Genomic DNA, 55470 nt, shown 5'->3' on the forward strand with positions numbered 1-55470 from the left:
CAGATTCCTCTACGGCTACCTTGTTACGACTTAAGCCCCCTTGCGGAGCCCAGATTCGACCGTCGCATGACGGCCTCATCCGGACCCCACTCGGGTGCTTTGACGGGCGGTGTGTGCAAGGAGCAGGGACGTATTCACCGCGCGCTTCTGACACGCGATTACTACCGAATCCAGCTTCATGCGGGCGGGTTTCAGCCCGCAATCCGAACTACGACTACGTTTGGAGATTAGCTTCGCCTCTCGGCGTTGCGTCCCACTGTCATAGCCATTGTAGCCCGCGTGTTGCCCGGTCCATTCGGGGCATACTGACCTACCGTTGCCCGTTCCTTCCTCCGCTTTAGCAGCGGCAGTCCTCCTAGTGTACCCAACTACCTCAAGGGTATTGCTGGCAACTAGAAGTGCGGGTCTCGCTCGTTGCCTGACTTAACAGGACGCCTCACGGTACGAGCTGACGGCGGCCATGCACCTCCTCTCAGTAGCGTCGAGTAAAGTCGTCAACCTGACTGTCATTACTACTGTCGGGACCGGTGAGATGTCCGGCGTTGAGTCCAATTAAACCGCAGGCTCCTCCGGTTGTGGTGCTCCCCCGCCAATTCCTTTAAGTTTCATCCTTGCAGACGTACTTCCCAGGCGGCTCGCTTCTCGGCTTCCCTAGGGCGCAGCGCAGGCTCGTAGCCTACGGCACACCTAGCGAGCATCGTTTACAGCTAGGACTACCCGGGTATCTAATCCGGTTCGAGACCCTAGCTTTCGTCCCTCACCGTCGGGTCCGTCTTCCTGAGGTGGTTTCCCCATTGGTGGTCCGTCCAGGATTACAGGATTTCACTCCTACCCCGGACGTACCCCTCAGGTCTTCCGGCCCCAAGCCGGACAGTTTCCGCTGGACGCCGACGCGTTGAGCGCGTCGATTTCCCAACGGACTTGTCCGGCCGGCTACGGACGCTTTAGGCCCAATAATATCGGCCATCACTCGGACTGCCGGTATTACCGCGGCGGCTGGCACCGGTCTTGCCCAGTCCTTGTTCCTGTACCACCTTACGGTACAGAAAAGCGAGGGCTATATGCCCTCGCACTCGGAGTCCCCCTATCGCACTGTCGTGCAGTGTAAAGGTTTCGCGCCTGCTGCGCCCCGTAGGGCCCGGTATCTTGTCTCAGATACCGTCTCCGGGTTCTTGCTCTCACAACCCGTACCGATTATCGGCATGGTGGGCCGTTACCCCACCATCTACCTAATCGGCCGCAGCCACATCCTACAGCGCCGGAACATTTCTAACTCTCTGCACTCCAGCATGAGAGTTATATCCGCTATTGGCCTCAGTTTCCCGAGGTTATTGCGGTCTGTAGGGTAGTTTGGCCACGTGTTACTGAGCTATATGCCACGGGTCTAAGCCCGTGCGACTAGCATGGCTAAATCGGACTCCGATAGCAATGGCCTCCGGCAGGATCAACCGGAATGTATCCCGGCACAATGCCGGGGGGTTAGGCGGGATCACACCCATATAATGGGTGTGGTCGCTATCGAAGGGTGTTCGAGGACACCCGTCGACCGAGTGTCACCGAACTATCAGGGCTAACATCAGATCCCATCTTGACGGCGGACCGCAGGGGTGGAATCCTCATTTCTTCGGACCTGATTGTTGTCTCGAAGCCATCATAAAGGCTTCGAGTTTCGTTGGCGAGTCGGTCCCGCCTGGTCCGTGTCGGCAGGGGTTCGATGTCCCCGACCGAACGTCGTTCGCGTTCATTCCGAGCACCCTGTTACACTTAAGGGCGTCGGATTGGTATCGCGTCGAACCACACGACGCGAGCGACCTTTGCGTTCATTCCGAACGCCCTGTTACACTTAAGGGCGTCGGAACGAGTGCGTTCGTTTGGGGGGCATCGCCCCTGACCGCGTTCGCATTTCATTCCGATGGGTGAGCCACACTTAACGCCGTCGAAGGAGGTCGCCTGCGAGACGTGATTACACGGGTGTGAGTATCCCACACGTGTACAGACGGAGAGTACGGGTCATGGAACAGCAGTGACTATGATAGACGGTTCTCGCTCGCGCGCACGTGAGCGCGCAGTTAGAATGACGACACAGACGGCCACCGAAAATGTCGGGAATGCGACCTAGATCTCGTCTAGGTGTTCGACGCCCTGCTTCGAGACGTTCCCTTTCGTGATATCGCCGGGCATCCAGTCGGGTTTGTCGTCAGGTGCCTCCTCGACCCATGCCCACGCCTCGTAGATGTGGACCTTGTGAGTCCCCTTCTCCCGTAGTCGTATCTCCTCAGGGTCAGCCTGCTCTTCACCGTCGGCCGGCTCAAGTCGACGTGCTGCCTTCAGTGCAGCCTGTCGAGGTGTTCCGCCCGAGAAGACGCTCGATTCGTCACCGTCTTCGCGCAGTGCGAAGTTGCGCTTGTCACTGTCGGGTGCCATGGATTTCACCGCTCCATGCCAATTCAGCACATGGCAGAACATAAATATACCCCCCAATCCGCCCTCCGTCAGGGGGTCCTTTTATATACTGAGGCCATCACGCGCTGTTGCGACCCCCGAGACCGGCCAGTTCAGGCCAGATATTCGGACTAAAATCGTCACGCGCGTCCACAAAACCGCCAGCCAGCGACCGGCGGCACGGTAGACTTAAGTGTATCCTGCGGTGAAGTGCGGAGTAGGATAGCGCGATGGTGCGAAAGAAGAAGCTTAGCCCGAGTGGCGCCAAAGATGAGGACGGCGAGTACCACAACGTACATATCAACATTCATGAAGACGAGCTAGCCGTCGCTGGGATGGAGATCGGCGATGAGGTGTTCGTTCGCGTCCGTGACAACAAGATTATTATCCAGAAAGCAGACCCGGAAGAGGTCGAACACGACTTTTGAGGCACCATCGACGGTGACACAGTGCCACTGGGCGGGGCTGTTTGGGCCGACGCTCGATCTCGGTCGGTCACCACCGTTCTTTGAACCAACCGGACCACCCACACAATGAGACCCTACGATATCGCGAAACCATTCCTGTTTTCGCTGCCAGCAGAAACCGCCAATAAGAGTGTCCACCGACTGCTAGAGACAGTCGACGGCACACGTGTCGCCGACGTGATGGCCGACCGCTACACCGTCGCTGACGAGCGACTCGCCGTGGAGGCGTTTGGCCACACTTTCGACAATCCAGTCGGCGTCGCCGCTGGATTCGACAAGAACGCGACCATCCCCGAAACCCTGGCATCGCTCGGCTTCGGCTTCGCCGAGGTCGGCGGTGTCACGGCCGAGCCACAGGCGGGAAACGCCCGCCCGCGGATGTTCCGGCTCAAAGCAGACGAGGCCATCATCAACCGGATGGGACTGAACAACGACGGGGCCATCGTCATCGGCGAGCGGTTGAAAAACGTCGACGCCCCGTTCCCGGTCGGCGTCAACATCGCCAAGACGGAACACGTCGGAACGGATGAGGCCCCAGACGACTACCGGACCACGTACGAACACGTCGCCGAGGGCGGGGACTTCTTCGTCGTCAACGTCTCCTGTCCCAACTCGGAGGGCTTCGAGGAGCTCCAGAACCGCGACGCGATGGAGGCGATCCTCGGCGAGCTCCAGGACGCGGGGGCGGCCCCGCTGCTCGTGAAGCTCTCGCCGGACCTCCCCGAGCCGGCAGTCGAGGACGCGCTTGACCTGGTGACCGAACTCGGCCTCGACAGCGTCGTCGCGACGAACACGACGACTGAACGGCCCGCAAGCCTACGCTCGCCGAACGCGGTCGAGACGGGCGGCCTCTCCGGGAAGCCGATCGAGAACCAGGCGACCGAGATGGTCCGGTTCGTCGCCGAGCGCGTCGACGTGCCCGTCGTCGGCGTCGGCGGCGTCTCGACGGCGGAGGGTGCATACCGGAAGATTCGGGCCGGGGCTTCACTCGTCCAGCTGTACACCGGCCTGGTGTACCGTGGCCCGTCCATCGCCTGCGAAATCAACGAGGGACTGCTGGACCTGCTCGCGGAGGACGGCTTCGACTCGGTCGAGGACGCCGTCGGCGCGGACCTGTAACCAGCGAATCTTGAAGTACGGTTGCAGCGAACCGCCGGCATGGGCGACAGTCCCCGCACCCTCCACATCGCCGCCTGGGACGACCGCTTTCTCGCCTGTCTCCTCGACGTCCTGCTCGTCGGTATCGTCCTCTCCGCATTGGGCGAGGCCGCTGGCGTGTTCTCACTCCTGACCCGGGGCTCTCAGTTACCACCCCAGCCATCGGCCTGAACGGCCTCGGCTTGTTCATCTACTGGACGGTCCTCAAAGGTCGACAGGGCCAGTCGGTCGGGAAGATGGTGATGAACATCGCCGTCACGAACGAACGCGGCGACGCCATCGACTGCGGGACGACAGCCATCGAGAGTTTCGGGAAAGCGTTCCTGCTCCCCTATACTCCTAGACATCCTCGTGGGCTGGCCTACGAGGAAGACGGAGTCCGGTTGTTCAACAAGCTCTCCTCAGCCATCGTTATCGAGACCGACGAGGAGGTGGCCGGGAAATCGACCGCTCGCTTCGCTCGTAGTCGAACTTACTCCAGCGCGTCGAGCTGGAACTCGAAGGCGGCGACCGGCAGTTCCAGATCGTGCTGCAACCACCTTTTTCTGCGTCGGGTAGCCTCGCTCACGCCGTTCGCTTCGGATACCGCTCCTTGAAAAACGTGGGCGAAAAAACAGCTCGCTCCGCTCGCAGTCGAACTTACTCCAGCGCGCCGAGCCGGAACTCGAAGGCGGCGACCGGCAGTTCCAGATCGTGCTCGACGAGCACCTTTGGATGGATTTCACCGATAACGCCGACCGGCTCGCCGTCGAGAACCACTTCGGCAACGCGGCCGCCGATGAACGATGGATGCGTGGTCGGCGGCGTTTCGAGGTCTTTGTCGAAGGCATCGGCGAGCGCCTGCAGTCGGGCTTTCGCGTCCTCGTAGGAGGCGTCGGTGCGCGCGAGCGCGGCCGCGACGGTCCGGTGTTCGGCGACGCCGGTGTTCTCGGAGTCGTCGAGGCCGGCAGCCAGCCCGATTTCGGCGAGGTCCTGCGGGTAGCTCCGGTGGGTGTTGTTCTCCAACACCATCATGATAGAGGGAAGCGCCCACGTCCGAAGGATGGTGTAGTCCTCGCTGTATGGCTCCTGAATGGTGACCGGGTCAGCCAGACCGACAGTGTCTGCGTCGTTTCCGTCTTCGGCCTCCGGCGTTGAGAGGTTCATCCGCTCGAAGTTCTCGACCTCGTTTGTCATGTGGAAGTTCAGCAGGTCCTCGAAGCCCAGGCCGACGAGCGCGTCGCGGGCGGCGTCCTCAAGCCGAGACCGTTCATGCCGACCGCCGACCGTCGACACGTCGGGGTACGTCGGTTCGAGGCTGTTGAATCCGAGCGCCCGGCCGATGTCGTCGATGATGTCCAGCGGGTGGATGACATCGACGCGGTACGGCGGGACCTCAACGTCGTATGCCACACCGTCGTCAGATTCAGTCTCGGTCGCATCGAGGCCGGCGCGCTCGGCGTAGTCGATGACCTCGCGGCTGTCCAGTGAGACGCCGAGGATGGACTCAATCCGGTCGTGCGTGACCGTCTTCGTCCGGACCGAGAAGTCCGGTCGTTCCAGCGTCTTGCCGGCGTACTCCCCAGGCGCGTCATCAGCGTAGGACACGTCGACCTTTTCGACCTGGCCGCCGCGGGCGGCGAGCGCGTAGCAGACGATATTACACATGTGGTCGATGGTCCACTGGTTGGTCCCGGTCATCTCGATGAACAGGTCCCGGGAGTCGACGCTGACCTCGGTCCGGCGGCCGTTGATGACCGGCGGGAACGAGAACAGGCCGATTGCGTCGTAGATTGCCGGGACGCGGTCGAAGTCGGCCACGAGGTCACCGTAGGTCTGGCCGGTTTCGTGAGACGCCATGACCTCGCTGGGGGTCATCTCTGCGTCGGCGTCCAGCGGAACGAACGTCGCCTCGTCCGGGTCGGCGCTGGTGTAGGTGATAGACTTCCCCGTCTCGTCCGTGACCGAGTCGCCTTTCAGCATGGTGAGGTCGTGGACCCCAATCGCGCCTTTCGCCCGCTTGCGGCCCATCGTCGCGTGGAGCTTCTCCTGCAGCTGGATAAGTGACTCCAGCGCGGCCTCGTCCATATCCAGACCGCGGACGATAGCACCGGTGACATACGGGCGCTCGTCGGGCTGGTCCTCGACCTCGATGCTCCAGTCGGCGCTGTTCGTGTTGGGGATATCCACCCCGCGGTCGTCGCCGTAGTGGTACCGCAGCGACCGCGCGACCCCCTCGACGGAGAGGCGGTCCAGTCGGTCCGGCGCGAACTCCAGCTGGAACTCGTCGTCCTCGGTCCAGCCCTCGAATTCCAGCCCGAGATTGAACAGGTCCGATTTGAGTTCGTCGTCGTCTTTCTCGTCGTGCCCGGTCAGATACCGCAGTTCGTCAGGGTCGACGTCGACGACCGGCATCAGCGAATCACCTCCGTCTCCCGCAGCAGTTCAAGGTCACACAGCGTCCCGTGCACGTCGCGGATGTCCTCGAAGCCGTACATGAGCATGAGTAGTCGTTCGAGCGAGAGGCCCCACGCCATCACGTCGCAGTCGACGCCCAGCGGCGTGAGTACCTCGTCGCGGAAGATACCGGAGTTGCCAACCTCAACGACCTCGCCGGTCTCGGGGTGGGTGCCGAACAGTTCGAAGCTCGGCTCCGTGTAGGGGTTGTAGTGGGGCTTGAACTCCAGGTCGGTGATGCCGAACTGCTCGTAGAACTCCGTAAACGTCCCCATCAGGTCCCGCACGGAGAGGTCCTCGGCCATCACCCAGCCCTCGATCTGGAAGAACTCGAGCAGGTGGGTCGGGTCGAGCGTGTCGTTGCGGTACACCTTCTCGACGCTGAAGTAGCGTTCGGGCGGGTCAAGTTCGCCGACCTGATGGCCCGAGAGGTACCGCATCGAGAGCGAGGTGGTGTGGCCGCGCAGGTCCATCCCGCGGGCGATGTCCTCGGTCCACGGCGAGTGGTACCCCTCGCCGTCGGGGCCGACACCCTCCTTGTGGGCCGAGTGGACCCGTTCGACGAGGTCCGGTGGGAGGTGACCGATCTCCTCTGGCTCCTCTAGGGCGAACTGGTCCCAGTGGGTCCGGGCCGGGTGGTCCTGTGGCATGAACAGGCAGTCGTTGATCCAGAACTGGGCGTCGGCGTGGGGGCCTTCCATCTCGGAAAACCCCATGCCGACGAGCGTGTCCTTCACGCGGTTGGCCGTCTGGCGGAGGATGTGCTCCTTGCCGTGGCTCACGTCCTCGGCGTCGGCCTCGACGTTGTACTCGGTAAAGGCAACATCCTCCCACTCGCCGCTGGTGAGCATCTCGGGGGTGAGCTGGTCGACGGTCTCGGCGGCTTCGACGCCCTCCATCAGCGCGGTGACACCGTCGTCGGTGAGCTGGACCGAGCGGACGGTTTCCTCACGCACGTCGAGGAGCCCACGCCGTTCCAACTGCTCGAGCGCGTCCGCATCGGCGTCCTCGACACGCCCGTCTGCGACGGCCTCCAGTGCCAGCATCTCGGGGTCGGACCCGGGGTCGGCGTCTTGGTTGGCCGTGATTTCGCCGCTGTCGATCTCACCGTAAGCCTTGCGGGCGTAGTTCGAGAGCGCGATGTCGACCGCGCCGCCTTCGAGGCCAGACGCGCCGATGACCTGTCCCATCTGGACCGGACCATCAGCTGCGCCGGCGTCGATAGCTGCCTCGTAAAGGTCCTGTTCGGGCAGACTCTCGCGGACGTACTGGTCGCCTTCCTCGGTGAGTTCGTAGTGTTCCAGCGTCTCCTCGGAGACGGCAAGCAGTCCGTCGGCTTCGAGTTCGAACGCCGCTCTGGTGGCCGCTTCCGGCTTGAGGTCAGCCTCCGCAGCCACGTCGTCGATACGCCTGTCTTCCTGTGCGTCGGCGGCCTGCAGGACGGCCACCTGTGCCTGTGGTCGTTTCATACGGGTGTCTCGGTCTTGTGGGGATAACCGCGGGTCGCTCAGTTAACGGTTCTCACTTCCTGCTCGCGGTTTCGTCCGACCACGCCTCTCGACGCCGTCAGAGTCCACACGCGGTCAGGCAGCAAAAAAGAAGCCGAACCCCGAACGAGCGGACAGCTGGCAAGCGACGCCGGCGCAGTGGGATTCGGATACCATGTCTGAGCGGTTGTGACTGGCGGATATAAACGTTATGCGTGTGCTCGTCTCGACACGAAACATGTGTGGCGGCCCGGTTCTCAGTCCGCGCTCGTCGGCGCGCGGTCGGAGTCGAGGTCGATGTCGAGTTCGTCGAGTTTGTCTTCCCACTCCGCGCGTTTCTCCTGATGCTCTTCGAGGAACTGCTCCATCAGCTCGGCGGCCTGTTCTTTGCAGCCGCCACAGAGGCGTTCGCCGCCGACGCACTCGTCGTAGACCTCTTTGGCGAACTCGTCGTCGTCGCCCGAGAGCAGATACGCGTACAGTTCATACACCGGGCACTCGTCGGCTTTGCCGCCTTTCTCCCGCTGTTCCTCGGCCGTGGAGCGACCGCCGGTAGTCGCCGATTTTACCTTGTCGTAGCCGTCCTCCGGGTCGTCCAGCAGCGAGATGTGGGAGGCTGGAATCGACGAGGACATCTTGCCGCCGGTGAGGCCAGTCATGAACCGGTGGTAGATCGAGGACGGCGGCTGGAAGCCGTAGCCGCCGTTGTCGAGTTCGACCTGGCGAGCCAGCTCCTCGGCCTCGGCGTGGTCCAGGTCGAACGTGTCGATGTGCTCGTCGTACACCCGTTTCTCCCCGTCGACGGCTTCGATGAGGGCCTCGAAGGCCGCGTCGGTGGCGTTGCGGTCGAGGAACCGAATCCGCGGTCGGAGCGGTTCCTTTCCGGCCTCATCGAGTTTCGCGACGATGGACTCGCGGGCGTCGGCGGGCGCTGGCTGATGGTCGCGCAGCCAGTCAGCAGCCTCGCCACACCGTGGTCGGTCGGCGTCCTCGGCGTACTCCTCGCGGGCGTCGTAGGCCTGGCGGAGCAGTGTCCGCTCAACCCCGTCGGCTTCGAAACTGGCGAACGCCTCCGTCACGCCGAAGTACCGCATCCGCGCGGCGAGGTCTCGGGCCAGCCGCATGTGCGGGTCCTGGTCCGGGCCGACGGGGATGACCGTCGGCTTGGGCTCGTCCAGTTGCGGATAGAGGATATCGGCCATCTGCGTGACGACCGACTGCATGTGGGAGATGTCGGTCTCGCCATCGAAGTCGTAGATGGCCTGCAACTCCGAGAAGTTTGCCTCTGCGCCGAGTTCGAACGCCAAGTCCTGTACCTCGCGGTTGTCGGACTGACGGTACAGCGTCCCCTCGTCGGGGTCGAATCCCAGCGCGAGCAGGGACAGCAGGTAGTTCGTCGCGTGCTCGTCGATTTCGTCCCACGACAGCCCGCGGGCGCTGTGGGCTTCGAGGTCCGCGATGAGTGCGTACGCGTCCCCGCCCTGCTGTTGATGCCAGATGATCTCGTCGAAGACGAGCTTGTGGCCGATGTGGGGGTCGCCGGTCGGCATGAACCCCGACAGCGCGGCGAAGGGGTCGTCGTTGCGCATTGCGTCGGCGACCGGTCGGTAGTCCCGGTGGCCGAAGATGACGCCGCGCCGCATCAGGTAGTGGGGGTTGGGAACTTCGGGAAGCACCTCGTCGAACTCCTCGATGCCGAACTGCTCGAACAGCTTGCGGTAGTCGGCAATAGTCGAAGAGCCCCACGGGTCGAGCGTCGCCTCGTCGGCCCCTTCAGCCTCAGTACCGCCGTCCGGTAGCACTGGTTCGCCGCCAGAGCGGGCGTCAGGCTCCCGCCACGTTCCGCCCGACTGGCGGCAGTCCTCGTCGGGCGATGCGTCGTCGTGGTGGGAGTCGTCCGTTGTCATGGATGTGGTCGGCTCGCGGTGAGCCACGTTACAGGTGCTTTGGTTCCGGTCGGCGCAAAAAGGGTTCGTTTCGGTGCGCTGTCCGAGCCAGTAAACGAGCGGGAGTCTAGCGCTGCAATGTTCGGCCGATTCAGGGCGTTAGCCGCTCGACGGCCACCCATTCAATCTCGTCGCCGCCGTCTGTCGTGAGCGCAAACACCATCGTCTTCCGGACGCCGTGGGCCAGCCGCACGTCCAGCGCGAGGTCCCGCGGTTCGAAGCGGTGGTCAGCCGGCAGTACTCGCACCAGTAGCTCTGAGTGCCCAAGGTTCTCGGCACTTTCGACGTCGGCGTAGGTCCGGAAGTCCGCGCCGAATTTGAAGCCGGTCTTTGGCGCAACGCCGCTCGCTCGCAGCGCCGTATAGACGGCCAGCCGGCGGTCGAAGCGGTCGCCCTCGACCTCGCGGCCTCGCTCAACGACAGCGTCAGCTCCGCCCTCGACTGTAAGCATCCCTTCCTGTGTGAGGTACGCAGCCTCTACGAGCGAGAGCTGAACCGCGCCGTCGTCACCCAGTTGCTGCCCGTAGAACGCCTGTTCGTACAGTTCCGCCGGCGGTTCCCAGCACACCACCCGCTCTCCGAGCAGTTCACCCGCCGTCGCTGGGACGGCGGCGTCGCTGGTCCCGGAGACCTCGCGTCGGTCGGTATCGAGGTACGTCACTTCGCTCTCCTCGTCGACGACCGCCAGCACGCAGCCGCCCAGATCAGTGGCCACAGCCGTATCGCGTTCGCCAATTATCCTGACGCGGTAGGCGACCTCGTTGTCCCACGGCCCCTTCCCGCGCGGATAGACGACGAAATCCGCGCCCGCAGCGTCGTCGACCCATCCCTCGCGGGCCGGCGTGAGATAGAAGCCGCGGTCCCGCAGGTCTTTGTAGACAGCGAAATCGACCTCAGAGACGGCCGCCGACCCGAGGAACCCCCGGAAATCCATGCCGTCGATGCTCTCGATATCCCCGCGGTAGAGGAGGTGTGCGGCCTCCACCGGAGCCAGGTCGATGTCGCCGTTACGGACCTTGCCGTATCCGCGCGAGTCGTAGAAGCGCTCGCGCGCCTCGTAGCCGGCCCGCACGACATCGCCCTCAAGCGTCAGTTCCATGCCCTGACGTGGCTCCCGCGGCGACAAAGCCCCTACGGGTCCGAGCCGTCAGCGAAACCGGATGGGGCGGGTGTGGAGACCCAGCTCTCACCCCTGTTTTTCGCAAGAACTGTCCAAACAGCGCGTGCCGCCAGCGGTTTCGAACAGCGGCAGGCCACAGTTACAGTTACCGACGACGACGCCGGACGGCATCGAGAAGCCAGTGTCACAGTCGGGGTAGTGCTCACAGCCGGCGAGCAGGCCGCCGCGGCGGAGGACCAACAGGTCACCGTCGCAGTTGGGACAGTCCCACTCGCGGTCAAAGGCCGCAGTGACAGCGTCGTCCAGTGAGTCACAGCCGCGGTCGAGACACAGTTCGAACGCCCGCCCGCGTTCCACCCGAAGCGTGGGGAGTCCGCAGTCTCCGCAACGGCCGCCGGTGACCGCGGCATCGCTCGGAATCCCGTAGGCGGCGTCACAGCCGGTACAGGTGACTTCGCTTCGAGCGCGGACCAGCGTCCCGGCGCAGTCTGGGCAGTCACGTACCGGGACGCCGGCGTTCGAGGCCGGATAGCGGGCACTGCCGTGTTCGTCGTGAGTGACAACCCGGAGGAGTTCGTCACCGTCACGGGCGGTCACCGTTCCGCTGTCGATGGTGACGCTTTCGGCGCGCGTGAGCCACGCAACGGGCTGATACCCCTCAGCGTCGTGAACGAGAACAGTGTTGTCCGGTTTAACGACGACGAGGACATCGCCGCGCTGCTCTCGCTCGCGCGGTCCCTCGAAGACAGTCGTACACTCGCCAGCTATCACACGGGTTCCGTCGTGCATAGACGGACCTGCCTATATACCAGTATTTAAACCCTCAGTCGGTGGACGGAGCTTCGTAGCGCGGTCGTCGCTGCCGGAGTCGCAACAGCCAAAGCCATCGCCAAGCGACAGGGAGGCAATGAGTGTCCCGCCTGCTGCGGTCTGTTTCGATATGGACGGCGTGCTCGTCCAGTCCGAGGATCACTGGGTCCGTGCCCAGCGCGAGGATATCCTTCCGGCGGCCGCGCCGAACGACGACATCCCGCTGTCCGCGATTACCGGTCGAAATTACCGAGAGGTGTATCCGGACCTGAACGCCGAGTACGACCTCGAAATCAGTCGTGAGGTGTTCGAGGGACTGTTCGAGGAGCACGGCGAGCGGATTTACGGTGACGAGGCGACCTTTCTTGATGGGGCACACGACCTGCTCGACGACCTGCGGGACGCCGGCGTGGCGCTGGCGCTGACGACCTCTGCACCGTGGGCCTGGATCGACGTGGCCGACGAGCGCTTCGACCTTCTCTCGAAGTTCGACGTCGCTATCAGCGCCGGCGACATCGACGGCCCCGGCAAACCGGAGCCGGACATCTACGAACGTGGTGCGGCGGAGCTGGGCGTCGCACCGGAGGACTGCTGGGCCGTCGAAGACTCTACCGCGGGCGCACGGGCCGCCGTCGCCGCCGGGATGACGACTGTCGGGTTCCGCGGCGATGGCGACGAGACGGACCTCTCGATGGTGCACGAGACCGCGGACGACGCTGCATCGCTGCGACAGGTACTGTTAGGCGGTGTGTAACAACCCGGTATAGGGTCTGTGCGACGGTGGAGAGAGGACAGACTCAGAAATGGTGGGTAATGGCTCTCGGATGCAGAACTGAACCAAAGACCGGGCTGGTGTTAGGACGGTGTGCAGCGATTCAAGAACCACAAAACTGTGTACCGGAACTGCCACGTGGAGGGGGAGGAAGACCCGGCCAGGTCAGGCGGGGTCACCGTATCCGCGGCCCGCGAGGAGGCCGAAGACGTTGAGGGCAACGACACCCACGAAGATGAGGAAGCTCTGACTGTCCAGTCCGCCCAGCAGCAGCGGCGGGTATGCCAGCGGCGTGACGATAGCCAGCCAGAACGCGATGAATTGCAGGGGACGAGTGAGTGATCGGAGGGCGACGCTACTGGGGGCGGCTTCCATCGGGGAACGGAAGGGCGATGCACTGGACATTGTGGGCTTCCTCAGTTCTTCGTAAGAACCCATACCCCCATATAAACGCCAGACCCTTGGGGAGAATTCGTGCTCTTTTCGGAATATTAACCGGATTTCAGCACCTTTCAGCGATGTTTCACAGAAGCATATAACGCTTCGAAAAGTGTTTATAAATTTTATCGAGCGTTCTGAGAGCGTTTCAGCCCAACAGCCGAAACGGCGGTTATCGGACAAGCACTGACCGGGTTTCGGTAATTGTCGGGAGCGGCAGCGCGGGGAACGCGACCTCCACGGTGAAGGTAAGTTCGTCGGCATCCGCGCCGAAGACAGCAACCGGAAGCGTGGCCTGGCCGAGATACGACGGTTTGGCGGTCATCTCACGCCCGTTAACCGTGACCCGAAGGCCCGCGCGGGCGCTGCCGCCGGTGTTTTCGACCGTTACCTCCCGCATATCGTTGTCGCCGGGCGCGATTGTCTCGGGAAAATCGCCCCAGTCGATGGAAACGACGGGGAGGTCCCGCGCGTTGGCAAGCACTTGCTCGGCAACACCATCTGAGAGCCCAGCACGGACGAGGCCGTCTTCGCCGGCTTCGACCACGTCGGCGGGCGACGTGAGCCCAGCGGCGGCGAGTTTGCCCGCGCGGCCGCTGGCAACACCATCGATGGCCGTCAGCCCAACAGCGTCGGCGCTGATGCCGTGTTCGACGCGGGCCTCGACCCGACACGCGAGGTTTGCGTAGCGGGCCGGGCCGAGCGTGTCGACGAACTCCCGCATCGCCGCGAGCAGGCGCAGGGCGTTTTGGCGGATGACCCACGCGTCGCTTTTGAGTTCTGTCGGCGTCGTCCCGGTCATACCCGAGCGGAGGATGGCCAGCACCTTTCGCTGGCCGGCGTCGAGGCTGTCGTCGACACTGTCCCCGAGAACTGCGTGGACAGCGTCCTCTTCGTCGGAACGGGCGCTGACGCTGTCGAACTCGGTTGCGCCGGCCACCGCGGTCAGCAGGTCGTCAGCATCCACGGAGACAGCGGAGTCCGGGTCGGCGGCGTCTTGACAGCGTTCGGCGACGTCCGCGAACCGGCGTGCGGTCGAGAGCCGGAGGTAGAACTTCGAGGCGAGCTGGCCGAGCCGTGTTGGCTCAACGTTGAGGCCCTCTTGCTCGACAAAGCCCTCGTCGACGAGCGCCGAGAGGGTGTCGCTGACCCGGTTTCGGAGGTCGCTGCCGGCGTCGTACTCGTCAGGGGCCGACTGCGAGCGGGCGTAGTAAAATGTCGTGGCGAGCCAGTCCATCACGTCGTCCACGTCGTCGATGGTGCCCAGCGCGATTTCGGCGTTCAGGTGGGCGTCGAGTTCAGCCGCCAATCGGGACTCGATTTCCTTGCCATCCCGGAGGAGGCGGCGGTACTTGTCAGCGTCCGAGCGGTCACAGACGACCCAGGCGTAGCCCATGTCGTCATAGCCCGGCCGGCCCGCGCGACCAAGCATCTGGAGCACGTCGAGCGGGCTCATATCGACCTCGCCTTCGAGCGGGTCGTGGAGCTTGGTGTCGCGGATGACGACACAGCGGGCGGGGAGGTTCACGCCCCATGCCAGCGTCGAGGTCGAGAAGAGAAGCTGAATCTTGCCCTCTTTGAACCACTGCTCAACTCTGTTCTTGTCCTCGCGCGCGAGGCCGGCGTGGTGAAAGCCTACGCCGTCCAGCACGGACTGGCGAAGCGTATCGTTCGAGAGGTCGGCGGCGTCGTTGTGAAAGTCGTAGTCCCCGCGTGCGCCCATGGGGATGTCGCGTTCGGTAATCTCATCGCGAGCCTTCTTGGCGGCCTGCACCGTGTCCTGGCGCGAGGAGACGAACACGAGCGCTTGCCCCTCCTCGCGGATGTGTGGCTCGGCGAGGTCAAGTGCCCGGTAGAGCCGACGGTACTTGTCGGCAAAGGCGTTCTCGCCGTGGGAGTAGGTCTTCACGTCGGCGTTGAGTGGGACCGGTCGGTACTTCTCGCCGAAAGCAAAGGTCGTCTCGTCCGGCGCGTCGAGCCAGTCGGCCACGTCGTCGATGTTCGGCATCGTCGCCGACAACGCCACGACGCGCGGGTCACAGAGCCGGCGGAGCCGCGAGACGGTGACTTCGAGCACCGCCCCCCGGCGGTCCGAATCCAGCAGGTGGACCTCGTCAATGACACAGCAGTCCACGTCAGTGATGAACGAATAGCGGCTGGTCTCGTGTTTCCGGGTGGCCGAGTCGGCCTTCTCCGGCGTCATCACGAGGATATCGGCCCGCTCGGCGCGGCGGGGGTTCAGGTCCCGTTCACCGGTGACGACGTAGACGGAGTAGCCCATCTCCTCGAACCGCTCCCATTCGCTTTCCTTCTCGTTGGTGAGCGCGCGCAGCGGTGCGAGAAAGAGCGCGGTCCCGTCCTCGGCGAGCGTCTTGCAGATGGCCAGTTCCGCCAGCGCGGTCTTCCCGCTGGCCGTCGGCGCGCTGACGACGACGTTGTCGTCGCGGTTCAGCAGGGCCGGCAGGGCCGCCGACTGCATCCGGTTGAACTCCTCGAACGGGAAGGCATCGGCAAACTCGGGGAGCACCTCCGCGACCGCCACAGTCGGCTCGCTGTCGGTTCTGGATGACACGTCACAGTCGCGGTTCCGCGACGGCAAAGGCGTTTCTATGGGGGAGCGAACGTGTGTGAAAAGCGGATGCATTCTCTGGCTTCGCTGTGCAGTTCATCGGTGTGAGTGTCCAGCACACCTGGCAAAAAATTAACTCAGCTGGCTGATAGTGCGCAGGTGTGCCTATCAGTGACCCCGAGGACTATTACGACGAGAACGACGAGAGCGAGTGGGACCGCCTGACAGCCACGCTACACGGGCAGTTGGAGTGGTCGGGGACCGTTGCACAGCTCGAAGCGAACCTCCCCGACACGGGACACGTTCTCGACGTGGGCGGCGGTGCTGGCCGGTACGCCGTCTGGCTGGCCGAACAGGGATACGATGTCACGCTTGTCGACCCCAGCAAGGGCCAGCGAGCTATCGCACAGGAGAAAATCGCCGAGCACGGGTACGAAGAGCGGGTGGCCGTCGAGGCGGGCGACGTGCGCGACCTCGGGTTTGACCGGGACGTATTCGACGCGACGCTGTGTCTGGGTGGGCCGCTTTCGCATATACTCGACGCTGACGAACGGACGGCCGCTGTGCGGGAGCTTCACCGGGTGACGAAAGCCGGGAGTCCGGTGTTCGCCTCCGTCATGGGGCGGCTCAACTGGCTGGTGCTCTCGCTGGTCGGCAGGTCGGACCACCTCGTCCACGCGGACGAACTCGCCGAAACGGGCGACTACGACCGTTCGTTCGTGGCGCAGCTCGGTCACGACGCGGCGTTCACCGAGACCCATTTTTTCCGCGCCGATGAGTTCGAGGCGCTGTTAGAGGTGGGCGGAGTGACCGTCGAGACGCTGGTCGGACTGGAGGGGCTGGCGTCAGTACTCGCCGCTCCATCGCTCCGAGAGACCGCTGCCGGCCTGTCGGCACACGAGCAGGCCGGTGTTCAGGCGCTCGTAGACGAACTCCGGACGGACCGAACTGTCGTGGATATGTCCGCACATATGCTTGCTGTCTGCCGTGCCTGAGGTGGGCACGCGGGCAGTAGCGTTGATATCCCTGAGTACGCAGGTGGCGGTCGGTTCGGCTGAGCCGCCTGACCGCCCGACCGGCGTTCAACAAGGGGTGTGACAGAGGACATGACCCCCGCACGTTTTTGACCGACCCAACCTAACTGCCGGTAATGAGTCGTTCGCGCAAGCCTGACTGGCTGAAGATGCGGCCACCGTCGGGCGAGCGGTTCACCGATATCAAGCAGACGCTCCGGGACCGCAACCTCAACACGGTCTGTGAAGAGGCCAACTGCCCCAACCTCGGGGAGTGCTGGAGCGGGCGCGACGGACCGGGAACGGCGACGTTCATGCTGATGGGTGACCGCTGTTCGCGGGGCTGTAACTTCTGTGACGTGGAGACGGGCGGGATGGACCCGCTGGACCCCGACGAGCCACAGCAGGTGGCCGACGCCGTCGCGGAGATCGGGCTGGACTACGTGGTACTGACCAGCGTCGACCGCGACGACCTGCCCGACCAGGGCGCGGGCCACTTCGCCGAGACGATCCGGGCCATCAAAGAGCGTGACCCGTCGATTCTGGTCGAGTGTCTCATCCCCGATTTTCAGGGTGAGCCGGACCTTGTACGGGAAATCATCGACGCCGACCCGGACGTCATCGCGCACAACATCGAGACGGTCGACCGGCTCCAGTGGCCGGTCCGGGACCGCCGGGCGGGCTACGAGCAGTCCCTCTCGGTGCTTCGGCAGGTCAACCGCGAAAGCGACTGCTACAGCAAGACCAGCCTGATGCTGGGCGTCGGCGAGTACGCTCACGAAGTGTACCAGACGCTGTCGGACCTCCGGCAGGCCGGCGTCGACGTGGTCACGTTCGGCCAGTACCTCCAGCCCTCCCGGTCACATCTGGAGGTCTCAGAGTACGTTCATCCGGACGCCTTCGACACCTGGCAGCAGGTCGCTGAAGCGGAGTTCGACTTCCTGTACTGTGCCTCGGGACCGATGGTCCGGTCGTCCTATCGTGCCGGCGAACTGTTTGTCGAGAGCGTCCTGCGCGAGGGGCGAAGTGCCGACGAGGCGCGGGCGGAAGTGCGTGCGAACGACTGATACATCGGAGTTATCGCTGATAAATTGGGTAGAATTAAAAAAGCCTTAGAGTCGCTAAAACACTCATATTAGCAGTAATACCTACATCGGAGATATTTTTCAGCGCCGCGAAAGCTCTAAACGTAGTGCGAGTGAACAGTCGTCGTATGCCACTTCGACGGAGGCGGTTTCTATGAGTGTCCTCCAACGCGACCCCACGGACAGGGTACAGATTCTCGATGAAGACGGGACAGTGGTCGACGGCGCAACCGTCCCGGACCTCTCGGACGACGAACTGGTGGAGATGTACCGGTATCTCAAACTCGGCCGGCACTTTGACCAGCGGGCGGTGAGTTTGCAACGACAGGGCCGGATGGGAACGTACCCCCCCATGTCGGGACAGGAGGCCTCGCAGGTCGGCAGCGCCTTCGCGCTGCGAGACGGCGACTGGGCGTTCCCGAGCTACCGGGAACATCTCGCAATGTACGTCAAGGGATGGCCCCTGTCGGACGACCTGTTGTACTGGATGGGGTCGGAGTCGGGTAATTCGCCGCCGGAAGACGTCCAGGCGTTCTCGTTTGCGGTCCCAATCGCGACGCAGATTCCGCACGCGACCGGGGCCGCGTGGGCATCGAAACTCAAGGGCGATGACACCGCTGCCCTCGTGTACTTCGGTGACGGTGCGACCTCCGAGGGCGACTTTCACGAAGGCCTGAACTTCGCTGGCGTGTTCGATGTGCCAGCGGTGTTTTTCTGTAACAACAACCAGTGGGCGATTTCGGTGCCACGGGAGCGCCAGTCGGCCAGCGAGACGCTCGCCCAGAAGGCCAACGCCTACGGCTTCGACGGCGTCCAGGTCGACGGAATGGACCCGCTGGCGGTGTATCAGGTGACCCGCGAGGCCGTCGACAAGGCGCACGACCCACCAGAGGGTGAACTCCGCCCGACGATGATCGAGGCGGTGCAGTACCGCTTTGGCGCACACACGACTGCTGACGACCCGTCGGTGTACCGCGACGACAGCGAGGTCGAACGCTGGAAGCAGAAAGACCCCATTCCGCGGATGGAGGCGTTCCTCCGGGACCGGGGCCTGCTCGACGACGAGCGGGTCGACGCCATCGACGAATCGGTTCAGGATGAGGTGGCTACGGCCATCGACGAGGCTGAGGCGACGGAGCGACCGAAACCGGAGGAGATGTTCGCGGACGTGTACGCGGAGATGCCACAGCGACTCGAACAGCAACTGGACTACCTCGAAGAACTGCGCGCGCGACACGGCGACGAGGTGCTACTGGAATGAGCACACAGGACGCGAACACACAGAGTTTGACGCTCGTACAGGCCGTCCGTGACGGGCTCTACGGCGAGATGGAACGGGACGAAGACGTGGTCGTGATGGGTGAAGATGTCGGGAAAAACGGCGGCGTCTTCCGGGCGACACAGGGGCTCCACGAGGAGTTCGGTGACGACCGGGTCATCGACACGCCGCTCGCGGAGGCCGGCATCGTCGGGACGGCTATCGGCATGGCCGCCTACGGGCTCCGGCCGGTGCCGGAGATGCAGTTCTCCGGGTTCATGTACCCTGCGTTCGACCAGATTGTCAGCCACGCCGCCCGGCTTCGGAACAGGAGCCGCGGCCGATACAATTGCCCGCTGACTGTTCGCGCACCGTACGGCGGTGGCATCCGCGCACCGGAGCACCACTCCGAGTCCAAGGAGGCGTTTTACGTCCACGAGGCGGGGCTAAAGGTGGTCGTCCCGTCGACGCCAAAGGAGACGAAGGGGCTGCTGACGGCGGCTATCCGGGACCCGGACCCCGTTATCTTCCTCGAACCGAAGCTCATCTACCGGTCGTTCCGCGAGGAGGTCCCTGATGACCCCTACACCGTCGAACTTGGCGAGGCGAAGGTCCGCCGCGAGGGGGCTGACGTGTCCGTGTTCACATGGGGTGCGATGACCCGGCCGACGGTCGAAGCAGCCGAAGAACTGGCCGAGGAGGGCATCGACGCCGAAGTAATCGACCTGCGAACGCTGTCGCCGATGGACACCGAGACCATCGTCGAGTCGTTCAAAAAGACCGGACGAGCAACCGTCGTCCACGAAGCGCCCAAAACCGGCGGGCTGGCCGGCGAAATCATCGCCACCATTCAGGAGGAAGTCCTGCTGTATCAGGAGGCCCCCGTTACGCGGGTGACTGGCTTCGACGTGCCGTACCCGCTGTACGCGTTAGAGGACTACTACCTCCCCGAACCCGCCCGCATCAAAGACGGTATCAGAGAGGCAGTGGAGTTCTGACGCATGTTCGAGTTCAATCTCCCAGACCTCGGTGAAGGGGTCGCAGAGGGTGAGGTGCTGACCTGGCGCGTCTCGCCGGGCGACGCCGTCACCGAGGACCAGGTCCTCGCGGAGGTGGAAACCGACAAGGCCGCCGTCGACGTGCCGTCGCCGGTCGACGGCGTCGTGCAGGAACTGCACGCCGAGGTCGGCGAGATGGTGCAGACCGGCGAGGTGCTCATCACCATTGCCGAAGAGGGCGACGCCGAAACGGCCGACGCGGCGGCCAGCGATACAGACGAAGCCGAATCGGCAGGAGCCGACACAGAGGAGGCAGACAGCGCTGCGAGCGAAGCCGCAGCGGCTGACGAGCAGTCGGGTGCAAGCACAAGTACGGCTGATGGCCGCGTGTTCGCCTCGCCGAGCGTGCGTCGACTCGCCCGTGAGAAGGGCGTCGACATCGCGGCCGTCGACGGAAGCGGACCGGGCGGCCGTGTCACAGAGGGGGATGTCGAGGCGGCCACAGCGTCGGCCGACGAGGCGACTGCCAGTGACGACAGCCCTACGTCGGTTGTTTCGAAGGCGTCCGACGACGGGGACAGTCCGACCGCAGCGGTTTCACAGGTCGACGCGGGCGACACAGACGACGGGACCGCTGTCAAATCAGCCGTCAAAAGCGTCTCCGGCGACGGACAGGAAGCCGCCAGTCGCGACCAGACGCTGGCGACGCCGGCCACCAGAAAGGCCGCCCGTGAACTCGACGTGAATATCGACGCCGTCCCGACCGACCAGACGCGGGACGGTCAGCCCTACGTCGACGAGGCCGCCGTCCGGACGTACGCGGAGGCCCAGCAGGCTGCACAGGCGGCCGATGCCGAAGCCATCAGCGCCGAAGGCGGCGCGACAGGGAGGGCAGCCAAGGCGGGCGGCACTGGGGCCGTCGAGACAGGCGACGGCGAGCGCCGCGAACCGTACCGTGGCGTCCGCCGGTCTATCGGCGAGCAGATGGCGCGCTCGCGTCGAGAAGTGCCCCACGCGACCCACCACGACCAGGTAGTCGTGTCCGGCCTCGTCGAGGCCCGTGAGCGACTCGCGCCACTCGCCGAGGAGCGCGATGTCGCCCTGACGTACACACCGTTTGTGGTGAAATGCGTCGCCGCGGCGCTGGACCAGCACCCGGTGCTCAACACGGCGCTTGACACCGAAAACGAGGAAATCGTCTACAGGGATGCCCACAACATCGGCGTGGCGGCGGCAACCGACCACGGGCTTGTCGTCCCGGTCGTTAACGACGTGGACGGGAAGGGGCTGGTCGAACTCGCCGGCGAGGTCAACGACCTCGTCGGGCGGGCCAGAGAGCGAGACATCGAGCGATCAGAGATGCAGGGCGGGACGTTCACCGTTACGAACTTCGGCGTCATCGGCGGCGAGTATGCCAGTCCGATCATCAACGTCCCCGAGACGGCGATTCTCGGTATCGGGGCGCTGAAAGAGCGGCCGGTGGCCGAAGACGGCGAAGTCGTCGCGAAACCTACGCTCCCGCTCTCGCTGGCAATCGACCACCGTGTCATCGACGGCGCCGACGCGGCGCGCTTCGTCAACACGCTCAAGGAGTATCTGTCGGACCCGACGCGACTCCTGCTGGAGTGACTGCCCGGGTTCGCAACCGAAAACCAGACCAGTCACTGGAACGACAGGGCTCGTGATGCCCTCCACAAGAGACACGTGGGTCTGGTACGGGTTAGCCACGCTGTTTGTGCTGGTTCCGGGCTGTGCTGCCCTCTCCCGAGTCGGAATGGAACTGTTCATTTCGTCGGGATCGGCCGGTGAGGGGAGTCTCGGGACGTTCCTCGGCGCGTTTGCCCTGACCGTCCTCGCCAGCTGGACGGGTGTGCTGTTCAGCCTGCTTCTCACGGTCGGCCTCTTTCTCGACAGTCGACACCTCCGGCAGACCGACGGGGACTGGACCCCCACACCGCTGTATGCGCTCGCCGGCATCGCCCACGCCGTGGGGGCGACACTGCTCGCGGCGTTTGCGGTGTCAGTGCCGGTCATCGGGTACTACCTGTACCGACGGCGCAGGTGAGAGACGACAGCGAGCTGAAGGGCGATAGCTTTTCACGGACCCGGACGAGGCACCGCTATGGTCGTTGGAGATGTCACTACGGGAACGGAACTGCTTGTTATCGGCGGCGGTCCGGGAGGCTACGTCGCTGCGATCCGGGGTGCGCAACTGGGACTAGACACGACGCTTGTCGAGCGGGATGCCTACGGCGGGACCTGTCTGAACCACGGCTGTATCCCCTCGAAAGCACTCATCTCGGCCTCGGATGTCGCCCACGACGCCCGGCAGGCCGAGTCGATGGGCGTATTCGCGGACCCGGCCGTCGACATGGCCGGAATGACCGAGTGGAAAGACGGCGTCGTCACACGGCTGACACGGGGCGTCGAATCGCTGTGTAAGAACGCCGGCGTCAATCTGGTGGAGGGGACCGCCGAGTTCGTCGACGACGGGACGGTCCGGGTTGCCCACGGCGGTGAGGGACAGGGCTCGGAATCGCTGTCGTTCGAACACGCCATCGTTGCGACGGGGAGCCGACCGATGGCGGTCCCGGGCTTCGAATTCGACGGCGAGCACATCCTCTCATCGAAGGACGCGCTTGCACTCGAATCGGTCCCGGAGAAGCTGCTCGTCGTCGGCGCGGGCTATATCGGCATGGAGCTCTCGACGGTGTTCGCAAAGCTTGGTGCGGAGGTCACCGTCGTCGAAATGCTTGATGACGTGTTGCCCGGCTACGAGGACGACATCGCGACGGTCGTTCGGGACCGCGCCGAGGAGCTGGGTATCGATTTCAACTTCGGCGAGGCGGCCGACAACTGGGAGGAGACAGACGAGGGCATTCGCGTCCAGACCGTTGACGAAGACGAGGCGGTCACTGAGTACAACGCCGAGAAATGTCTTGTCGCGGTCGGCCGCGAGCCGGTCACGGATACACTCGCGCTGGATAACATCGACCTCCAGACGGACGAGAACGGCGTCATTCCGACCGACGACCAGTGCCGAACGGCGTTTGAGTCGGTGTTTGCAGTCGGTGACGTGGCCGGAGAACCGATGCTGGCCCACAAGGCGATGGCTGAGGGCGAGGTTGCCGCGAGAGCCGCCGCCGGTGAGCCAGCCGCGTTCGACCACCAGGCGATTCCCGCCGCGGTATTCACCGACCCCGAAATCGCGACCGTCGGGATGACTGAGTCGGAGGCCGAGGCGGCGGGCTTCGAGCCGGTCATTGGACAGATGCCGGTCCGGGCCAACGGCCGTGCGCTCACGGTCAACGAGAAGGAAGGGTTCGTCCGCGTCGTCGCTGATGCCGACGAGGAGTTCCTGCTCGGGGCACAGATCGTTGGTCCGGAGGCGTCTGAACTCATCGCCGAACTCGGGCTGGGCATCGAGATGGGCGCGCGGCTGGAAGACATCGCCGGGACGATCCACACGCACCCGACACTCTCCGAAGCGGTCCACGAGGCGGCCGCAGCAGCACGCGGCGAAGCGGTTCACACGCGCTGAGAACGTTCTGGGCTGGTTCGTGAAGGGCCATTATGTTTTAACACAACTCTGATAGCGTTTATTATCAGAGAGTCATAATTTTGCGCCGTGCAAAAGGGTTATATTGTGGATTGAGTAAACTGTCGGTAAATAGGAACCGGTAACATATGTCTACTGATTCACAGCCCGACGACACTATCGCCCAAGCGATCATTTCGGGGTCGACGTACGAGCGACTCCGCTATGAACGCCACTCGTATCTCAGACAGACTGTCCCGCGGACGCTCGCGCTCCAGAGCGCCCTGCTTGGCGCGCTGGCACTGTTACTCCCGGTCTACGGGCTGTATCCGGACAGCACCGCGGCGTTTCTGCCATCGATTAACCCCGACCTCGCCTCGCCGAAAGTGCTGTTGCTCGGGGTATTCGGCGGATTCCTCCAGTTGTTCGGTGCGACATTACTCGTCGGGTCAGTTCTCTACCGGGTCCGGCTCGCCCCGCTGACCGAGCGACAGGCGCACGCGGCGCTCAACGCCGAGGACTTCGCGCGGTACGTCGGCCTCGGAACCGGCGGCCTGGCGATTGTCCTCTCGCTTTGCCTGTTCGCTGTGGGTCTGGGCGGCGGTGACGCAGTGTCCGCATACATCGCGTTCACGGGTCGAAACCCGTTCGTCGCCTCCGGGTTCGGGCTGTCAGTTGCGGCCGTCTCGCTGTTTGCCTTTGTCGCCAGCGTGACGGTTTTTTACGCCTCACGCTACCTCCTCGTTCACCTTGCGCTGTTCCACCGTAGCAGCGAGTGAGCGGGCTACGTGAGGTGTCGACACCGACGACCTGCGCCGACGCGGCTATTTTCAGGCGTGCGGACAACCGTGTTCACATGGTTACAAACGAGAGTGAGACGTTCGATATCGGTGGCGAACTCACGGTCCACCGGCTCGGCTTCGGCGCGATGCGGCTCACCGGTGATGATGTCATCGGTGAGCCAGACAACGAGACGGACGCTCACGCCGTACTGAAGCGGGCGGTGGAACTCGGTGTTGACTTCATCGACACGGCGGATTCGTACGGGCCGGGCGTCTCGGAGCGGCTCATCGGCGAAGCGCTCGACACCGAACGCGAGGACCTCGTCATCGCGACGAAGGGCGGCCTGCTCCGTAACACCGACGCGGACTGGCTGGCACACGGCGACCCGGACTACCTGCGCAACGCCCAGTTGTGCTCGCGGGACCGCCTGCAGATGGACCCTATCGACCTGTACCAGTACCACCGACCGGACCCCGACACGCCGTTCGAAGATTCGATTCGCGCGCTCGCCGAGATGAAGGATGAAGGGTTGATCCGCCACATCGGCGTCTCGAACGTCTCCGTCGAACAACTTGACCGCGCCCGAGACATCGTCGACATCGTGACGGTCCAGAACCAGTACAACGTCAGCCACCGCGACGACGAGGACGTGCTGGAAGCCTGCGAGCGCTACGGTATCGGGTTCATCCCGTGGTTCCCGCTCGGCGCTGGCGACCTCGGCGGCGTCGACGGTATCGATGAGATAGCCCAGCGCCACGACGCCACGCCCTACCAGATCGCGTTGGCGTGGCTGCTGGGGCACTCGGACGTGACACTCCCGATTCCCGGAACCAGCAGTCTCGACCACCTCGAACAGAACGTGGCTGCAAGCGCCATCGACCTCACTGACGAGGAACTGACGCGGTTGTCCTGAATCACGGCACACTGCGGCGACACAGCGCTTGCCGATGACCACGGTTCTTTTGGTTCCCACCGCTGTACCCCGGGTATGACCACTGTTACCTTAGGTCCTGAGGGGACCTACTCACACCGCGCCGCACAGGCAGTCACCGACGACGATATCTCCTTCTCCGAGTCAGTGACCGCCATCGTCGAGGCCGTCGCCAACGGCGAGGCCGAGCGCGGCGTCGTCCCCGTCGAAAACAGTATCGAGGGCTCTGTCACCGAATCGCTCGACGCCTTCGCGGAGTACGACGTTGCCGTCGTCGAGGAGGTTATCACGCCGATCCGCCACGCCCTGCTCGCACAGGACGACTCGTTCTCACTGGTAGCCAGCCATGCACAGGCGCTGGCTCAGTGTCGCGGCTGGCTCGACGAGCACTACCCCGGCGTCAATGTCGAGGCCGTCGCGTCGACGGCCCGCGGCGTTGAGCGCGCCCGTGGCGACGCGGACATCGCCGCTATCGGCCACCCCGAGAACGCGACCAACGGCACCGAACTGAAAGTGCTCGCCGAGGACATTCAGGACCGGTCCTCGAACGCCACCCGCTTCGTCGTCGTCGCCCCGAAGAGCGAGCGCAGCGAGGCCGGCGGCAAGACCTCCTTTATTGTTTACCCCGATGTCGACTACCCCGGCCTCCTGCTTGAACTGCTGGAGCCGTTCGCAGACCGCGACATCAACCTCACCCGCGTCGAGTCCCGGCCCAGCGGTGAGCGGCTCGGGGACTACGTCTTCCACATCGACATCTCGGCCGGTCTCTACGAGCAGCGCACGCAGGAGGCTCTCGCTGATATCGAGGACATCGCCGGGAAGGGGTGGGTCCGCCGGCTCGGGTCGTATGACTCCAAGACAGTCGTCAACTGAGCCGGCGAAACACCGCCGGCCCCGCTTCAAGCGTTAAGTCCTGGGCCCGTGTACCCCCGTGTATGTCTGACCGCGATCCGTTCAGCGAAATCGAGCGCGCGTTCGATATGCTGGGAGAGCAGTTCGGCGTCGACATGGGCGCTATCCCGGTCGACGTCCTCGACGAGGGCGACGCCTTCCTCGTCCACGCGGACCTGCCCGGCTACGACAGCGAGGACATCGACGTCCAGCTTGTCGAGGACCGCAAGCTCACCATCAGCGCCACATCAAGCCAGGAGCGGGAATCAACCGACGGCCAGTACGTCCAGCGCGAGCGCCGTCAGCAGTCGCTGAGCCGGTCGGTTCGCCTCCCCGAAGCCGTCGACGACGGTGAGACCACTGCGAGCTACGACAGCGGCGTTCTCACTGTGCGGCTGGCGAAGGTTGGACACAACGAGGACGACGACGGGACAGATATCCCTGTAAACTGACGATGGTACTCGAACCCGGTACCGACGTACCGACGATCAGGGCGACGAACCAGCACGGCGACGCGGTCCAGCCCAACTTCGAGCAGCCAACAGTGCTGTACTTCTATCCGGCGGACGACACGCCGGGCTGTACGACGGAGACAGAACAGTTCGAGGAGCACGCACAGCGGTTCGAAGACACGGGCGTCTCAGTGTACGGCGTCTCGACCGACGGCGTCGAGAGCCACCGCGACTTTGCTGAAGCGAACGACATCAGTTTCGACCTGCTGGCCGACCCCGAAGGGCGACTGTGTGAAGCGTTCGACGTGCCACTCGTCGACGGACGGAGCCAGCGGACGACGTACGTTATCGCACGGGAGCGCGTCGTCGCCGTCTACGAACGGGTCGGTCCCGACGGCCACGCGGCGAGCGTCTTCGAAGACCTCGTCGACACTGGGCTAGTTAGCGCCGAGTAGGCCGCGACAGACGAAAATCGGACGACTGCGAGCTATTCTTCGATATCGATGGCCGGTCGGCCGGGACCGGATTTGCCGACGAGGTCGGGGTCCGCCTCCTCGGGTCCCTGCACGACCACGTCAGCGCCGAACTCCCGTTCGATGAGCCACGCGGCCCGTTCGAGCGCTGCCTGTTCGCGCTCGGGCGGGAGTTGCTCGTCGAGCGATTGTGCGCGGCCGGCCAGTTCCTTGGCGAAGTCCGCGGCCGCCTCGCCCTGCTCGCGCAGGTCCTCGTCCTGCATGACGGTCCCGACGACGTTGCCGTCGGCGTCGCGAGCCAGGTCGAGGACGCGGTGCTTCCACTCCGGTGCGACCGCGAGCGTCACCGTGGCGGGGTCCTCGATACCGACCGTCTCGACGATGTCGCGGATGTCCTCGCGGGTGTTTTCGACCAGCCGGCGCTCCATCTCGTAGTCGGCGGGGGCGTCGGCGGCCGGCCACTCGGCCTCGGCGATGAGGTCGTCATGGCCCAGTTCGGCCCACATCTCCTCTGCGGCGTGGGGCGCGACCGGGGCGAGCAGTTTCGCCGCCGTCGCCAGCCCGCGCTCGAAGGTGTCAGCATCGGGGGTGGTCGCCTCCTGATACCGGCGCAGCAGCGACACCAGTTCCCGGACGGCCTGCAGCGCGTGGTTGAACCGGAAGTCCTCGAACTCCGCCGTCGCGTTCGCTGCCGTCGCGTCGATTTCGCGGGCGACGTAGTCCGCGATGTCGGCCCCATTCTCCGTGTCAGTGGCGGTCCCCGCCTCACCCTCCGCGTAGGCCGAAACCAGCGTGTACACGTTCTGGAGGAAGCTGTGGGCGGACTGCACACCCTCAGGACTCCAGGCGAACTCCTTCTCTGGCTGGGCGGCCTCCATGATGAACAGTCGGGCCGTGTCCGCGCCGTACTCCTCGATGATGCGCTGGGGTGAGACGCCGTTATCCAGACTCTTCGACATCTTGTTGCCGTCCTCGCCAAGCACCATCCCCTGGTTCGTGAGGTTGGTGAAGGGTTCGCGGACATCATCAACCATGTCGAGGTCGTCAAGCACTTTCGTGAAGAAGCGGGCGTACAGCAGGTGCATCACGGCGTGTTCGATGCCGCCGACGTACTGGTCGACAGGCATCCAGTCGCTGGCCCGCTCGGCGTCGAAGGGAGCCTCATCCATCTCCGGCGAGGTGTACCGCAGGAAGTACCACGAGGAGTCGACGAAGGTGTCCATCGTGTCCGTCTCCCGCACCGCGTCGGCACCGCAGTCCGGACAATCAACCTGCTTCCACTCCTCAGCGGCGTCCAGCGGGTTCCCAGTCGTGTGGACGAACTCCGGCAGTTCGACGGGGAGATCCTCGTCGGGGACTTCGACGTAGCCACAGTCGTCGCAGTGGATCATCGGAATTGGCGTGCCCCAGTAGCGCTGGCGGGAGATACCCCAGTCGCGGAGGTTGTATTCCGTCCTGTGTTCGCCGTCGAACTCCTCAACGAAGCGGTCGCGGGCTTCGTTACTACTGAGCCCGTCGAACTCGCCGCTGTTGACCAGCAGGCCGTCCTCGGGGTAGGCTGCTTCCTGCACGTCGATGTCTTCGGGGTCAGCGTCCGCGTCGTCGGTTGGTTCGACGACCTGCACGATGTCGATGTCGTGGTGTGTGGCAAACTCGTGGTCGCGCTCGTCGTGGGCCGGCACGGCGTACAGCGCGCCGGTTCCCACGTCGGTCAGCACGTAGTCGGCGACGTAGACAGGAATCTCCTCGCCAGTAGCGGGATTGGTCGCGTACTCGCCGGTGAACACGCCGGAAGTTACGTCCAGCTCGTCCTCGTCGGCCTGCTCTGCCGTCTCGATGTACTCCGCAACCTCGTCGTTCTGTTGGGCGATCTCCTGCGCGACGGGATGACCGGGAGCCAGCGAGAAGAACGTCGCCCCGTGGATGGTGTCCAGACGGGTCGTGAAGATGTCGACCTCGCCGTAGTCGCCGACCTCGAAGGCGACGCTCGCCCCCTCTTGCTTGCCGATCCAGTTACGCTGCATCTCCCGGACGTTGTTCGGCCAGCCCTCGAGGTCGTCTAAGTCCTCGAGCAGTTCCTCGGCGTAGTCGGTGATAGTGAAGAACCACTGGTCCATCTCGCGGGCCTCGATGGGCGTGTCACAGCGCCAGCAGAGCTCTTCTTCGCCCTCGACCTGCTCGTCGGCCAGCACTGTCTCACAGGAGGGACACCAGTTCAGCTCGGCGGCCTGACGCTCGACCAGCCCTTCCTCGCGGAACTGTTTGAACAGCCACTGGTTCCACTGGTAGTAGTCGGGTTCACAGGTCGCGAGTTCGCGGTCCCAGTCGTAGCCAAAGCCCATCTCCGTGAGCTGGTCACGCATCGAGTCGATGCACTGCATCGTCCAGTCCCGCGGGTTGGTGTCGCGTTCCTCGGCGGCGTTCTCAGCCGGGAGGCCGAAGGAGTCCCACCCCATCGGGTGGAGGACGCTCTCGCCGCGCATCCGCTCGAAGCGGGCGTAAGCATCCGTGATTGTGTAGTTCCGGACGTGGCCCATGTGGAGGCTTCCGGACGTGTAGGGGAACATCGCCAGCACGTACTCCGGGTCGGTCTCGTCGTCGTCGATCCGGAACACGTCGGCCTCGTCCCACGTGCGCTGCCACCGGGGCTCGATCTCCGTATGATCGAACCCCCGCTCGCGTTCCTCACCGGTCGTGGTCATGATATCGGAACATCCGGCAGCGACCGTGCTATACCTTTCCCTTCGGGAGGGTATCAGGGTCCGCCGCACGAACGCACAGGCCAACGGGTGTGAGTCCGGAGCGCTGCCTGCTTACAGAGCGGTAGCGTCGCCAGGGTCGACTGACCGCCCGCTATTCGGGACAGTCGACGTTTCCGATATCGAATCGGGCACCGCCCGACTCGCTCTCCGCTGCTGTGACCGTCCACCCCTGGTCAGCGGCGACCCGTCGGGCGACATAGAGTCCGAATCCAGTGTTCTCTGCGACAGCAGTGTGACCCGCATCGAACACCCGTTCCGGTGGTTCGACATCGATGCCCGGACCGTCATCTGCGACGAAGAAGCCGTCTGCCGTCAGGCCGACGGTGACGGTGACCGACGGTCCGGCGTGTTCAAGCGCGTTCTGGAACAGTATCTGGAGCAACAGTCCGGCAGACTCCTGATCGGCGACAATACGGGTGTCCCCATCGAAAGTCAGGCATGCCTCACTGTCAGCGAGCGTGTCCCACACCTCCCGACTGAGACGGGAGAGCCAGACGTGTTTTCGCTTCGGGACCTGTTCGATCTCGGCGTGCTGGACCGGGCCATTCGGGTCACTCGTAGAGAGTTCAACGACGGTATCAATAATCGCAGAAATCTGGGACAGCGACTCGGCAATGTCGGCGGTCGGACCGTCGCAGTCAGCCAGCTCTTCGAGTCGCCCGTACGCGATCTGCAGTTCGTTTCGAAGCTCATGAGACGCCACGAGTGCGACTTTCACCATCCGTTCGTTCTGGCGGCGAAACGCGTGCTCACGGAGCTTTCGCTCGGTGATGTCCTGCGTGTGTCCGACGATTCCCCGAACGTTCCCAGCGGAATCGTACCACGGCATCTTGCGGGTGCGGACGTACGACGCGTCGAGATCGAGGAACTCCTCCACTTCGATCCGGTCCGTGTCGCCCTCGATGACGTCCATCTCATCACGCAGGGCCGCTCTCGCGTGTTCATCGGCCAGTTCCGGAACCTCGACGTCGGTGAGGCCGAGTCGGTCGGTCGGCTCGTTGAACCCCCGACTCATCAGGACGTGTCGGGCCTGCTCGTCTTTCGCGTACAGGTGGTCCGGCAACTCGTTGAACAGGGAGAGCAACAGCGTCTCCATTGGGGACGGTGGGCGTCCAGCAACGGACGGCGGCTCAGCGTCGAGACTGTCCCGGACGGCCTCGGCAACGGCGTCTTCGAGACCTGCCGACGGCTCAACGGCCGTCACCTCGAGGGTATCCGGGACCGCCGCCGGGTCCTCGCCAACAATGATTACCGGCAGGTCGGGAAACAGCGTCCTGACGCCGTACGCGATATCGGTTCCGGACTGGCCATCGACTGTTTCGGGCAGCACGAGCGCGTGGAACACCGAATGGGTGAGCGTATCAAAGAGGTCCGTGAGGTCCGACAGGTGCGTGATCGAAGCCGGTGTGTCAGCGAGGGCAGATTCAAGAGTGGCGGTATCCAGCCCGTCGGTCGTGACGACTAAGACAGGTTTGCTACCCATAGTGCGTTCCCGGTGGGCAGATCATTGCATGCGGGAGATTGTCACTGTTTCGGGCGTTTCGACGTGCAAAAGCTGTTCAGGCAAATCAGTTCAGGAACTGTACTGAACGCTCCAGCTTCAGCCAGTTCCGGTCAGGCCAGACGAAACGAGAGCGTTCGAGTCGGCATGAGCGGTGTACGCAGATATTATCGATAGTGGCGACCGGTCTCTGTAACGGCGTCAGCGATACGCCGATGTGCCGCGTGTCGAGCAGATATCGTCGCCAGCACGCCGACCGGAAGCGCTGCTACCCACACAAGATTTTTGCCGGACTCGGCAGGTGTCAGGAATGTATGGTACACTGCCCTGATTGTGAGACCTCGCTCGAAACGGCCGACGACATCGAGTTCGTCGAAGTGGACGCGACCACCGGGTTTATCAAAGCCTCCAAGCGCTTCTACACTGCCAACTGCGCGGCCTGTGGCGTTACTATCGGTAGCGGCGTCGCCGGCGCAAAGTCCAACGGAGGTGCAGCCTGATGGTGCACTGCCCGGAATGCGAAGCGGAGATGGCCGACCCGGACGACGTGGAGTTCCTCGACATGGAGTCGACGACGGGCTTCTTTACGGCCTCGAAACGGTTCTACCTCGTCGCCTGTGACAACTGCGGGGCTGCCATCGGCAGCGGCGTCGCCGGTGCCATGTAGCCGCCGGGCCTAGGCTTATACACGTTTCAGCGAAAGAGACAGTATGGCAGCATCACCTGACGACGAGACGGAAGACAGCGGACGACTGCCGGCACCGCTCCGATCGGTCACGCCAGGGTCGCGGCCCCACCGCGACGAAGGGATGGACGTGTTCGGTTGGGGAGTGTTCCTCGGCCTGCTCGTCCTATTGATGCCGCTCCTGCCGTTTATCATCATCGTCTGGGGCATCTCGAAAGTGACCGACATGCTCACGCCTTCGCCGGAATCAGGAGGTCTCGGTGTCGACGAGTGAGAACGCCGTTCCGTCGCCATCGTCGCTCGCGTTCTCATAGACGACGTGTGCAGCCGCGACGTCCTGGATAGCCAGCCCCGTCGAGTCAAAGAGCGTGATTCCGTCGTCGTCTGTCCGCCCCGAGAGCGTGCCCGCGACGATGTCGCCGAGTTCCCCGTGGAGGTCGGTATTGGTCAGGGTACCCTCGCCCCACGGGACGTTGATTTCACCGGAGTGGGTACACTGCTCGTAGTTGTCGATGACGAGTTTCGCGTCGAGGAGCGTGCGTTCGCTGTGTTCCTGCTTGCCGGCGGCGTCGGCCCCGATGGCGTTGACGTGTGTGCGCTCGTCGAGCCACTCCCGGTCGACGATAGGCGACTCGACGGGCGTAATCGTCGACAGCACGTCACAGCCAGCGGCGTCCTCAATACTGCCCGCCCGCACGTCGAACCGGTCGGTGAACGTGTCGACGAACGCCTGCTGTTTCTCCGTGTCCCGGTCGGCGACGACCACCGTCTCGATGTCCCGGACTGACGAAATAGCGTCCAGTTGCGTGTACGCCTGCGTGCCGGCCCCGACCAGACCCAGGGAGTCCGCGTCGGCGACAGCGAGGTGGTCGGTGGCGACGGCGGCCGCCGCCCCGGTCCGCAGGCGCGTCAGGACTGTGCCGTCCATCACGGCTAGCGGGAACGCCGTCTCGGGGTCCGAGTAGATGAGCGTCCCGAGGACGGTCGGCAAGTCGTGGTCGCGGGGGTTGTCCAGATGGACGTTGACCCACTTGACCGCGGCGGCGTCCCACGTTTCAGCGTTGACGTAGGCCGGCATCGACCGGAAGTCGCCGTTGTACTGCGGCAGGTCGATGTAGGACTTGGCCGGCATGATGGTGTTCCCCCTGGCATCGGCGGCGAAGGCCGCGGCAACCGCGTCGATGACTGCCGGCATCGTCGCGTGGTCCTCAACCGCGTCCGCGCCGAGAAGCAGCGTCTGCATACAGTATGTTGACACTCAACGATATTTAGCCCTCCGCCGTCACAGGGGTTATATCGCCACACAACGAGTCACCAATATGCGTCGCGGGGTGGCGATTGCTGTGGTCTGTCTCTGTCTGCTGAGCGCCGGATGTACCGGTCTGTTCGGGGACAACGCGGCCGCCAGGGAGACGGTGACACCAGCCCCAGTCCCGACTGCAGACGCACCAACGAGTGCGGCACAACGCGCCCCGGGCGTCGTCGGCGACCGCGTCGTCAACGCCACCGCGCTCGGCCGCGCCCACGTCAGGCGGCTTTCGAACACCTCCTATCGAGTCCACCACACCAAGACCGTCATGAACGGCAGCGGCCTGCACAGGCGCGTCCGGACCCGTGCCAGCATCGGCGCGGGCTACAAGTCGTACACGGCCACCCGAACGATATCCGGACAGAGTGTGACAGCGCGTGAGATACACAGCACCTGGCGGGACGGCCGTGCGCTCAGACGGACGACCGTCAACGGGTCGACATCGACGGAAGTGGTCGCGGACAGCCGCGGTATCGGTGGCCCACCCCGCTCACCCCGGGCCGCACTGTTCTTCGAACCCACGTTCAACGGGCGTCTCATAGCGTTGCTTTCCGCCACCAACATCACATCCATCCGCCCCGGCGACGAGGTCATCAAGCAACTGTACGGCGTGTCGTTGTATCGCATCAAAGGAACCGGGTCGGCCGACGGCAGCGCGGTTGCCACTCGTCCCGTCGACCGTGTGACGAACGTCTCCCTCTCAGCGACCGTGACGCCCAACGGCATCGTCCGGAGCTACGCGCTCCAGTACACAATCGACAACGGAACGGATACCTACCGAGTGACCGAGATTCTCCGCTACAGCGACCTGGGAACGACGGACGTGGTGTTCGAAGACCGACGCCACCGAAACCGGACAACACGCCCTGAATGATTGGGGCGGCGGCTGGACACTGTCGAGTGACCGCTAAAACGAAGAGAGGCCCCCACCCGCTGTCACCAGTCCGTCCCACCAAACGGACCGGGACAATCGAAACTTCGCAGAGACACACCTAACTGTTTCTCCGGTTTCACGTCTCGATATCGGCGGTGTCACGACCTATCCGTAGCTGTGTGGAATTGGACTGTAGTCGGTCAAAAATATCGTCCGCAGGGCAGTCTGTTAGCGGTCAAAGCACACCCAGCGGGGCTGCTTCGGCGTTCGTTCGAAAAGTCTTCTTCCGGTCAGCTACAGTGCTCGCGGGTTACTGCGTTCCCGCTCGCGTATACGAGGTTCTTCACGTTGCTCAGAACCTCGCGGTTCGCGGCTTTCGCCACTCACTATTCGAGGGCTCTCACTTCGTTCGGCCCCTCGCTTTGCTCACGGACTTCGTCCGTTCCGTTCGCTCGTTCGGAGACTTCGCTCCGCTCGTCTCCTACATCATGCCGCCCATGCCGCCACCCATGCCGCCCATGCCGCCAGGGGCGCCACCGGGGCCGCCGGGGCCGCCTTCGTCGCCGCCGGAGGTCGAGAGCTCGCCGGCAGCGATGATGTCATCGATCTTGAGGACCAGGTTCGCGGCCTCTGCAGCCGAGGAAATCGCCTGTCGCTTGGCGTGGGCTGGCTCGACGACGCCGGTGTCGAGCGTGTTCTCGACGTCACCGGAGAAGACGTTCAGGCCGGCGCTGACATCGCCGTCCTCGTGGGCGGCGCGCAGGTCGACGAGCGTGTCGATGCTGTCGAGACCAGCGTTCTCGGCGAGGGTGCGCGGGATGATCTCCAGCGCGTCGGCGAAGGACTCGATAGCGAGCTGTTCGCGGCCTTCGACGCTGTCGGCGTAGTCGCGGAGCCGGCGGGCGACTTCGACTTCAGGTGCGCCGCCGCCACCGAGGACGCTGCCGTTGGCAACCGTGGACGCGACGACATCGAGCGCGTCCGTGACGCCGCGTTCGAGTTCGTCGACGACGTGGTCGGTCGAACCACGGAGCAGGAGCGTGACGCCGTGGGCTCCGTCGCCGCTGCCCTCGACGTAGAACAGGCCTTCGGCGTCGTCGCGGGTGACAGAGCCGTGACCCAGGTCTTCCGCGCTCGCGGAGTCGAGATCGGAGACGATGCGGGCACCCAGAACCTCTTTGAGGAACTCGATGTCGGACTTCTTGGCGCGGCGGACGGCCAGAATACCCTTCTCGGCGAGGTAGTGCTGGGCCATGTCGTCGATGCCCTTCTGGCAGAAGACGACATCAGCGCCGGTGTCGGCGATCTGGTCGACCATCTGCTTGAGCTGCTCTTCTTCCTTGTCGAGGAAGTTCTGGAGCTGGCTCGGGTCGTCGACAGAGAGCTGCGCGTCGACTTCGGTCTCGTCGAGTTCGATGGCCGTGTCGACGAGGAGGACGTCGGCGTCCTCTGCCTCGGTTGCCATCTCTTCGTGGACCGGGTCCTTGTCGATGACTGCGCCTTCGAGGAGCTCGGAGTTGCCGGCGGAGCTGCCGGTCTGGGTCTCGATGTTGAGGTACTCAAGGTCGGCAATGACGGAGCCGTCCTCGGCCTCGACGGTCACGGCGTTGACCGCGTCGACGATGATCTGGGCGAGTAGCTCCTTGTTGAGCTCCGCGCCCTTGCCCGTCATCGAGGTTTCGGCGACCTTCTTCAGCAGTTCCTCGTCGTCGGGGTCGACTTCCGTAGCGATGTCGTCGAGTTCGTCCTTGGCCTGCGTGGCGGCCATGTTGAACCCTTTGATGATCGCCGTCGGGTGAATGTCCTGTTCGAGGAGGTCCTCGGCGTTCTTGAGGAGTTCGCCTGCGATGGCGACGGCGGAGGTGGTGCCGTCACCAGCCTCGTCTTCCTGTGTCTCGGCAACCTCGACAATCATCGAGGCTGTCGGGTTGTCGATGTCCATCTCCGAGAGGATGGTGACGCCGTCGTTCGTGACGGTGACGTCACCCATCGAGGAGACGAGCATCTTGTCCATCCCCTTCGGGCCGAGCGTCGAGCGTACTGACTCGGCAACCGCGCGAGCGGCCGAGATGTTGTGTTCCTGTGCAGACTTGTCCTTCATCCGCTGGGAGTCCTCTCCCAGGATGATCATCGGCTGGCCCTGCATCTGGCGTTGGCTCATAATCAAGCGAAGATTGCATGTGGTTCTATATAAAAGTAGGGGTTATAGGGCGCTCGCCGGTCACCGGTTGCCCAGGCCAGAACAGGTGAAATCACCCGACAGAAGGGGTACTGGCCGTTAGGAGTGGTAGCTGTTGGCACGCCTCACCAGAACAGCGTCGATCTGTTTATATATTCATTCGACGGGCTCAGTCCAGTGGACCGTAACCGACCCGACGACGAAAGCGTCCTTCGAGTCGGTGTTCCGCCGGAACTGAATCGTGTTCTCGCCGAGGTGGAGTCGCTCGGGCGCAATCGTATCCATCCAGAGCTGCCACCCCTCGCCGGGCGCGATATCGAACCCTGACAGCGGTTCGCCGTTGACCACGATTTCGTGGTTGAAATCCTCGACGTCGAACACCTGCATCTCGACGTACGGGTCCGCCGACGATGAGGTGGGGATGTTGAAGGAAACCGGATCAGTCGAATTCCCGGTGTATTCAGCCCAGGGAACGTCGAGCGAGTCCGCCGCCGGACCGAGGTGCTGCTGGAACTCACAGAGCGCGTAGTTGGCGCGACGTGACATACAGGCTACGTCTCTCCGGTGGCATAAAAATCAGTGGCCGGTCGACACCACACATGGCGGGAGAGAGCGGAGCGCCTATCAGGTGTCGGCTGTTGCCCATCGATATGGACGCTGCGCTTGGCCCGCCCGAGCAGATGGCCGAGCTCGAAGAGGACCTGACGCCGATGATGGCACAGTACTACGAGCTGTGCCGGCAGTACGACGACGCCTTGGTCCTCTTTCAGGTCGGGGACTTCTACGAGGCCTTCTGTGCGGCCGCGAAACGGGTCGCCCGGCTGTGTGAGATCACGCTGACTCAGCGCGAGGATTCGACCGGTGAGTACCCGATGGCCGGCATCCCAATTGACAACGCCGAATCCTACGTCGAGACGCTGCTGGACGCGGGCTATCGGGTCGCCATCGCCGACCAGGTCGAGGACCCCGACGAGGTCAGCGGCGTGGTCGAACGCGCGGTGACGCGAATCGTCACCCCCGGCACGCTCACTGAGAGCGAACTGCTGGGCGGGGCAGACAACAACTACGTCGCGGCTCTGACCGCGGGCGAGCGATACGGGCTGGCGCTACTGGATATCTCGACCGGCGACTGCTACGCGACCAGTGTTGGCTCGGAAAGCGCCGTCGCCGACGAACTCAGCCGGTTCGGCCCCGCCGAAGCCATCGTCGGGCCGGACGTCGACGTGGACCGGGACGCCGTCTTCGGGCCGGCCTGTCTGGTGACGCGCTACGACGCGGACGCCTTCGCCCAGGACCGCGCCGAGGACCGCGTGGGGCAGTACTTCGGCCCGCCTGAGCGCCTGCTCGCCGGCGGCGCGGAGATCCGGGCCTGTGGCGGTCTGCTGGCCTACGCGGAGTACACCCGCGGCAGCAGCGGGGCGGTCGGCCCGGACGGCGAGCCGGTCGACCCGGACGTGGACCCGGCCGGCACGCTCGACTACCTCAATCACCTCACGCGGTACGACCCGCGGGAGTACATGCTGCTGGACGCGGTGGCTGTCGAGAGCCTCGAACTGTTCAAGCGGCGCTCAGTCCGGGGCCACGAGAACCGCACGCTCGTGGACACGGTGGACGAGACCGCCTGTGCGCTAGGGCGGCGGAAGCTGACCGACTGGCTCCGCCGGCCACTACTCGACGCTGACCGCATTGAGGCCCGCCACGGCGCGGTCGCAGAACTCCAGCGCGACCCCGCCACCAGAGAGGAGCTATCTGCCCTTCTGGCAGAGGTGTACGACCTCGAACGCCTCATCTCGCGAGTCTCTCGGGGCCGGGCAAACGCCCGTGACCTCCGGTCGCTGGCCGCCACGCTGTCGGTCGTGCCGGATATCCGTGACCACCTCGCCGACGCCGATGCCCGCCTGCTCGCGGACCTGCACGCGACGCTGGACCCGCTGGCCGAGACCCGCGAGGAAATTGAGGCGGCGATTCGCCCGGACCCGCCACAGCAGGTGACCGAGGGCGGCGTCATTCGCGAAGGCTACGACGAGGAACTGGACCGACTGCGCTCGACCGAGCAGTCCGGCAAGGAATGGATCGACGAACTGGAAGCGAGCGAGCGCGAGCGCACCGGCATTGACTCGCTGAAGGTCGGGCATACCTCCGTCCACGGCTACTACATCGAGGTGACAAACGCCAACCTCGATGCTGTCCCCGAGGACTACCAGCGACGCCAGACGCTGAAAAACAGCGAGCGCTACTACACGCCAGCGCTCAAAGAGCGCGAGGACGAGATTCTACGGGCCGAGAGCGCGGCCGACGACCTGGAGTACGACCTGTTCTGTGCAGTCCGGGACGAGGTGGCCGACGAGGCCGAGCGCGTGCAGGCGCTTGCCGACCGCCTCGCCCGACTGGACGTGCTGGTTTCGTTCGCCGAGGTTGCGGCGCAGTACGACTACTGCCGGCCCACCGTCGGCAGCGACGGCATTGACGTCACCGCCGGCCGCCATCCGGTCGTCGAGCGGACCGAGGATGCCTTCATCCCTAACGATACGCATCTGGGGAGCGGGCCAGTCCCAGCGAGCAGAGACGGAAGCGACGACGGTGTCACCGCGGACGATATACAGCCCTTCCTCGCCGTCGTCACGGGGCCGAACATGAGCGGGAAGTCGACGTATATGCGGCAGGTCGCATTGATTTGCCTGCTCGCACAGTCGGGCAGTTTCGTCCCTGCGAAAGCGGCCGACCTCCCGATTCTCGACCGCGTGTTCACCCGCGTTGGGGCCAGCGACGACATCGCCGGCGGCCGCTCGACGTTCATGATCGAGATGACCGAACTGGCGACGATTCTGGACGCGGCGACCGAAAACTCGCTGGTCCTGCTGGACGAGGTCGGCCGCGGCACGTCGACGGCCGACGGGCTTGCTATCGCCCGCGCCGTGACCGAGTATCTCCACGACGAGGTCGGCGCGTACACGCTGTTTGCGACCCATCATCACGACCTGACCGCCGTCGCCGCGGCGCTGTCCGGCGCAACCAACCGCCACTTCGAGACCAGCCGCGAGGACGGCGACGTTCGCTTCGACCACGAACTCGCGCCCGGTCCCGCGGCGGCCTCCTACGGTGTCGAGGTGGCGAGCATGGCCGGCGTCCCCGACTCCGTTGTCGAGCGGTCGCGGGACCTTCTGGCGGATGCCGAGACGGCCGATACGGGCGTCGAAGCGACGAGAGAGGCGGAGGTGGCGAGCGAACCTAGACCGGGGACAAGAGCTGACTCCGAGACGGATTCCACCGCCACGGAGACGACTGGTCCGACGGAGAACGGAGCAGCGTCGGCCCCGGCCGGTGAGGCGACATCGGATGACCACGCGCAGGAGGTATTTCAGACGAATGGAACCGCCGCCGAGGATGAATTGCCGGAGTCAGTGGCACAGCAGTTAGCGTCGCTCGATGTCGCGACGATGACGCCGATAGAGGCGATGAACGCGCTCGCGGACTTGCAGGACCGGATCGAATAACAGCAGCGGTCAACTGTCGCTGTCAGCAGCGTTATTCGTCGTGCGGGCAGGCGAACATGGTCGCGACGAGTTTCTGTTCGGCAGCCCGCAGGTGCTTGTGGAGCGTGGGCTCCGAGATATCGAGGAGGTCAGCTAGGTCCGCGGCCGTCGCCTCACGGGGCCAGCTGTAATACCCCGCTTCGTGGGCCGTCGCAAGAACTTCCTGCTGGCGGTCGGTCAGTGATTCGGAGTGGGACGCGTAGTTCTGGAACCCGAACAGCGGAACGATAGACTCACGCTGTTTCTTCGCCGCGAGTTCGGCCTCCGGATGGGCCGTCAGGAACGAATCGATAACCGACCCCGTCTCGATTTGACCCGGGACATCAGCTACGATAGTCCCCTGGCCATCGACACTTCGGACAGTCCGTGGTACCGCCCCGATATCCGCAAGCGAGACAACGGGACAGTTATCTCGTACGTCGATTTCGACGAGCCCACCGTCGCCGGTGCGCTCAAGCACCCGCGCCTCACCGCCGTTGGCGTCTTCGATGCGCTCGACAAGCTGGCTAGGGCGAGCACCCTCGACTGAAAAAAACTCCGCGTACATGTCGTCCGTCTGCGGGAGGCATTTTTCAAGAATTACTGCACACGATTCGGCTTCAGACACCGACACAAAGGGATACGACCCATCAGAGAGGGCAAACTCCACACGGGTTACCGCCCGGCTGTCGCCAAGCTGTCGGGACATACACAGGTGTAGTTGACATTTCATGATGAATGTTGTCATGTATTGTGGTTCGGCGTTTACTATACTAGCCACACTGAACTTTACACCTGAAGAACAAGTTCAGCATGAGGTCAGAGAACCGTGTCTGGAAGATCACCAACTGTTATAGAAGTCCACGGCACCGACCAGTCCATCGTCACGGCAGTCGTTCGTGCCGTGGCAACCGCGGAGAGACAGCCGGTCGAGACGCTCCCGCCACTGGCCGACAGTATCAATCCGGATGCACTGACGGCGTGCATCGCCGATTCGAACACCAGCGGGCACGTGGCGTTCGATTACAGCGGCTATCGTGTGGTCGTCGACACCGATGGAACGGTCACTGTAGACGAGTAGCTTCGTCATCTGGCTATGTGGCGACTGCGGCAATCAGTACGGGACACGACTGACAGCTCCGTGCGAAAGGGAAAAAGATCGGTTACGGCGGCTCCAGCGAGACGAACTCTAATCCCTTTTCCGCGAGTAACTGACGCGCCCGGTCGGTCACCGACGGAGCGACGAGGATACCCCGGACTTCAGTGTCGGCGTGCAAGTCGCGTTCTAACGCATCGACGTACCGCCCCAGCTGGCCGACTGCGTCGGGCCCCACGCGCCGGCGCTTGAGTTCGAGTATCGTCGTCCGACCGTCGGCGTCCTCGCCGTAGATGTCGACCGCGCCAGCAGGTGTCTCGCGTTCGGTCGCAAGCGGCGTAAAGCCCGCCTCGACCAGCCCCGGCTCGTCGAGGATACGGTCTTTCAGGTCGGCCTCGGTCCCGGTGAGCGCGAGGTCTTTCGAGTCGGTCACGTCGAAGGCGGCGGCGTGGGCGACTGTCTCAAAAGTCACTTCGAGCAACTCCTCGGGGGTCGACCGCGTGGAGCGGACGACCAGCGAGTCGTCGTCGACGCTGATGCTGTGCTCACACCCCGGCGGCTGCCAGTTCACCGGCTGCTGGCCCTCGTCGGTGTGGACCAGCGCAGCCCCATCGGGCTTGAGCATCACGTGGCGGTCGCCGGGACCCAGTGAACTGGCTGCTCGTCCCTCGTATTCGACCGTACAGGTCCCGACGAGCGTCACCAGCGCGCCGCGGTCGGCGTTGCGCGACGCAAGGTCCAGTGCGTCGGCGGGGTCGGGGTACGTCAGCGTCTCGACGGCAGTCACGGATGGCGGTTAGCGGTCCCCGCGTAAAAAGGACGCGTCGTCGGGGCAGTGGACGGACGAAGCCCGGTTTCGGAGCGACGCGAGCAGGGCACGCCGGACGGCCGCCGGGTCACAGCCTTCACTGTCGAGGGCGCGACAGGCCGCGTCCTTCCGGTCGACCCACCACTGCCGGAACGACTCAGGGTCGGCAGTGCGAGCGAGGGCGATATCGTCGATGGCCGATAGCGTCGGGTCGAGCCAGCAGACAGCGTAGGTCCGGACCGACCCGTCAAGCACGACTAGCTGCTCGTGGGTAGCATCGATGGCAGCGAGGACGGCAGGGGGCGTCCAGTCGTTCCCGAGCGGTCGAGACTGTGCAATGGGGTCAGCGTCAACGCCCCAGTGTGCGAGCCGGCAGTCGTAGCGGCCGTCGGGACGGGCGACAGCCACGAGTGTCCGACGGCCCATCAGGGACCACCGAGCGTGTGAACGGGCATGAGTTCCCGTGGCTGCGTGGTCGTATTTGAACGCTAGCCCACAGCGCACCCGTCTGCTCGCCAGGTAGTCACAGGGGATGATTCCGAACTCGCCGAAATTGCCGTCCATTGGTAACTCGGCACAACCCTCAAGTAGTACGTTCACGTATCGTTACATATGATGGTGAGCGAGTGGCTCTACGGCGCAATCGCGCTTCTCGTGGGGCTCCACGTCCTGACTATGCTGTACGCGTACCGGCACCGGGGTGACCCAGCCGGTGCGACCGGTCAGGGCGATACTGAACCGCGCCGTGGCAGCGCCACCGACGACAGCACTACATCCATCGACTGTCCCCACTGCGGGGCGAGGAACGAGCAGGACTACCAGTTCTGCCGGCAGTGCACCGCCGACCTGACGAGCGGGAGCCCGCAGCGTCAGCCGACGGACCGAAGCCAGCCGTACTGACACCGTCGCAAGGCTGGAGTCGAACCAGCCGGCTTGAGCGCTGTTGTCGGCCAAAGGATTTATTTCTCCGACGAAATATTTGAATATACTGTCACGAACGGGGTGGACTGTGGAAACTGTTACCGATATACGCTCCTCGGGTCGACCGGAAATATTCGACCGAGTGAACACCGACGGGCTGTTCGGACGCACGCGCCGGCTTCAGCAGCCGCTAGGGCAGCACTTTCGGGAGACGGAGACGCCGCGATATCTTGCGTATAACAGTCAGTCCGGCGTCGTCGCTGCCCAGGGGAACAACGAGGGGCTCACGCCGGCTGGCGACTACCGCGCGTATCTGCTCGCAACGAACGGCCGCGTCATGTTCGTCGTTGGCGACGACGACGGTGACCGGACAATCTCGCTCCCCTACGAAGACATCGTGGCCGTGCGCTGTACGTCGGGGCTCCGCACGTCGACACTCGAAATCGTTACCGTCGACGAAGACTGCTGGGCGTTCGAATGCAAGGGCGACCTGACGCCGGTTCGGGAGTTCGTCGACGAAGCCACACAGGTCTGGACGCGCACGCTAACCGAGCTTGACCGGGCCGAGTCGCAGGTCGAGGCTGCTGTGACGGCACTGGAGGCGACAGACCTCGAGACAGCAGCGACGCATATCACGGCCGCACAGGAAGCGCTCGACAACGGGCGAGGGCGAGTCGAAGCGCTGGGAGCGACAGCGAGTATCGACGAACGCTGCCAGTCAACGCAAACACAGATAGACACCTGCCAGCGCCGACGCCACGTCAGCGCGGCCGAACAGCACCGCGACACGGCCCGACGTGCATGGGAGAACCGGGCGTACGAACGGGCTGCGGACGCGTACGCACAGGCAAAGACCGAGTACGAACGAGCGCTAGCGGTAACGGCACCGGAGCCACCCACAGAAACTATTGCGGACGCTCGAAACGCAATCGAAGCGGAATACGCCGAACTCCTGTCAGCCCCAGTCGACGCGGCACAGGTGGCTGCGAGCGCGGCCAGAGCCACGACAGACCCGGCAGCGCGGGCTACACACTGGGAAGACGCCCTCGACCGCTACCGGACGGCGTACGAACTGGACTGGGGCCGTGACCGCCGCTTCGATGGCGACCGGGCGTCGCTCCGGCAAGCGCTCGCAGACATCGCCGTCGAACTGGTCGATACACACCGTGAAGCGGGGCGACAGAAGCGACGTGAAGGCAGCGAGGAATCAAAACGAGAAACGCCCGGGGCCGCGTGTGGCAGTGCAACGGCCCATCTCGAGCGTGCACGCGAGGTAGCCACCGAACTCGTGCCCGACAGACGCGAGCCGCCAGCGGACGAACTGGCCGCCGCGTCCGAACAGGGTGTCAGTGTCGAGTCGGAGTCGAAAGGTCGGTAGTTGTTTATCAGCGGGGCGTCGGGTATCGGTATGCGCTTTGGGGTTATTTCAACGGCAAAAATCGCACGCGAGGACGTGATTCCGGGTATCCAGAAGTCGGACCACACGGTCGCGGCAATCAGCTCCAGAAGCCGAGACCGTGCCAGCGAGGTGGCCGAAACGCTGGGTATCGACAGTGCCTTCGGCGACTACGAAACGATGTTCGCCGAGGCGGACATCGACGCAGTTTACAACCCGCTTCCGAACGCGCTCCATGCCGAGTGGAGCCAGCGGGCCGCCGACCACGGGCTTGACGTACTCTGTGAAAAGCCACTGACCGTCGACACGGCCGGGGCAGTGGACCTCTTCGACTACTGTGCCAAACAGGGCGTCACGCTGATGGAGGCGTTCATGTATCAGTTCCACCCGCGGACCCAGCGGGCCAGAGACATCGTCGAAAACGAACTGGGCGAGGTGCACACTGTCGATGCGTCGTTCAAGTTCGCGCTCTCAGACCCCGAGGACATCCGTCTGGACCCGAAGCTGGCCGGTGGGAGCCTGATGGACGTGGGCTGTTACGCCGTCAGTGCGGCCCGGGGCTTTCTCGGCGAGCCGGACCGGGCGTTCGCGCACAGTCGGGACTCACGGGACAGTGGCGTTGACACGAACCTCAGCGGCGTCCTCTCGTACGACGACGGACGGGTCGCCTCGATTTCCTGTGGGTTCGATGGGCCGAGACGGGAGTCCTACCGGGTCGAGGCAGATGACGGCTGGCTCGAAGCGAAGGACTGCTTCGGCCCGGACCACGACCAGTCCGTCTCGCTGACGTACAGTGTCGACGGCCGCGAAGTCACCGAAACGTTCGACCCGGTCGACCACTACCAGTTGCAGGTCGAGGCGTTCGCGGACGCCATCGAGAACGGCGAAACGCCACCCATCGACCAAGCTGAGACACTGGGGAACATGCGCGTCATGGACGCGCTGGCCCGCAGCGCGGACACCGGCGAACCGGTCGACGTCGCCGGTCCCGAGTGAGCGACGAACGGGTGTGTGCCATACCGCGATGTGCGCGAAACGGTTTTGACTGCGGCGAGTGAGACACGGATGTGACACCCCCAACAGCGACACTCCCGAGTGGCGACGAACTGCCGATGGTCGGCGTCGGGACGTGGGACATCGACGGCGACACCGTACAGGAGTCCGTTCGGGCCGGGCTCAATGTAGGCTACGCCCACGTCGACACCGCCGAGGGCTACAAGAACGAGAGCGAAATCGGCGAGGCCCTGGCCGACTACGACCGCGAGGACGTGTTCCTCACCTCGAAGGTGCTGCCGAAACACCTCGACTACGAATCCGTCATCGAGGCCTGCGAGGCGTCGCTCGACCGCCTCGGGACCGACTACCTCGATCTGTATCTCGTCCACTGGCCCAACCCCGCGACCTCCATCCGTGAGACGATGAACGCCATGGCGACGCTCCACGATCAGGGGAAGATCCGCAATGTCGGCGTCTCGAACTTCAGCGCGTACCAGCTCGGGGCCGCCCAGCACGTCGCCGACGTGCCAATCGCTGTCAACCAGATCGAGTACCATCCCTGGAACACACAGGACCAGGTCGTCGAGTTCTGCCGCGACACCGACACTGTCGTCGAGGCGGCCGCGCCGCTGGGTCGGACGAAGGTGTTCGCTGACGATATTATTCAGGACCTGAGCGAGAAATACGACAGGTCGCCAGCTCAGATCGTCCTGAAGTGGGCGGTTGAGAACAACGTGGTCGTGCTACCGAAGTCCTCCTCGCCCGAACACGTCCGCCAGAATTTCGACCTGTTCGGCTGGGAACTCGACGCCACCGACCGCGAGCGCATCGACGCCATCGAGCGCGAACAGGCGGTCTACGACACCGGCATCAACGACTGGGACAACGATACCTACGGTATCTCACAGTAGTTCCCGATGGTCGAACCGCCCGGACTGGACCGCTGGGACGCCACGGCCGCAGCGAGCATCGCGGTTTTACTTATTGTGGCGTACGTTCTGATTCCCGACCCGACAGTCCAGTACGGGACGTGGCTAGTCATCTTCTGCATCTGGATGGCCTGGTTCGTCTCTTTCGGTGCCAAATGGTTATACGGCCCCTAGAGGGGCTCGTTGAAGCTTTTACTCGATTCCGTGTCAGCGGAGATTTATTTACTCCCGCTCTCTATACACACCTGATGCCCCGTATCGAAGTCTCGGAAAACCTGTACCGGCAGATCGAGAGCGAAGCCAACAACGACGACTTCAACGACACGCTGTGGAAGATGGTGGGCTCCTATCGGCGGACGAACAACCCGGAAGCGGACCAGACGTAACGCACATATCACAGTCGTCAGCGGCCCGTAGCGAGACAGTTTTGAGAGTTCAATCGTTCCCAAGAGTCGCTGTACCAGCGTGCACTTCGACGCCGGCGTCCCCGTCACTGTGAGCGGCAATCACTGCCGTCGGTACGCATGTTTTTACGATTTGAGCCGCTGCGTACTTGTAATGAGGCCACGAATCGCCCTGCTGAACGCGGCCCACGACGGCGACGACAATCGTCGGAACTTCCGGCGGGAACTCGACGCCGACCTCGTGGAATACGACGTGACCGAGCGCGAACTGCCCGACACCTTCGCGTTCGACGGCTGTCTGGTCACCGGCAGCCGCGCGTCCGTCTACTGGGACGAGCCCTGGATTCGGGACCTCGAATCCTGGGTGGATGCGGCAATCGACCGTGATATCGCGTTCCTGGGCGTCTGTTTCGGCCACCAGTTGCTCGCACACGCACTCGGCGGCACCGTCGAACCGATGGACGAGTACGAGATCGGCTACCGGACGGTCGAGCACGACGGCGAGAACGAACTGCTTGCTGGCGTCGACGAGTCCTTTACCGTCTTCACGACGCACTCGGACCGCGTCGCCGAGGTGCCGCCGGGCGCGACCACGTTCGCCGAGAACGACTACGGCATCCACGGGTTCCGGAAAGAGAACGTCTTCTCGGTGCAGTTCCATCCCGAGTACGACCCCGAAACAGCCAAAACGGTGACGAAAGGCAAGGATGAGCAGCTCGCCGACGAGCGCATTGACGCGGTGCTTGACGGCGTCACAGAGGAGAACTACCGCGCCGCCTGCGAGGCCAAGCGGCTGTTCGACAACTTCACCGAGTTCGCCGCGCGTCACGCGGGTGGCGTGACCGGTGCGACCACCGCTGCTGACGACTAACCCGCCGAAGGAGTTGTTGCCGGTCAGGTGAACCGACCGGTCTCGGTGTCACATTCCGCACACCGTGTTACGAGCGCGTCCCGGTCGGCCGTCATTTCGACGTAGTTGTGCGTGCGACCGCCACACTCCTCGCAGTGCCGGAGCATATCCGTGTCACCCATCTCCTGTGGTGCGCCGAGCGCAAGCGCAACGACGCGCTCGTCGCCCTCGTTGTGCCCGCGTTGCCACTCGCCGGGAGCGAAGCGGATGGCCTCGCCCGCTCCGACGCGTACGTCGCCGTCCTCTGTCTCGAACGTCGCTGTGCCCGACTGAACGAGAAACACTTCCTCCTGGTCCGGATGGCGGTGATACCCGAAGCCGAAGGACTCGCCCGGTGCCAGTTCGTAGTGATTCAACGCGATATTGTCGGTGCCGAGTGGACCGGCGAGCGCCCGCTTGACCGACGCCGGCCCCATTCGCGATTCGACGGCGTCAAGGCTGACTTTCTCCATAGTTGCCATGTACGGCGGGCAGTCCTTAACGGTTAGTCAGGGCGAGCCACAGTGGTGACACGGAAGACACGCCATAACAAAAGCAGAGAGACGGAGTGTCGGTCACTCGCGTCGGTCGATATCGAGTTCCTCGTCGAGGTCTTCGAGCCAGTCGGCGTCTTCCAGTTCCGCCATCTGTTCACGGAAGTGTGTCTTGCAGACACCGACCTTGACACCGTCGTTCTCGACGGCGATGTCGGCTTCACGGTCGCAGTAGTGACACTGCATACCTGAATAGTAGACCCGGATGACATTGAACCCTCGGGTTCCGTCTGCCGGTTGTCAGACGTTGAGCGCCGTTTCGACTCGGTCCCACGCGGGCGAGTCCAGACCAGTGTCACCCAGCGTCTCGCCGTGGGCGTCACTGCCGCCCGTCGGGACGAGGTCGTATCGCTCGATAGCATCGTCGACGAGGCTGTCGTCGACAGCGCGGCCGTACGGGTACCACCGTTCGACGGCATCGAGCGACGCACACTTCGACAGTGCAGCCGCCGTCTCAGGGTATCTGAACGGGTGCGCGAGGCCGACCAGCCCGCACGCATCTGAGAGAACGGCACAGCCGCGCTCGAAGGACGGGACCTCCCGTGGGACGTAACAGGGACAGTCGTCGCCGATGAGTTCGTCGAACGCGGACTGGAAGGTGTGGTCCGACACCTCGGCGATTCCGCGGGCGATGTGGGGCCGACCAAGGCCGTCGCGCGGTTCGACGGGCAGCGAGACGCCCAGGCGGTCTTCGACGCACTCGATGATGCGCGCGCCGCGCTCCCGGCGGTTCCGCTGGATGCGCGCACATTCGGTCCGGAGTTCGTCGGTCGGGTCGACGCCGTAGCCCAGCAGGTCCAGTCGCTGGGTCTCGGTTTCGACGCGGAGTTCGATACCGTGGAGCAGCGTCACACCGTCCCGCTGGGTGACGGGGCCGTCGAGTGCAGGCTGGAGTCGGTCGTGGTCCGTGACGGCGACAACCTCGACGCCCGCTCGTCTCGCAGCGGCCGGGACCTCGTCGAAGGAGAGCGTCCCGTCGGAGCGGGTCGTGTGTACGTGCAAATCAGCGACGACCATACGGTTCACACAATCCCCAGCAGGAAGCCGCTTCTGGTCGAATCATGAGTCGTGGGCACACGAAACGTTGGTTCCTTATACGCATTAAGGGATATTATGATTATCTATAGTGAAGGTTTATTAGGAACCATGAACTTTCGATAGATATGCGAATGCTAAGCAACGCAACGGACGCCTTCCAATCGTACGACTACCCGGTTTCAGCCGAAGAAATCATCGAGGGCGACGGCGATATGGAACTCGAACTGCCAAACGGCACCGAACGGCTGGGCGACGCACTCAGCCGGTCGGCTCCGGAAACCTTCGAAAGCGCGGAAGACGCCGAGTTCGCGGCGTTCTCGGGCGTGTCGAGCAAGGCCATCGGCCGGAAAGGCTACTCCGACCGCGACCCGATCTGCATGGGCGAAGACGGACCGGACGAAGTCTCCTTCTAACGGTCAAAAGCGGCCTGCAGTCACCCCAGCTCTGGACGGATTTTCCGTCTCCTTCGTTTTTACATAGGCGAGCAGCAGCGCTGTTCGGGCGGTTGGCGCACACACACTGAAAGGGCTATCGGTCGAGAAAGTCCGGCCTGTCGACAGCGTCAGTGCTGTCGACTGACTGCCTGTCCAGCAGCTCCGAGGAATCAAGCGCCGACGGCAGGCCGTCGCGGCCGCCAGTCGGCACCTCTCCTTCGTCGATATACGTCTTCTCGCCGTTGATGAGGTCTGCCCAGAGGGCGTCCCGGTCGGCGTTGGTCGTCTCCGCCGCTTCCTTCGCTTCGTTGCGCCCTTCGTCGTACGCGAGTTCGACCATGCTCTTGTGATACGCCGAGTTCATCTCGGCGTAGATGGCTTCGAGTTCCTCGCGGTTGTACTCCCCGAGGCGCTCGGCGACGCCGATGGCGTAGGCCCGGTCGGTAGCCTCGTCTTTGTCGAGAGTGTCCCAGTCGGTGCCAAACTCACGCTCGTAGCGACTCATGTCTCCACTTTCCGGTCAGTGTGAACCTGCAGTCCGGCGTCAGAAAAGGAGATTTCGCGGATGTCACAGTCGATAGCGGTACCCCGCATCTTGATAACCTGAACGCCGCGGGTCATGCTCCCGTTTTCGAGGAAGTTATGGAAGAAGACGACGCCGTGGGCGAGGTAGTGCTCGTCGCTGTAGGAGGACGGGTCAGTCATCTCGGAAATGAGCAGTGTCGTCGCGTCGGTCTGTTTCAGCGCAGAAAGAAAGCCCGTAATCTCGTCTTCAACGTCGGCCATGAAATGCTGTAACAGCATCGTCGAGTCGATGACGACCCGCTGGATGTCGTTCTGTCTAATGTAAGCGACGAGTCGATTCGTCAGGCCGCCCTCGTTGCCGAACTGCGTGATAGTTCGCTTCCCGCTCTCGGTGACGAGGTTGAGGAACTGGATGGCATCAGACTGCATGGCCCGGTCGAAGCCGAAGTCGTAGCCGGCCATGTCCTGCATCAGCTCCGTCTTGGTCTCGTGCATCGTCACGTACAGGCACGTCTCGCCCTCCTTGACGCCCTGTGTAATGAACTGTGAGCAGAAAGTAGTCTTCCCGCTGCCCGGCGGGCCGCTGACCACGTAAAGACGATTCGGGAGTAACCCCCCCTCAATGAGTTCGTCGAAGCCGGGGACCCCACTAGAGAGACGCATATCAGCTATCTGAGTCCGTCTGGACATATGCTTTCACATTCTATTTTCACCGGTGATAACTCATTCGGCTGCGTCAGCGTTCGATAGCGCTGGGGTGGCTATCGGCCAGTTCGAGCAGTCGCTCCGTACCGGCCTCGTCGAACCGCATCGGTCGTCGCCACCACGGGCCTTTCCCCGAGTCGGACGACAGTTCGGTGACCAGTTCGTTCGCGTCGGTGCCCCCGCTCGGTGCCGACAGCGGGACCACTGTATCGTACAGCTGTGACTCGTCGGCGTTGCCGCGAATGAGAACGCGAGCGTCGAATGGGTCGCGTTTCACGTGGGCATTCGAGGCAAACTGGGCCTGTTCTGCGGACGGGAGATCGCGGTACTCCTCACCCGAGACCGCGTCGCGGGCGAGCTGGAAGTGACCGATGACGTGGGCACCCCACTCCGGCGACGCCCAAGCCGGACACTCATCGGCTACCGACAGCGTCGCGTAAAAAAACAGATAGTCGCCGGCCGACAGCTCCGAGAGCGGGCCCGCTTTCACGCCGTGTTCGTCACCGTACGTGTAGCGTTCGCCGCCGGCCTCCGGAAACTCCGGGTCGAAGTGGACCGGCTGGTCGGCCACCGCGGATACGTCGGTCCGCAGGTCGAGGTCGCCGTATGTCGGCACGGGCTCACTGGTCGGTTTCGATTCGGGAATCGGGATGTACTCAAAAGAGCCGTCGGAAAACAGCGGGCCGCGAAAGCCGGGCTCGTTCGTGTTTGCTCCGACGTTGATAGCGACACTTCGCATAGCCATTGTTGGTCGGTTTGCGAGAAAGGACTTCGGTTGCGGAGAGGGGACGTACTGTCGCTGCCTACTCCCGGTCCGGCGGCGAGAGGTCGCGCTGGAACTCGTCGAACTGTTCTAGATTGTCGGGCAGGTCAACGGACAGTTGCCGCTCAGCGCGGCGGTCGACGTTCGCCCCCTCGATGGGCTCTGCGACGGACTCCCAGCCGTCCTTGACTGTCAGCGACTTCGCCGGTGTGCCGGCAGCGACGTGATGGGCGGGGATATCTTTGCCGGCGATGGACTTCGCCGCGAGGATAGCGTTTTCGCCGACCTTCACGCCGGCCCGGACCATCGAGTCGTAGGTCAGGCGCACGTCGTCTTCGATGATAGTGTGGTAGTTGTCGACGTGGGTCTGGTCGACGGCGTCGTGGTCGTGGCTGTAGACGTGGGTATCGTCGGAGATAGAGACGCGGTCGCCGATTGTGAGTTTCCCGCGGTCGTCCAGATGGACGTCGTCGTGGACGACGACGTTGTCACCGACCTCGATGTTGTGGCCGTAGGTAAAGGAGATACCCTTGAAGAAGCGACAGCCCTCGCCACAGGACTCGAAGAGATGGTCGGCGAGCATCCGACGGAACCGGAGCGCGAACTCGACGTTGTCCGCCATCGGCGTCGCGTCGAACTGCCGCCAGAGCCACTGGAGGTGTTTCGAGCGTTTGAACCGCTCCTCGTCTTTCTCGGCGTAGTACTCGCTTTCGAGGGTCGTGTTACAGGGGTCATAGCCCTGAAGCCGGACCCGCTCGGCCGGAGAGATATCCGCGCCGTCCTGCCAGCGCTCGTAGGCCTCCCGATCGCCGTGGAGGTCGACAAGCACGTCGGTGACAACATCGCAGGTGTCCTCGTCACCGGAGAGGCGTTCATCGACCTCGTCGATAAACGCCCTGAGCCCCTCTTCGGCGAGCGGTGGCAGCGACACGTGACGCTTCGTCATGTCGAGTACGTGGCTTCGCGGGCAGATAGGGGTTTCCGTTACGTGAAACCTACCCAGTTACACTCGTGTCACGAGACTGTGTCCCACAGAGCACAGCGGGCAAGCCACAATTAAGACGCCGCCGTTCCAGACCACGACATGGTCAGGTCGGACTTCATCATGGAGATACGGCGCTACATTGTCAATCCCGCGGAGCGCCGGCTGCGGGCGCCGTGGCGGGTCACGCTGTGGCTGTTTCTCGCCGGGTTCGGCCTCGTCCTCCTCTCAGGGATGATCGCAGTGGTGTCGTCAGGAGTGCGTGTGACGCCGACGGTCGCAGTCGTGCGCCAGATTACGCTCTTTGCTGTTGGAACCGTCGTCGCCGTCGTAATCGGCTATCTACTCGACCGGCGGACGCTCCCGGATTACGGGTTGGGATTCGACCGCCAGTGGTGGCGCGACGCGGCCTTCGGCCTCCTGCTCGGGGCGGGGCTTCCCGCGCTCGTCCTGCTCGCTGAACTGGCCGTCGGGTTCGTCGAAGTCAGCGTCGTCCTTGCAACCGTCGACAGCGGACCGCTCCCGCTGACCGCGTTCGGACCACCGGTCGCCGTCCTCCTTCTGGGGGCGTTTTTCCTCGTCCAGGCTACTGCCGAGGAGGTGCTCGTCCGTGGGTATCTCCTGACGAACGCGGCTGAGGGACTCGCCGGCTGGATCGGGAAGCGGCGCGCAATTATTGTCGCAACGGCACTGACGGGTGGACTGTTCGGCGTCCTCCACTGGACGAACCCCAGCGCGTCGCTGCTCAGCGTGGCCAACATCACCCTCTACGGCCTCCTGCTCGGTGCGTGTTACGTCCTGACCGGTCGACTCGGAGTCGCCAGCGGCTTCCACGTCGCCTGGAACTACACGCTGGCACTGCTTGGCTTCCCTGTCAGCGGCCTCCGGATGGGTGTCGCCCTGCTCTCGACGACCGCGACCGGCCCCAAACTTGTGACCGGCGGTGGGTTTGGTCCCGAAGGGGGCCTCGTCGCCCTGCCACTGCTCGCCGTCGGCGGGGCCGGGCTGTACTGGTGGGTCCGTCAAGAGTACGGTGCAGTCGAGTTGCTTGACGACATTGCGACCCCGCAGCTCCGGATTCGGACGCGGTCCGACACCGCAAACCAAGACGGCTAAGTGGACAGCGCCGCTAAAACGCGTATGGAATACGCGACACTCGGAAACTCCGGCGTCGAAGTCTCAGAAGTCGGGTTCGGTGCCTGGGTCGTCGGCACGGACTGGTGGGGCGACCGTACTCGCGACGATGCTATCGACATGGTCCAGCACGCGCTCGCGGAGGACGTGACGTTCTTCGACACCGGCGACGTATACGGCCACGGCGACAGCGAGGAGATAATCGGCGAAGCGCTGGCGGAACACCGCGACGAAGTTACCGTCTCGACGAAAATCGGGTACGACTTCTACAATAATCCACAGGCCGGCCACGGCGAACTCCCGAAGAAGGTCACGCCCGAATGGGTGCACACTGCTGTTGACCGCTCGCTCGACCGCCTTGGCATGGACCACGTCGAGCTCCTGATGCTCCACAACGCCAACGTCGACGAGGTCGACGAGGACGTGCTGGAAGCGCTCGACGAACTCCGCGAGGAGGGGAAGGTCGACGCCATCGGCTGGGCGCTTGGCCCCTCTATCGGCTGGCTCGCCGAGGGCGACGCCGCAGTCGCAAACGAGTTCGACGCGCTCCAGACCGTGTTTAACCTCTTCGAACAGACCCCCGGCCAGCACTTCATCGACACCATCCGCGAGCAGAACGCCGACACGTCGGTGCTGGCTCGCGTCCCTCACTCCTCTGGGCTGCTGAACGAGCAGGTGACCCCCGAGACAGAACTCGGTAAGGGCGACCACCGCTCGCACCGACCGAGCGAGTGGTACGAGACCGGCTGGGAGAAGGTCGAGGAAATCCGGTTCCTCGAACGTGACGGGGCACGCACGATGGGCCAAGCCGCCATCCAGTGGCTCCTCTACAACGACGAGGTGGCGTCGGTCACCCCGACGTTCCGGACGAACGCCGACATCGACGAGTGGGCCGGTGCGCCCGACACGCCGCCGCTGAGTGACGAGGAGTACGACCGCGTGCAGAACCTGTACCGGGACAACTTCGGCATCGACCGCGACGACGGGATGGACGCCCTGCGCTCGTCGGTCGGTGGTGCAGACCTCGAAGAGACCGGTATGAAGTCTGCTGGGGACTGAGGGCGAGGCGTTCTCGCGCCGACGCACAGGCAGGCGGGCGACTGATTTGACGCCGCGCACCTGATTTTCGCATCGTCCGAACACCGGGGAGTGGGCACTGAAATCTCCAGTCGACGGTTTACCCTCCGCAACCATTGACGACCAGACAGCCGTCTGTCGGTTCCCGGCTGTTACCCCTCTGTTTCAACAGGAGATGTACCGCCGTCCTGCGGTTAGGGTGTTGAAGTTTCACATTCACCACGGTGCGTCTGACGACCGCAAGACGCCAGACGGAAGCCGGTTCGAGATGAAACGAAGGGGTTCGGGGCGCGAGAGCAGTCCACATACCAGTCCGGATGAAAACTGTCGCAGGTGTCAAAGACTGGCAGAGGAAATTATCTGTAGTCGTCGGACCGGCGATGGCCGTTACTGCTGGCGGCCGGGCTACTCGTTCAGCAGGCCGTCTTCTTCGACACGCATGACACCCTCGCCGTCCGGGAGGTTCGGCGCGTCGACGAGCTTGACGATACGCTTGTTCCCCTTGGACTTCCGGAGGTACATCCGGAACGTGGAGGTGTGGCCGAGGATGTTGCCACCGATGGGCTGGGTCGGGTCGCCGAAGAAGGAGTCAGGGTTGGAGGCGACCTGGTTCGTGACGACGACAGCAGTGTTGTTGAGGTCGCCGACCCGCATCAGGTCGTGGAGGTGCTTGTTGAGCTTCTGCTGGCGGTCGGCAAGTTCGCCACGACCGACGTACTCAGCGCGGAAGTGAGCGGTCAGCGAGTCGACGGCGAGCAGGCGAACGGGGAACTCCTCTTCCTGACTCTCGCTGGCGATTTCCTGTGCCTTCTCGGCCAGCAGGATTTGGTGATTGGAGTTGAACGCCTTCGCGACGTGGATTTTCTCCAGCACAGAGGCAACGAGGTCGTCAAGTAGCGCCTCGTCGGTTGGGTCTGCGTCGGCCTCCTC

Annotated in this window: 55 protein-coding genes, 1 rRNA gene and 1 pseudogene (1 of these 57 only partly in view); 32 read left to right on the top strand and 25 right to left on the bottom strand. The window is 63.8% G+C overall.

The features are described from left to right. Positions 1-1455, bottom strand: a 16S ribosomal RNA gene (locus G9C82_RS08055); the annotation flags it as partial. A 660-nt stretch (positions 1456-2115) separates the two neighbouring features. Then, positions 2116-2424 (bottom strand): non-histone chromosomal MC1 family protein, encoded by a 309-nt coding sequence (locus tag G9C82_RS08060; RefSeq protein ID WP_004960658.1) that lies wholly within the window; start codon positions 2422-2424, stop codon positions 2116-2118. Between the two features lie 248 nt (positions 2425-2672). Here G9C82_RS08060 and G9C82_RS08065 point away from each other — a divergent pair, with 248 nt between their 5' ends. The 3 genes and pseudogenes from G9C82_RS08065 to G9C82_RS08075 form a co-directional block, all read left to right on the top strand. Then, a complete protein-coding gene (locus tag G9C82_RS08065; protein ID WP_004516407.1) occupies positions 2673-2870 on the top strand; it encodes a hypothetical protein in 198 nt (65 codons plus the stop codon). 105 nt (positions 2871-2975) lie between these two features. After that, positions 2976-4028, top strand: a complete 1053-nt coding sequence (locus G9C82_RS08070) for a quinone-dependent dihydroorotate dehydrogenase (RefSeq protein ID WP_127013840.1) — start codon at positions 2976-2978, stop codon at positions 4026-4028. Positions 4029-4067: 39 nt separating this feature from the next. Next, a pseudogene (locus G9C82_RS08075) lies at positions 4068-4510 on the top strand (RDD family protein); the annotation flags it as partial. A 196-nt stretch (positions 4511-4706) separates the two neighbouring features. Here the strand turns inward: G9C82_RS08075 and pheT are convergent. The 5 genes from pheT to G9C82_RS08100 form a co-directional block, all read right to left on the bottom strand. Continuing rightward, on the bottom strand, positions 4707-6461 hold the full coding sequence (gene pheT / locus G9C82_RS08080; protein WP_127013841.1) for a phenylalanine--tRNA ligase subunit beta: 1755 nt from the start codon (positions 6459-6461) through the stop codon (positions 4707-4709). After that, positions 6461-7972 carry a phenylalanine--tRNA ligase subunit alpha gene (locus G9C82_RS08085; protein ID WP_127013842.1) on the bottom strand — a complete coding sequence of 504 codons (1512 nt, stop codon included), beginning with the start codon at positions 7970-7972 and terminating at the stop codon, positions 6461-6463. Before G9C82_RS08085 ends, pheT begins: the two co-directional genes overlap by 1 nt. Before the next feature lie 275 nt (positions 7973-8247). After that, positions 8248-9897, bottom strand: a complete 1650-nt coding sequence (locus tag G9C82_RS08090; RefSeq protein ID WP_127013843.1) for a tryptophan--tRNA ligase — start codon at positions 9895-9897, stop codon at positions 8248-8250. Between the two features lie 130 nt (positions 9898-10027). Then, positions 10028-11035, bottom strand: coding sequence for a tRNA-intron lyase (gene endA / locus G9C82_RS08095; protein ID WP_004960627.1), 1008 nt, complete (start codon positions 11033-11035; stop codon positions 10028-10030). A gap of 87 nt (positions 11036-11122) precedes the next feature. After that, entirely contained in the window at positions 11123-11845 is a 723-nt protein-coding gene (locus G9C82_RS08100) for an endonuclease NucS domain-containing protein (protein ID WP_127013844.1), read from the bottom strand. Positions 11846-11963: 118 nt separating this feature from the next. Here G9C82_RS08100 and G9C82_RS08105 point away from each other — a divergent pair, with 118 nt between their 5' ends. Further along, positions 11964-12620, top strand: a complete 657-nt coding sequence (locus tag G9C82_RS08105; RefSeq protein WP_127013845.1) for an HAD family phosphatase — start codon at positions 11964-11966, stop codon at positions 12618-12620. Between the two features lie 183 nt (positions 12621-12803). Here the strand turns inward: G9C82_RS08105 and G9C82_RS08110 are convergent, their stop codons facing one another. Then, positions 12804-13043 carry a hypothetical protein gene (locus tag G9C82_RS08110; RefSeq protein ID WP_225307815.1) on the bottom strand — a complete coding sequence of 80 codons (240 nt, stop codon included), beginning with the start codon at positions 13041-13043 and terminating at the stop codon, positions 12804-12806. A gap of 205 nt (positions 13044-13248) precedes the next feature. Beyond that, the gene (locus G9C82_RS08115; RefSeq protein WP_127014426.1) at positions 13249-15618 is read right to left on the bottom strand and encodes a DEAD/DEAH box helicase; all 2370 of its coding nucleotides are present in this window, start codon (positions 15616-15618) and stop codon (positions 13249-13251) included. Positions 15619-15806: 188 nt separating this feature from the next. On the opposite strand from G9C82_RS08115, the gene G9C82_RS08120 reads away from it, so the two are divergent. The 12 genes from G9C82_RS08120 to G9C82_RS08175 all read left to right on the top strand — a co-directional run bounded on the left by G9C82_RS08120 (position 15807) and on the right by G9C82_RS08175 (position 27049). Beyond that, positions 15807-16640: a bifunctional 2-polyprenyl-6-hydroxyphenol methylase/3-demethylubiquinol 3-O-methyltransferase UbiG gene (locus G9C82_RS08120; protein WP_127013846.1), complete on the top strand. Its 834-nt coding sequence runs from the start codon at positions 15807-15809 to the stop codon at positions 16638-16640. 155 nt (positions 16641-16795) lie between these two features. Beyond that, positions 16796-17725 (top strand): lipoyl synthase, encoded by a 930-nt coding sequence (gene lipA / locus G9C82_RS08125; RefSeq protein WP_127013847.1) that lies wholly within the window; start codon positions 16796-16798, stop codon positions 17723-17725. A 172-nt stretch (positions 17726-17897) separates the two neighbouring features. Continuing rightward, on the top strand, positions 17898-19004 hold the full coding sequence (gene pdhA, locus G9C82_RS08130; RefSeq protein ID WP_004960608.1) for a pyruvate dehydrogenase (acetyl-transferring) E1 component subunit alpha: 1107 nt from the start codon (positions 17898-17900) through the stop codon (positions 19002-19004). Further along, complete coding sequence (locus G9C82_RS08135) at positions 19001-19999, top strand: alpha-ketoacid dehydrogenase subunit beta (protein WP_121302066.1); 999 nt, start codon at positions 19001-19003, stop codon at positions 19997-19999. The genes pdhA and G9C82_RS08135 overlap by 4 nt, the downstream gene beginning before the upstream one ends. Positions 20000-20002: 3 nt before the next feature. Beyond that, a complete protein-coding gene (locus tag G9C82_RS08140; protein ID WP_127013848.1) occupies positions 20003-21628 on the top strand; it encodes a dihydrolipoamide acetyltransferase family protein in 1626 nt (541 codons plus the stop codon). Between the two features lie 145 nt (positions 21629-21773). After that, positions 21774-22064, top strand: coding sequence for a hypothetical protein (locus tag G9C82_RS08145; protein ID WP_127014427.1), 291 nt, complete (start codon positions 21774-21776; stop codon positions 22062-22064). A gap of 57 nt (positions 22065-22121) precedes the next feature. Next, entirely contained in the window at positions 22122-23540 is a 1419-nt protein-coding gene (gene lpdA, locus G9C82_RS08150) for a dihydrolipoyl dehydrogenase (RefSeq protein ID WP_007187933.1), read from the top strand. A gap of 146 nt (positions 23541-23686) precedes the next feature. Continuing rightward, a complete protein-coding gene (locus G9C82_RS08155) occupies positions 23687-24316 on the top strand; it encodes a hypothetical protein (RefSeq protein ID WP_004960594.1) in 630 nt (209 codons plus the stop codon). A gap of 77 nt (positions 24317-24393) precedes the next feature. After that, on the top strand, positions 24394-25233 hold the full coding sequence (locus G9C82_RS08160; protein WP_127013849.1) for an aldo/keto reductase: 840 nt from the start codon (positions 24394-24396) through the stop codon (positions 25231-25233). A 75-nt stretch (positions 25234-25308) separates the two neighbouring features. Then, complete coding sequence (gene pheA / locus G9C82_RS08165) at positions 25309-26124, top strand: prephenate dehydratase (protein WP_004960588.1); 816 nt, start codon at positions 25309-25311, stop codon at positions 26122-26124. Between the two features lie 62 nt (positions 26125-26186). After that, complete coding sequence (locus tag G9C82_RS08170) at positions 26187-26594, top strand: Hsp20/alpha crystallin family protein (RefSeq protein ID WP_004960586.1); 408 nt, start codon at positions 26187-26189, stop codon at positions 26592-26594. A 2-nt stretch (positions 26595-26596) separates the two neighbouring features. Continuing rightward, positions 26597-27049, top strand: coding sequence for a peroxiredoxin (locus G9C82_RS08175; protein ID WP_004960583.1), 453 nt, complete (start codon positions 26597-26599; stop codon positions 27047-27049). Positions 27050-27081: 32 nt separating this feature from the next. Here G9C82_RS08175 and leuS read toward each other — a convergent pair whose 3' ends face one another. Next, positions 27082-29769: a leucine--tRNA ligase gene (gene leuS, locus G9C82_RS08180; protein WP_127013850.1), complete on the bottom strand. Its 2688-nt coding sequence runs from the start codon at positions 29767-29769 to the stop codon at positions 27082-27084. 151 nt (positions 29770-29920) lie between these two features. After that, positions 29921-31312: a HAMP domain-containing sensor histidine kinase gene (locus tag G9C82_RS08185; protein ID WP_127013851.1), complete on the bottom strand. Its 1392-nt coding sequence runs from the start codon at positions 31310-31312 to the stop codon at positions 29921-29923. Positions 31313-31644: 332 nt separating this feature from the next. Between G9C82_RS08185 and G9C82_RS08190 the strand changes: the two genes are divergently transcribed. The 3 genes from G9C82_RS08190 to G9C82_RS08200 are packed head-to-tail and all read left to right on the top strand — an operon-like array spanning position 31645 to position 32289. Then, entirely contained in the window at positions 31645-31830 is a 186-nt protein-coding gene (locus G9C82_RS08190; protein ID WP_004960172.1) for a hypothetical protein, read from the top strand. Continuing rightward, the gene (locus G9C82_RS08195; protein ID WP_004960176.1) at positions 31830-31997 is read left to right on the top strand and encodes a hypothetical protein; all 168 of its coding nucleotides are present in this window, start codon (positions 31830-31832) and stop codon (positions 31995-31997) included. The genes G9C82_RS08190 and G9C82_RS08195 overlap by 1 nt, the downstream gene beginning before the upstream one ends. 43 nt (positions 31998-32040) lie before the next feature. Next, positions 32041-32289 (top strand): hypothetical protein, encoded by a 249-nt coding sequence (locus tag G9C82_RS08200; RefSeq protein ID WP_127013852.1) that lies wholly within the window; start codon positions 32041-32043, stop codon positions 32287-32289. Here G9C82_RS08200 and G9C82_RS08205 read toward each other — a convergent pair. Beyond that, entirely contained in the window at positions 32263-33258 is a 996-nt protein-coding gene (locus G9C82_RS08205) for an ornithine cyclodeaminase family protein (protein WP_127013853.1), read from the bottom strand. The two genes, G9C82_RS08200 and G9C82_RS08205, sit on opposite strands and share 27 nt — an antisense overlap. A 76-nt stretch (positions 33259-33334) precedes the next feature. Between G9C82_RS08205 and G9C82_RS08210 the strand changes: the two genes are divergently transcribed. After that, positions 33335-34198, top strand: a complete 864-nt coding sequence (locus G9C82_RS08210; protein WP_127013854.1) for a hypothetical protein — start codon at positions 33335-33337, stop codon at positions 34196-34198. 481 nt (positions 34199-34679) lie between these two features. On the opposite strand, the gene thsB is transcribed toward G9C82_RS08210, so the two are convergent. Then, positions 34680-36359 (bottom strand): thermosome subunit beta, encoded by a 1680-nt coding sequence (thsB, locus tag G9C82_RS08215; RefSeq protein WP_007187924.1) that lies wholly within the window; start codon positions 36357-36359, stop codon positions 34680-34682. A 174-nt stretch (positions 36360-36533) separates the two neighbouring features. Next, positions 36534-36923 carry a hypothetical protein gene (locus tag G9C82_RS08220; protein ID WP_007187923.1) on the bottom strand — a complete coding sequence of 130 codons (390 nt, stop codon included), beginning with the start codon at positions 36921-36923 and terminating at the stop codon, positions 36534-36536. A gap of 104 nt (positions 36924-37027) precedes the next feature. On the opposite strand from G9C82_RS08220, the gene mutS reads away from it, so the two are divergent. Then, positions 37028-39871 (top strand): DNA mismatch repair protein MutS, encoded by a 2844-nt coding sequence (gene mutS, locus G9C82_RS08225; protein WP_127013855.1) that lies wholly within the window; start codon positions 37028-37030, stop codon positions 39869-39871. Between the two features lie 31 nt (positions 39872-39902). Here mutS and G9C82_RS08230 read toward each other — a convergent pair whose 3' ends face one another. After that, complete coding sequence (locus tag G9C82_RS08230) at positions 39903-40598, bottom strand: bacterio-opsin activator domain-containing protein (protein WP_121302076.1); 696 nt, start codon at positions 40596-40598, stop codon at positions 39903-39905. 120 nt (positions 40599-40718) lie between these two features. On the opposite strand from G9C82_RS08230, the gene G9C82_RS20705 reads away from it, so the two are divergent. After that, entirely contained in the window at positions 40719-40970 is a 252-nt protein-coding gene (locus tag G9C82_RS20705; protein ID WP_004960214.1) for a HalOD1 output domain-containing protein, read from the top strand. A gap of 82 nt (positions 40971-41052) precedes the next feature. On the opposite strand, the gene nucS is transcribed toward G9C82_RS20705, so the two are convergent. Together nucS and G9C82_RS08245 are read right to left on the bottom strand one after the other, a co-directional pair. Continuing rightward, a complete protein-coding gene (gene nucS, locus G9C82_RS08240; protein WP_004960217.1) occupies positions 41053-41772 on the bottom strand; it encodes an endonuclease NucS in 720 nt (239 codons plus the stop codon). 9 nt (positions 41773-41781) lie between these two features. Next, a complete protein-coding gene (locus G9C82_RS08245) occupies positions 41782-42357 on the bottom strand; it encodes a DUF6735 family protein (protein ID WP_007187920.1) in 576 nt (191 codons plus the stop codon). Positions 42358-42405: 48 nt separating this feature from the next. Here G9C82_RS08245 and G9C82_RS08250 point away from each other — a divergent pair, with 48 nt between their 5' ends. The 7 genes from G9C82_RS08250 to G9C82_RS08280 all read left to right on the top strand — a co-directional run bounded on the left by G9C82_RS08250 (position 42406) and on the right by G9C82_RS08280 (position 47310). Next, on the top strand, positions 42406-42693 hold the full coding sequence (locus G9C82_RS08250; RefSeq protein ID WP_007187919.1) for a zinc-ribbon domain-containing protein: 288 nt from the start codon (positions 42406-42408) through the stop codon (positions 42691-42693). Between the two features lie 109 nt (positions 42694-42802). Next, positions 42803-44092 (top strand): hypothetical protein, encoded by a 1290-nt coding sequence (locus tag G9C82_RS08255; RefSeq protein ID WP_007187918.1) that lies wholly within the window; start codon positions 42803-42805, stop codon positions 44090-44092. A gap of 30 nt (positions 44093-44122) precedes the next feature. Continuing rightward, entirely contained in the window at positions 44123-45106 is a 984-nt protein-coding gene (locus G9C82_RS08260; protein ID WP_127013856.1) for a Gfo/Idh/MocA family protein, read from the top strand. Positions 45107-45222: 116 nt separating this feature from the next. Then, entirely contained in the window at positions 45223-46017 is a 795-nt protein-coding gene (locus G9C82_RS08265) for an aldo/keto reductase (protein ID WP_127014428.1), read from the top strand. 6 nt (positions 46018-46023) lie between these two features. Then, positions 46024-46209, top strand: coding sequence for a hypothetical protein (locus tag G9C82_RS08270; protein ID WP_127013857.1), 186 nt, complete (start codon positions 46024-46026; stop codon positions 46207-46209). 74 nt (positions 46210-46283) lie between these two features. Then, entirely contained in the window at positions 46284-46421 is a 138-nt protein-coding gene (locus tag G9C82_RS08275) for a hypothetical protein (protein WP_004516449.1), read from the top strand. Positions 46422-46593: 172 nt separating this feature from the next. After that, on the top strand, positions 46594-47310 hold the full coding sequence (locus G9C82_RS08280; RefSeq protein ID WP_004960239.1) for a type 1 glutamine amidotransferase: 717 nt from the start codon (positions 46594-46596) through the stop codon (positions 47308-47310). A 23-nt stretch (positions 47311-47333) separates the two neighbouring features. Here G9C82_RS08280 and G9C82_RS08285 read toward each other — a convergent pair whose 3' ends face one another. The 3 genes from G9C82_RS08285 to G9C82_RS08295 all read right to left on the bottom strand — a co-directional run bounded on the left by G9C82_RS08285 (position 47334) and on the right by G9C82_RS08295 (position 48899). Then, positions 47334-47801, bottom strand: coding sequence for a cupin domain-containing protein (locus G9C82_RS08285; protein WP_127013858.1), 468 nt, complete (start codon positions 47799-47801; stop codon positions 47334-47336). A 102-nt stretch (positions 47802-47903) separates the two neighbouring features. Next, entirely contained in the window at positions 47904-48068 is a 165-nt protein-coding gene (locus G9C82_RS08290; protein WP_004516452.1) for a DUF6757 family protein, read from the bottom strand. Positions 48069-48122: 54 nt separating this feature from the next. Continuing rightward, the gene (locus tag G9C82_RS08295) at positions 48123-48899 is read right to left on the bottom strand and encodes a PHP domain-containing protein (RefSeq protein ID WP_127013859.1); all 777 of its coding nucleotides are present in this window, start codon (positions 48897-48899) and stop codon (positions 48123-48125) included. A gap of 146 nt (positions 48900-49045) precedes the next feature. Between G9C82_RS08295 and G9C82_RS08300 the strand changes: the two genes are divergently transcribed. Then, positions 49046-49333: a hypothetical protein gene (locus tag G9C82_RS08300; RefSeq protein ID WP_004590034.1), complete on the top strand. Its 288-nt coding sequence runs from the start codon at positions 49046-49048 to the stop codon at positions 49331-49333. A 115-nt stretch (positions 49334-49448) separates the two neighbouring features. On the opposite strand, the gene G9C82_RS08305 is transcribed toward G9C82_RS08300, so the two are convergent. The 4 genes from G9C82_RS08305 to G9C82_RS08320 all read right to left on the bottom strand — a co-directional run bounded on the left by G9C82_RS08305 (position 49449) and on the right by G9C82_RS08320 (position 52293). Then, positions 49449-49859 carry a hypothetical protein gene (locus tag G9C82_RS08305; protein ID WP_004960253.1) on the bottom strand — a complete coding sequence of 137 codons (411 nt, stop codon included), beginning with the start codon at positions 49857-49859 and terminating at the stop codon, positions 49449-49451. Next, positions 49856-50542 (bottom strand): ATPase domain-containing protein, encoded by a 687-nt coding sequence (locus G9C82_RS08310; RefSeq protein ID WP_004960255.1) that lies wholly within the window; start codon positions 50540-50542, stop codon positions 49856-49858. Before G9C82_RS08310 ends, G9C82_RS08305 begins: the two co-directional genes overlap by 4 nt. A gap of 73 nt (positions 50543-50615) precedes the next feature. Continuing rightward, complete coding sequence (locus G9C82_RS08315) at positions 50616-51323, bottom strand: hypothetical protein (RefSeq protein ID WP_127013860.1); 708 nt, start codon at positions 51321-51323, stop codon at positions 50616-50618. A 64-nt stretch (positions 51324-51387) separates the two neighbouring features. Next, a complete protein-coding gene (locus tag G9C82_RS08320) occupies positions 51388-52293 on the bottom strand; it encodes an acyltransferase (RefSeq protein ID WP_127013861.1) in 906 nt (301 codons plus the stop codon). 138 nt (positions 52294-52431) lie between these two features. Between G9C82_RS08320 and G9C82_RS08325 the strand changes: the two genes are divergently transcribed. Continuing rightward, the gene (locus tag G9C82_RS08325; RefSeq protein ID WP_127013862.1) at positions 52432-53445 is read left to right on the top strand and encodes a CPBP family intramembrane glutamic endopeptidase; all 1014 of its coding nucleotides are present in this window, start codon (positions 52432-52434) and stop codon (positions 53443-53445) included. Between the two features lie 24 nt (positions 53446-53469). Then, positions 53470-54522 (top strand): aldo/keto reductase, encoded by a 1053-nt coding sequence (locus G9C82_RS08330; RefSeq protein ID WP_127013863.1) that lies wholly within the window; start codon positions 53470-53472, stop codon positions 54520-54522. Positions 54523-54945: 423 nt separating this feature from the next. Here the strand turns inward: G9C82_RS08330 and radA are convergent, their stop codons facing one another. Further along, positions 54946-55470 carry the 3' portion of a DNA repair and recombination protein RadA gene (radA, locus tag G9C82_RS08335; protein ID WP_007187908.1) on the bottom strand. Its footprint extends 525 nt past the window's final position, so 525 of the gene's 1050 nt are visible here — the last part of the coding sequence; its start codon lies beyond the right edge, outside the window; the stop codon is at positions 54946-54948.

This window comes from Haloarcula sp. R1-2 (assembly GCF_011627385.1).
GTDB classification, from domain to species: Archaea; Halobacteriota; Halobacteria; order Halobacteriales; family Haloarculaceae; genus Haloarcula; species Haloarcula marismortui.

What these genes read in the sequence shown, in the direction of transcription:
- G9C82_RS08060 (WP_004960658.1), bottom strand. Translation starts at nt 2,424, where the DNA reads ATGGCACCCGACAGTGACAAGCGCAACTTCGCACTGCGCGAAGACGGT.
- G9C82_RS08065 (WP_004516407.1), top strand. Translation starts at nt 2,673, where the DNA reads ATGGTGCGAAAGAAGAAGCTTAGCCCGAGTGGCGCCAAAGATGAGGAC.
- G9C82_RS08070 (WP_127013840.1), top strand. Translation starts at nt 2,976, where the DNA reads ATGAGACCCTACGATATCGCGAAACCATTCCTGTTTTCGCTGCCAGCA.
- pheT (WP_127013841.1), bottom strand. Translation starts at nt 6,461, where the DNA reads ATGCCGGTCGTCGACGTCGACCCTGACGAACTGCGGTATCTGACCGGG.
- G9C82_RS08085 (WP_127013842.1), bottom strand. Translation starts at nt 7,972, where the DNA reads ATGAAACGACCACAGGCACAGGTGGCCGTCCTGCAGGCCGCCGACGCA.
- G9C82_RS08090 (WP_127013843.1), bottom strand. Translation starts at nt 9,897, where the DNA reads ATGACAACGGACGACTCCCACCACGACGACGCATCGCCCGACGAGGAC.
- endA (WP_004960627.1), bottom strand. Translation starts at nt 11,035, where the DNA reads ATGGAACTGACGCTTGAGGGCGATGTCGTGCGGGCCGGCTACGAGGCG.
- G9C82_RS08100 (WP_127013844.1), bottom strand. Translation starts at nt 11,845, where the DNA reads ATGCACGACGGAACCCGTGTGATAGCTGGCGAGTGTACGACTGTCTTC.
- G9C82_RS08105 (WP_127013845.1), top strand. Translation starts at nt 11,964, where the DNA reads ATGAGTGTCCCGCCTGCTGCGGTCTGTTTCGATATGGACGGCGTGCTC.
- G9C82_RS08110 (WP_225307815.1), bottom strand. Translation starts at nt 13,043, where the DNA reads ATGTCCAGTGCATCGCCCTTCCGTTCCCCGATGGAAGCCGCCCCCAGT.
- lipA (WP_127013847.1), top strand. Translation starts at nt 16,796, where the DNA reads ATGAGTCGTTCGCGCAAGCCTGACTGGCTGAAGATGCGGCCACCGTCG.
- pdhA (WP_004960608.1), top strand. Translation starts at nt 17,898, where the DNA reads ATGAGTGTCCTCCAACGCGACCCCACGGACAGGGTACAGATTCTCGAT.
- G9C82_RS08135 (WP_121302066.1), top strand. Translation starts at nt 19,001, where the DNA reads ATGAGCACACAGGACGCGAACACACAGAGTTTGACGCTCGTACAGGCC.
- G9C82_RS08140 (WP_127013848.1), top strand. Translation starts at nt 20,003, where the DNA reads ATGTTCGAGTTCAATCTCCCAGACCTCGGTGAAGGGGTCGCAGAGGGT.
- G9C82_RS08145 (WP_127014427.1), top strand. Translation starts at nt 21,774, where the DNA reads ATGGAACTGTTCATTTCGTCGGGATCGGCCGGTGAGGGGAGTCTCGGG.
- lpdA (WP_007187933.1), top strand. Translation starts at nt 22,122, where the DNA reads ATGGTCGTTGGAGATGTCACTACGGGAACGGAACTGCTTGTTATCGGC.
- G9C82_RS08155 (WP_004960594.1), top strand. Translation starts at nt 23,687, where the DNA reads ATGTCTACTGATTCACAGCCCGACGACACTATCGCCCAAGCGATCATT.
- G9C82_RS08160 (WP_127013849.1), top strand. Translation starts at nt 24,394, where the DNA reads ATGGTTACAAACGAGAGTGAGACGTTCGATATCGGTGGCGAACTCACG.
- pheA (WP_004960588.1), top strand. Translation starts at nt 25,309, where the DNA reads ATGACCACTGTTACCTTAGGTCCTGAGGGGACCTACTCACACCGCGCC.
- G9C82_RS08170 (WP_004960586.1), top strand. Translation starts at nt 26,187, where the DNA reads ATGTCTGACCGCGATCCGTTCAGCGAAATCGAGCGCGCGTTCGATATG.
- G9C82_RS08175 (WP_004960583.1), top strand. Translation starts at nt 26,597, where the DNA reads ATGGTACTCGAACCCGGTACCGACGTACCGACGATCAGGGCGACGAAC.
- leuS (WP_127013850.1), bottom strand. Translation starts at nt 29,769, where the DNA reads ATGACCACGACCGGTGAGGAACGCGAGCGGGGGTTCGATCATACGGAG.
- G9C82_RS08185 (WP_127013851.1), bottom strand. Translation starts at nt 31,312, where the DNA reads ATGGGTAGCAAACCTGTCTTAGTCGTCACGACCGACGGGCTGGATACC.
- G9C82_RS08190 (WP_004960172.1), top strand. Translation starts at nt 31,645, where the DNA reads ATGGTACACTGCCCTGATTGTGAGACCTCGCTCGAAACGGCCGACGAC.
- G9C82_RS08195 (WP_004960176.1), top strand. Translation starts at nt 31,830, where the DNA reads ATGGTGCACTGCCCGGAATGCGAAGCGGAGATGGCCGACCCGGACGAC.
- G9C82_RS08200 (WP_127013852.1), top strand. Translation starts at nt 32,041, where the DNA reads ATGGCAGCATCACCTGACGACGAGACGGAAGACAGCGGACGACTGCCG.
- G9C82_RS08205 (WP_127013853.1), bottom strand. Translation starts at nt 33,258, where the DNA reads ATGCAGACGCTGCTTCTCGGCGCGGACGCGGTTGAGGACCACGCGACG.
- G9C82_RS08210 (WP_127013854.1), top strand. Translation starts at nt 33,335, where the DNA reads ATGCGTCGCGGGGTGGCGATTGCTGTGGTCTGTCTCTGTCTGCTGAGC.
- thsB (WP_007187924.1), bottom strand. Translation starts at nt 36,359, where the DNA reads ATGAGCCAACGCCAGATGCAGGGCCAGCCGATGATCATCCTGGGAGAG.
- G9C82_RS08220 (WP_007187923.1), bottom strand. Translation starts at nt 36,923, where the DNA reads ATGTCACGTCGCGCCAACTACGCGCTCTGTGAGTTCCAGCAGCACCTC.
- mutS (WP_127013855.1), top strand. Translation starts at nt 37,028, where the DNA reads ATGGACGCTGCGCTTGGCCCGCCCGAGCAGATGGCCGAGCTCGAAGAG.
- G9C82_RS08230 (WP_121302076.1), bottom strand. Translation starts at nt 40,598, where the DNA reads ATGTCCCGACAGCTTGGCGACAGCCGGGCGGTAACCCGTGTGGAGTTT.
- G9C82_RS08245 (WP_007187920.1), bottom strand. Translation starts at nt 42,357, where the DNA reads ATGGACGGCAATTTCGGCGAGTTCGGAATCATCCCCTGTGACTACCTG.
- G9C82_RS08250 (WP_007187919.1), top strand. Translation starts at nt 42,406, where the DNA reads ATGATGGTGAGCGAGTGGCTCTACGGCGCAATCGCGCTTCTCGTGGGG.
- G9C82_RS08260 (WP_127013856.1), top strand. Translation starts at nt 44,123, where the DNA reads ATGCGCTTTGGGGTTATTTCAACGGCAAAAATCGCACGCGAGGACGTG.
- G9C82_RS08265 (WP_127014428.1), top strand. Translation starts at nt 45,223, where the DNA reads ATGGTCGGCGTCGGGACGTGGGACATCGACGGCGACACCGTACAGGAG.
- G9C82_RS08270 (WP_127013857.1), top strand. Translation starts at nt 46,024, where the DNA reads ATGGTCGAACCGCCCGGACTGGACCGCTGGGACGCCACGGCCGCAGCG.
- G9C82_RS08275 (WP_004516449.1), top strand. Translation starts at nt 46,284, where the DNA reads ATGCCCCGTATCGAAGTCTCGGAAAACCTGTACCGGCAGATCGAGAGC.
- G9C82_RS08280 (WP_004960239.1), top strand. Translation starts at nt 46,594, where the DNA reads ATGAGGCCACGAATCGCCCTGCTGAACGCGGCCCACGACGGCGACGAC.
- G9C82_RS08285 (WP_127013858.1), bottom strand. Translation starts at nt 47,801, where the DNA reads ATGGAGAAAGTCAGCCTTGACGCCGTCGAATCGCGAATGGGGCCGGCG.
- G9C82_RS08290 (WP_004516452.1), bottom strand. Translation starts at nt 48,068, where the DNA reads ATGCAGTGTCACTACTGCGACCGTGAAGCCGACATCGCCGTCGAGAAC.
- G9C82_RS08295 (WP_127013859.1), bottom strand. Translation starts at nt 48,899, where the DNA reads ATGGTCGTCGCTGATTTGCACGTACACACGACCCGCTCCGACGGGACG.
- G9C82_RS08300 (WP_004590034.1), top strand. Translation starts at nt 49,046, where the DNA reads ATGCGAATGCTAAGCAACGCAACGGACGCCTTCCAATCGTACGACTAC.
- G9C82_RS08305 (WP_004960253.1), bottom strand. Translation starts at nt 49,859, where the DNA reads ATGAGTCGCTACGAGCGTGAGTTTGGCACCGACTGGGACACTCTCGAC.
- G9C82_RS08310 (WP_004960255.1), bottom strand. Translation starts at nt 50,542, where the DNA reads ATGCGTCTCTCTAGTGGGGTCCCCGGCTTCGACGAACTCATTGAGGGG.
- G9C82_RS08315 (WP_127013860.1), bottom strand. Translation starts at nt 51,323, where the DNA reads ATGCGAAGTGTCGCTATCAACGTCGGAGCAAACACGAACGAGCCCGGC.
- G9C82_RS08320 (WP_127013861.1), bottom strand. Translation starts at nt 52,293, where the DNA reads ATGACGAAGCGTCACGTGTCGCTGCCACCGCTCGCCGAAGAGGGGCTC.
- G9C82_RS08325 (WP_127013862.1), top strand. Translation starts at nt 52,432, where the DNA reads ATGGTCAGGTCGGACTTCATCATGGAGATACGGCGCTACATTGTCAAT.
- G9C82_RS08330 (WP_127013863.1), top strand. Translation starts at nt 53,470, where the DNA reads ATGGAATACGCGACACTCGGAAACTCCGGCGTCGAAGTCTCAGAAGTC.